The following is a 55361-nucleotide window of genomic DNA, read 5'->3' on the forward strand; positions in this document are numbered from 1 at the left end:
TTCGATGGTCAAGTGGGTGTAGTGAGTAGTCATGCAGCACCTTACCTCGGGTGTTGCACTTGGTCACTGAGACCGCCCATTCCCCCAGGCGCAGCGCTGTTCGGGTACAGCCATCTCTATGGCGGTATTCCTGGTGGCCAGGCTGACTACGTCAGGGTTCCCAAGGGCAACGTCGGCCCGTTCAAAGTGCCCACCGAGCTGGGCGATGACAAGGTACTGTTCCTCTCGGATATTCTTCCAACCGCTTGGCAGGCGGTCATCAATGCCGAGATTGGCCAGGGTTCATCGATAGCCATCTACGGCGCCGGGCCAGTCGGCTTGCTGAGCGCCGCCTGTGCGCGAATGCTCGGGGCTCAGACCATCTTCATGGTCGATGACAACGATTACCGCCTGGCCTACGCCCGAGAGGCCTACGGCGTCATACCGATCAACTTCGAGCAGGACGACGACCCCGCAGACAGCATCATCCGCCAGACGCCAGGCATGCGCGGCGTCGATGCAGTGATCGATGCGGTCGGTTTCGAGGCCAAAGGCAGCACTGCCGAAACGGTGATGACGGCGCTGAAGATCGAAGGCAGCAGTGGCAAGGCGCTGCGCCAGAGCATTGCTGCAGTGCGTCGCGGCGGCGTTGTCAGTGTCCCGGGGGTGTACGCCGGCTTCATCCACGCCTTCATGTTCGGCGATGCCTTCGACAAGGGACTCACCTTCAAAATGGGCCAGACCCATGTCCAGAAATACTTGCCCGAACTGCTGCAGCACATCGAAGCAGGGCGCCTGAAACCAGAGCTGATCGTCACCCACCGCCTGGCCCTCGAAGAAGCGGCCATGGGCTACAAGATGTTCGATCAGAAAGAGGATAACTGCCGCAAGGTGATCCTGGTGCCAGGCGCGGCAGCGGGCACCTTGGGCCCTTCCGACGAGCACAGCAAAGGCTGACCCTACAGGAGGCTGTCAGATGATCGATCAAGCGACAGGCATGAAATCCGGCGAACGCTATCGCGTGGAAAACGTGGAGCGGGCACATCAGTTTCCAGGCTTCTTTCAAGACGGGAAGTATTACCTCGGCCCTGAGCTTCTCACCGCCGTGGGCTGGCTCGAAGGTACGCGCTTCATCTACGACAGCCTGGATGCCGCAGGTGAGCCCGTATTTCCAAACCGGGAGGCAGGCACGATCGAAGGGCTGACATTGACCCTGGTCGATGGTACCTCCCTTGAGCTCTCGCAGATCGAGGCCAGCGACACCATTGCCCACCTTGACCCCGCCGCTTCGGGTGCGGAACGAGAAGCACCTGACCGTGGCGCTACGCTCAAAGGGCCTCTGGGCGGCAAGGTTGTGGTCATCACCGGCGCATCCAGCGGTATAGGCCGGGCCGCCGCGCATGCCTTTGCGTGCAAAGGTGCTCGCCTGGTACTCGCAGCACGCGACGAAGAGGCGTTGTTCGACGTCCTGGATGAATGCACCGATTGTGGTACGGATGCCATAGCTATCATGACCGATGTCACCCACAGCGATCAGGTTCAAGCGCTGGCTGCTCAGGCCGCAGACTTTGGCCATGGACGAATCGATATCTGGGTCAACAATGCCGGGGTCGGCGCGGTCGGCAAGTTTGAAGAAACGCCGTTGGAGGCACACGAGCAGGTCATCCAGACAGATCTGATCGGATATCTGCGAGGCGCCTACGTCGCACTTCCCTTCTTCAAGGCACAGGGCAGCGGCATTCTCATCAACACGCTGTCGCTGGGCAGCTGGATGGCCCAACCCTATGCCGCCGCTTATTCGGCGAGCAAGTTCGGCTTGCGTGGACTGACCGAGGCATTGCGAGGCGAGTTGACTGAATATCCCGACATCCATGTCTGCGATATCTATCCAGCAGTCATGGACACACCAGGCTTCCGAGACGGCGGCAACTACACCGGACATACACTGAGACCGCCAGGCCCCGTATACGATCCCGAGAGGGTGGCAAAGGCTATGGTGGCCTGCGCAATCTCGCCTCGGGCTCACACCACCGTTGGCGCCGCAGCGCGCATCGCGCATTTGGCCAGCTACCTGATACCAGGGCTGCCTCTGTTGTCAGGGAAGCTGACGCGCTGGGGGATAAATCGCAGCCCCACAGCCGAAGCATCATCAGGCAACCTTTTTGAGCCTCCAAGTGGCAGGAGGGGTATCGTCGGAGGCTGGAGGGAGGCAAACGACAAGACGCCGCTGCTGATCGGCGCAGCGGCACTGGGAATCCTTGTGGGTTATACACTCACACACTCACGACGCAGGGATAGCTAGCGGGAGCTCTACTTACAGAGGAATGAGCGTGGTTTCATTGCGAAATCACGTTCGATCCCTACTCTGCTGACGAGCTCGTGCGATTAACCGGGTGATAGCCTTCCCCTGCTACCGCTCTCAGGGATTCAGTATAGCGTGTCAGCGGCGTCGATGCGCCCAGAAGGTCGCTTAACCACGCCGGCCTGGCTGGAAGGTCGGCGCCAAGCTTGATCCTTCCCAAATGTTCGCGAGCAAAGCTTAATGACGCCACACACACTTGCACCGGTTCTTTCGCGCAACCCGTCGGCCTCGGCGAAAAAACACGAAGTAAACACCCCGCGCCCTGACGTCCGAGTTGAACACAGACTTTCCTGTGTGACGACATGAGGTGAAAGATCATGGCTAACAACCAAACCAACCGTGGCAATCAAGGTGGTACTGCTCAGAACAATCCTGGCAATTTTGCCAATGATCGCGAGAAAGCGTCAGAGGCAGGTCGCAAAGGCGGGCAGAGTTCAGGCGGCAATTTTGCCAACGACCGTGAGCGTGCCTCCGAGGCAGGCCGTAAAGGCGGGCAAAACAGCCACGGCGGCGGACGCGGTAGCGAAAATCGCTAACTGCGGGTGATACAGTGCCAGGGCAATAGCTGCCCTGGCACTTTTCTGTTGAACAGCCATCAGGAAACCCTCTCCTTCCACGCTTCGTATCTGGCAAGGAGCGGCTGGACACTCAACCCATGCAGCAGAATGCTCAACGCCACCACTGACAGCACCAGGTTGATGCTCTGCTCGGCCAAGGTGGGAAGCAGCCCATGATTGAGGGCATAGAACAAGTAATAGAAGCTGCCGATACCTCGAATGCCAAACCACCCTAAAAGCCCGCGCTGGCGGATATCCAGCATTCCTCGAGCCGGGAACAGCAGGATGCTGATGGGGCGAATGACAAAAAACAAAGCGCTGGCAACCAGCACTGCCCGCCAGTCCCAATGCTCAATGAGCACTACCCCGAGCAGGGTCACCAGAAACACTTCCATTGCCCGTTCGATCATGCTTCCGAAAGCCAGCATGTCACCCAACATGATCCCCGCTGCTACCTGCGAGTCGTCGAGCCCTTTCACATCGCCTTTGACGGCTAGCTCCGGCGCCACGTGCTGGTGACCAACCACAGGCTGTACCAGATGTTCAGCAGCCGGCCCTTCTGGGCTATTGGCGGTCTTGACCTCCGCCTGCCGTAAACCGAGGCCCGCAGCGAACACCGCGAGGAACCCATAGGCCTGTATCGACTCGGCGCTCACGTACGTCAACGCAATCAGGGCAAGGGCCAGATAGTCATCGGGCGAGACAGTGCTGTCGTCGTTGCGCAGACGCAAGAACAGCGTGAGTTTGCCCAGGCCGCGCCCCATCCAGTAGCCAAGCAAGAGGCCTGCGGTTACTGCCCACAGCATGTCCTTGAGCAACCAGTCACTGAACCAAGGCTGGCCAGTGTCCAGTTGCAGGAACAGTCCAAGCATGACGAAGGGAAACGCCACGCCGTCGTTGAGCCCTGCCTCACCCGACAAGCTGAAGCGGACAAGATCATCGTCCTGGGCATCAACCACCTGCACCAGGGTTGCGAGCACGGGGTCAGTGGGTGCGAGTATCGCCCCGATCAATAGCGAGACTCCCCACCCCAAGCTGAGGCCGTAATGCAGCACCAGCGTTACCCCACCGATGCAGATCAACATCACCGGCCCCGCTAGAAAAAAGGCGCTGCACCAACGGCGGTTGTGCAAGGGCAGGCGCAATTTCAAGCCACTGAAGAACAGCGAGAACAACACCGCGACCTCTGTGAGGTGCTCCATCCACCCGCTCGACTTGCTCAAGTCCAGTTGAAGAAAACCCAGCCCCGATGTACCCAGCCCGATACCCAGGGCAAGGCACACTACGGATGAGGTCACAGGGATCCAGCGCAAATAGGAGGATGAGAGTGCGAGCAGCAGCAAGACTGCGCCCAGCATGGCGAACCAGACGATGAAGGTCATGTGCGCAGAAGCCTTGGGAAGATTTCGAGTATTTTTTTGACGTTCCAGGACGCCACGTCGTTCCGCTGCGCTTAGTGGTTAACCCGATACCTGGGGTAAATGTAAAAAAAGATTTCAGCGCGCCGCTGCGGTCAAACCCTATAGATCGCAATGGAGATGACGTCATGAAATTCGCCCAGTTCTGCCAATGGCTCGCCAACCACGCCGGTAAGCCGAGCACCTTTTTGATCGCCGTGGTGTTGATTGCCATGTGGGCTGCCTCTGGGCCCTGGTTTCACTACAACGATACCTGGCAACTGATCGTCAACACGTCGACCACCATCATCACATTCCTGATGGTTTTCCTGATTCAGAACACCCAGAACCGGGATAACGACATCATCCACGTGAAGCTCGCCGAACTGATCCGCGCTACAAAATCTGCGGAGCAGTCAGTATTGGATCTCGAAGCGCTCGATAACCGGGAAATCCATCAACTTCGTAAGGCGTATCAGGCGATGGGCAGCGAATGCGCTCCTCACCACCAGGCTCCTCGTGAGAAGCGTGATGATGAAGCTGCTCGAGATAACCAGCAGCGCTAGCCACCATCTAAACACGCCCTGGGCATCTGTGACCTCAATGCCGAGGTCACAGGCAGTTATAGTCTTCAACCTTTGCTACGGCGCGGGTCAGCTGAACGTGGGTAGGTGCGTTCCTCCTCGAGCGTGCCGTCCGCCTTGTGAATCTACACGGACGCCGCCTTGCCCTCGAAGAAATCTGCCAGGACACTGACGAGCTCCTGCTTCGTGGCGGCTCGTTTCGAGGCTCGCTCAGCACCGGCTTTCTTCAATTCCCAGCCATCCGAAGTCGGGCTGAGGTGATAATTGTCCATCGGCTGGTTCTCCTCTCTAAAGGGATTGGCCATCGTCCTGAATGTCTTCTTCAGCCTCCGCTGCATCCGTGGCATCAGCGTCATTCAGTGGCGGCGACGTGGGCTTTTCCGGATCGTTGATGAAGGGTACGTCGCTTGGGCCTTTCTCTTCAGAGCCTTCGGTTTTAGGCTGCATGGCAACACCTCCAGCACGTTGATGGAATGCAGGTCTCAGGCCCCTTAGGTAGCACCGACCACCAGAATTCCCTCCCTGGTCATGCGTTATTGAGCAAACCAGGGAACAAATAATTCCATCGAAATGGCAGGTGGTAAGCCACTGCGTATAGACGGCGCGCCGGGGCTATTCGTCCTGCCCGCCACGGCCCACGGGCATTGAGGAGCTCGGTCAGTAATCCCTCAGTCTTCAAAACGTTACCTCCATGTTTTCACGCAAACGTGTTCAGGCCAGCTGGATGTATACCGAGTAGCTACCCAATAGCACCCAGAACACCAGAAAGATCCACGGCGTCCGTAGCGAGAACAGCAATGACTTTCGATGCCCGGCACGCGAGGTTTCCGCCTCGCAGAACAGCGGCGATTCGTCGTAAGCCAGTCCCATCAATGGCTCGCTGCGCAGCAAATGACTTTGTTTGAGCTGCCAGTGATCGATGATGTTGTACGCCGCGCGGATGCCAGGCCAGGCGTTGAGCGAGCTCAATACCCCGAGCAAGGCAAGGAACGCCGGTACGATCAGGGTGAACATCTCGCCCCATCCTTGATTGAGGTTGCCCATGGAGGAGACGAAGGCGATGACCAGGAATGACTGCGCCGCCAGGTAGGCGTCCGTGCGGTTGGCGAGGATGCTGGTTTCGTACTGGATTTCCCGCCCGTAAAAATCCAGACGCTCCTTGGGAGAGCCAAACATCCTGGCATTGTGTTCGCTGATCTCGTGCTCAGGGGTCGTAGGGGTAATGATTCGAGGCACTCGCTGCTCCGGGAGTAGGGCTCCGAGCTACGGGATGAGCCTGGAGCTGAATTCGGTAGAACAGGCGATGGGGCATGGAATTCAATTGAATTGATAGCCCGCACCGCTCGTCGTACCAACCGCAGATTGAAACCAACACACACAGGCCAGGCCTTTCGAACCGGTATGACCGTTCTCAACTGCAGGAGCTTTTACCATGCGAGACTTCCCTACCCCGCCCTTCCCTTCACAGCCACAAAATGTCCCCGGCTCACAGCGCAAGATGGAGCCCTACCCGGATTGTGGTGAGCAGTCGTATACCGGCCACAATCGACTCGAAGGCAAGATTGCACTCATCACCGGAGCCGACAGCGGCATCGGGCGGGCAGTAGCGATTGCCTACGCCCGTGAAGGAGCCGACGTCGCCATCGCTTATCTGAATGAGCATGACGACGCGCAAGAAACCGCACGCTGCGTCGAGGCCGCAGGCCGTCAATGCCTTCTGTTGCCCGGAGACCTGGCGCATAAACAGCACTGCTACGACATCGTTGAAAAGACCGTCAGCCAGTTCGGGCGTATCGACATCCTGGTCAACAACGCGGCGTTCCAGATGTCCCACGAGACCCTGGAGGAAATTGACGATGACGAATGGGTCAAGACCTTCGATACCAACATCACCGCCATCTTCCGTATTTGCCAGGCGGCACTGCCTTCCATGCCCAAGGGTAGTTCGATCATCAACACGAGCTCGGTCAATTCCGACGATCCATCCCCCAGCCTGCTTGCCTATGCCACGACCAAGGGGGCCATTGCCAACTTCACTGCGGGCCTTGCTCAGCTGCTAGGCAAGAAAGGTATTCGGGTCAACAGCGTCGCGCCAGGCCCTATCTGGACGCCTTTGATTCCGGCCACCATGCCGGACGAGGCCGTCAAGAACTTTGGTTCCAGCTACCCGATGGGGCGCCCCGGTCAACCGGTGGAGGTCGCGCCGATCTACGTGCTGCTGGGCTCCGACGAGGCCAGTTACATCAGTGGCTCACGTTACGCAGTGACGGGTGGCAAACCGATCCTCTAGCCAAAAGAGGCTCGCCGTGCTGGCGAGCCTCACCCCCTTTAGCGTGGCAGTTTCAGCGTTTGTGCTGATCGTGATCACGGGCCGTTTTTTGCGCTGTCGAGTCATGGGATGTGCCGGTGGACCCATCCGGACGATGGGCATCGTTATCTCGCTCCTCTTCGCCGGGCGGCCTCGTCTGCGCGGCGTCCTCTTGCCTGTTGCTCTGTTTCTTCATCTTGCGCTCCTGTCCTTTGCCTTTGAACAAGGGAAGCCAAAGCACGGGCAAAGTTCATGTCAGGTTCACTTCTCGAGATAGCCGGGCAGTAGATGAGATGAACCAAACACACCAGGATCGCGTCCACCGCAAAACAAGCGAGTCGACGCTGGAATGGAAAACGACCCTGTACTGGCCACTCTCGGCTATCTCAAAAACAACAAACTGGTTCTGAGCACAGCAGAATCATGCACTGCAGGCTGCCTTGTGGCGTTGTTGGCGGCGATACCGGGTACCGGAGAGGTGCTGGAAAGCGGCTATGTCGTCTACTCGCCCAGCGCCAAGAAACGCCTGCTGGGGGTCAGCGCCGAAACCATCGAGCGATACGGCCTGACCAGCGAAGCAGTAGCCCGGGAAATGGCCTTGGGCGCCTTGCGAGACAGCGATGCCAATGTGGTGATCGCCACCACCGGGGTAGCCGGGCCGGCGCCCGAGTCCGGGATACCACCGGGGACGATGTGCTTTGCGTGGGCTTTTGCCGGCGACCCCGTTGCCGTTTTCACGCGCACTCAACGTTTCTTCGGCGAGCGGTCTGAGGTCATGCGCCAAGGCGCGCTGTTCGGGTTGACCCGGCTTTCCCACTATCACCAGCGCTGGTTACGCGGCGAGCGCGCCTGAGGGCTGTGATCATGTCGGAAGATGAACTGCTATCCAGGCGTCATCCTGTTCAAGAAGACATGCCGATGCAGCAGCGTGTCTGGCGCTTCGAGCGCGTGGGATGGTATGTGCTTGTGGCCATCGTACTGCTTGCCTTGGCAGGCCTGTTCGGTAATGGCCCGTTGAGCGATGCCGAGGTGGTCAGCCAGGATGGCCGGGTACGGGTTGAGTATCAACGCCTCAGCCGAAGCGGCACGACAGACAGCCTTTTCATCACCGTTCAGGGTATTCCTGGTCAGCCGGTGGAGCTGCAACTCGAGGGATCATTGCTCCGTGACGCCAGCATCGAGACGTTACAACCGGAGCCGCAACGTTCGATGTCGCATGGCCAGGCCATGCTGTTCCAGCTGGGTACCAAGCACGATGGGGTCGCCACCCTGTACCTGACCCTACGAAGTGAGCACGTGGGGACTCTGGAGTGCAGCGTCAAGGCTGGCCCTGAAAGCGCCGTTCACTTCTCCACATTCCTTTACCCCTAGGAGTGCGTCATGGACTCGATCCTCCGCGCAGCCGGAATGTACGTCGCCCTCATGCTGCTGTTTCGCGTGGCCGGGCGGCGCTCGCTGGCCGATTTGACGACCTTCGACTTCGTGTTGTTGCTGATCATCGGGGAAGCCACCCAGCAGGCGCTTCTGGGTGACGATTTTTCATTCACCAATGCCATGCTGGTGATTGCCACGCTGATCGTTCTGGACGTCGGCCTTTCACTCGCGAAGCTGAACTCCAGGCCCTTGGCCAGGTTTCTGGATGGGCACGCTACCTTGGTTGTCGAGAATGGGCGCTTTCTGCATCACCGCATGCGTCGGGCACGCCTCACGGAGGACGATATCCTTGAATCAGCGCGGGACAGCCAAGGCATCGAGAGGATTGAGCAGGTGAAGTTCGCTATCGTCGAACGCAACGGAAAGATTTCGATCATTCCTGCCGAGTAAGGCACGGGGCCGCTCCTCGCTCATCCCGAATTGCCCCCGATTGCTCAGTACTCAATTCAGACGAACCAGACGCCAGGTAGCCATGTCGGAAGCAGAACACATGATCTGGTAGGCATACCGATGGAAAGAGAACCGGCAGAAGTCCAACAGGGCAAACCTCAGCGAGATGAGGATGGATGGTTGCCCCTGGAGCAGTATGGTGCGCTCGGGGATGGACGTTCCGTGGCACTGATTGGACTGGACGGTTCCATCGACTGGTGGTGTGTGCCGCACATGGATTCACCCCCCCTGTTCGACAAGTTGCTGGCCCCTCAGACTGGAGGCTTCTTTGCCATCACCCCTAGCGAGCCATTCGTTGCTGAGCGCCGCTACCTGGCAGACAGCAACGTCCTTGAGACAATTTTCATTACCCGTCAGGGTCGTGCCCGGCTGACGGAATCCTTGAACAGTGGCCCTGCTGGACGCCTGCCTTGGGCCGAACTTGCCAGACGCATCGAAGGTATCGAGGGTAAAGTCGATTTCGTGATAGCTATCGACTTCGGAACCCAGGCCGACACGGTAAGCCCCTACGTGGCGCCGAATGACAATGCCTGCGTTTTTCATGCGGGCCGAATACTCGGCATGTTCCTGCACGACCATCATGTGCACATCGAACGCAAAGACGACATGGGCGTCCGTGCTGTCCTTAGCCTTGCAGCAGGACAACGCTCAGTGGTCGCAATCATCGCAGGACGAGATGAGCCCTTGGTGGTACCCCCATTGGCCCTGATCGATGAACGCATCGACGGCTCGCATCGGGAGTGGTGCCAATGGTCGAAGGGGTTGGTCTATGACGGCCCGTACCAGACCCAAGTAGTCCGCAATACGCTGGCCCTCAAGCTTCTGCTGTCCTCTCCAAGTGGGTCGATCATGGCGGCAGCGACCTCATCCCTTCCCGAACGGATTGGCGGCAGCAAGAACTACGATTACCGCTTCGCCTGGATACGCGATGCCGGCTACACCATCGAAGCGTTTCTGGGTATCGGCGCGCAGCCGGAAGCCAAAGCTGCGTTCACTTGGCTACTGCGCCGGTTGGATGAACATGGGCCACGGGTGTTTTATACCCTGGACGGTGCTATCGGTGATTGCGTGCGCCCCGTCGATCTGCCTGGCTACAAGAACTCCCCGCCAGTCGTCGGCAATGATGCCCGCGACCAACTCCAACACGGCGTCTTCGGCGATATCTTCGAAACAGCGCGCTGCTTCATCGACAGCGGCAACATTCTTGATTCTCCGAGCGCAATGCTCCTCTCAGACCTTGCCGACCAATGCGCCGACTGTTGGCGTCAGCAGGACGCCGGTATCTGGGAGTTACCGGAAAAGCAGCACTACACGATGTCCAAGATCAGTTGCTGGCAAGCCTTGAGCCGGGCCATCGAACTGGCAGATGGTGGCCACCTTCCCACCACCTGCCGGGAACGCTGGGATCGCGAGCGGCAGCGCATCCAGGCATGGATCGAGGCGCACTGCTGGAGCGAAGAACGCCAGGCGTACCTGTTCTATCCAGACAGCGACCGACTTGACGCTTCACTGGCACTGGCTGTCAGGTTCGGTTACCCCAGTAAAGAACGTATGGGCAGCACACTGGAAGCCATTGATCATGATCTTAGGGCCGGAGCTTTCCATTATCGCTACACCGATGCAGAGGAAGAGGAAGGTTGCTTCCTGGCCTGCACATTCTGGTTGATCGAAGCCTGGGCCATTCTGGGTAACCAGGATCGCGCCGTAGCCGCCTATGCAGATGCTTTGAAAGGGCTATCACACGGGGTAGGCATCTACTCGGAGATGATCGATGCGCAGACTGGGCAATATCTGGGCAACCTTCCGCAGGGCCTGACTCACCTGGCAGCCCTCAAGGCTGCAATGGCTATCGGGGGCTGCCATCCTGAACGATGACGCCAGACATCATCTGCGTTGAACCGTCTCGCTTGCGCCATGAATCTGCGAGGATGGCGGAAGAACACACAACTGGAAATTGCCGGGTGATAACGCACTGACAAGCCGGTGAGGGTTGCTTCTAATACATGCAGGTTGCCCTTCTCACCAAACTTCCGTCCTTGGAAGCAGTGAGAGCGGATCACGCCGCAGGCTTGAGCACCACTTTCGTCCAGCCATCATCCCGCGCATCGAAGTGCTTGTAGGCATCTGGGCCTTCAGCAAGCTTCAAACGATGAGAGATAATCTGGGAAGGCTTGGCACGCCCATGCTGGATGAGCTCTGCAAGACGACGGTTGTAGGCCTTCACGTTCGCCTGACCTGTGCGGATCTGCTGGCCCTTGAACCAGAACGCACCGAAATCGAAGGCCATCTTGCCCTCTTTCGCCAAGTCGTTCTTCGCACCAGGGTCTTCAGGCACGAACACGCCTACTACGCCAATGCCACCGGTAGCCTTGGTGGAAGCGACCAGGTTGTTCATGGTGAGGTAGTTCGCTTCATGGCCATGCTTGTCGCAGCACTGGTAGCCCACGCACTCACAGCCCCGGTCGGTGCCTTTGCCGTGGGTAAGGTTCATGATCTCTTCGACTGCTTTTTGCTCGACTGCATTGATTGGGGTTGCCCCCAGCTGCGCGGCAAGTTGCAGCCGATCCGGTTGGTTGTCGATGACGAACACCTGAGACGCGCCTTTGATGATTGCCGAATGGGCCGCCATCAGGCCGACAGGCCCCGCGCCGTAAATCGCAATGCTCTCACCCGGAAGCAGGCCGGCCAGTTCTGTTGCATGCCAACCGGTGGGAAAAATATCCGAGAGCATGACGTAGTCGTCTTCACGCTCCTGGGCGTCCTCCGGCAGTATCAAGCAGTTGAAGTCCGCATAAGGCACACGCAGCAGCTCAGCCTGCCCGCCCTGATAAGGGCCCATGTCGGCAAAACCGTAAGCGGCGCCCGCAGCACCAGGGTTCGCTGTAAGGCAAAACCCAGTGAGGCCTTTTTCACAGTTCTCACAGAACCCACAGCCGATATTGAAAGGTAGGCAGACCCGATCACCGACCTTGACCCGGTCGACCCCTGCCCCAACCTCGATGACCTCACCGAGATTTTCGTGGCCAAACACTCTCCCGGCTTCAAATGAGGTGCGGCCTTCGTACATGTGCAAATCAGAACCGCAGATGTTGGTCGTCGTGATGCGTACCAGCACATCCGTAGGCTTTTCGATTTTTGCGTCCGGCACATCCTTGACCGCTACGTCACGTGGGCCGTTGTACACGATTGCTTTCATGTTGAACTCCCTGAAAGTGAGGGGCGACAGAAAAGTTGCCCTACCCTGTTCAGGCGTTCACTCAGGTTTGAGTGTTCAATGCGTCACGTCTTGAGCCGGATCAGTGGCGCTAATCAACGTTGCTACGGGCGTTGCAAACACGCTTAGACTGTCAAGCCCAGAGGCAGGACAGCCTCGCAACCTCACCCCACGCCGGTCGGGCCATCGAGAACTTGCCTCACCCTGCGCGCAAGCAATGAACACGTGCGGGCGCTTGCGGCCGATGAGCGCGTCACGCGCATTCATGAAGATATTGACCAACGCCACTTCCGCCTGTGTTGGATTGCTTTTCTGTGGGTCTTGCATAATGTAAATAGATAAACATTTTATGTTGAGATCTCTACATGCTTGATTGGTCGCTTTTGATCCTTGGTTTGCCCACGGCGAACGCTACCGAGCGAATGCGCGCTTGGAGAACCCTGAAGGCCTCTGGTGCGGCAGTTTTACGGGATGGCGTATACCTGCTGCCTGAAAAAAGCGTGGGCCGTGAAGCGTTTCAAGCCGTGCAGCGAGATGTGCTGGCCATCAACGGCACGGCATTTCTGCTGTCGCTGTCTGAGCGCGAGGAGCGTTTCAGCGGGCTATTCGACAGAAGCGATGAGTACGAAAAGCTGCTGGAGGAAATTGCAGGCTGGCGGGCTGACCTGTCCCCGGATAATGCACTGCAGATAGCCCGGCAGGTGCGCAAGCTCAGGAAGGCTTTCGGTCAGTTGGCGGCGATCGACTTCTTCCCAGGCGTGCTCAAGGCACAAGCCGATTTGGCCCTGCAGGCGCTTGAGACCTCGATTAGCCGTGCACTGTCCCCCGATGAGCCGAGGGCACACGATGAGGCCATCAGCCAGCTGGAACGCAGCGAATACCAAGGTCGCCGATGGGCAACGCGAAAGCGCCCATGGGTAGACCGGTTGGCATGTGCCTGGCTGATCCGTCGCTTCATCGATCCCGACGCCCGATTCATTTGGCTGGACAGTCCAGGTGACTGCCCAAGCGATGCGCTCGGCTTCGATTTTGATGGGGCCATGTTCAGCCACGTCGGCCACCGTGTTTCCTTCGAAACCCTCATTGAGAGCTTTGCCGTTCAGCAGCCAGGCTTGGCACGCCTGGCAGGTGTTATCCACTACCTGGATGTTGGGGGATACCAACCTTCCGAAGCACCCGGTATCGAGCGTGTCCTCGCCGGCCTGAGAGAGAGCATTGGCGATGACGATCAACTGACAATGGTCGCCGGAGGCATCTTTGATGGCCTGCTGACGGCTTTCGCGATTGAGGAAACCCCAAATGGCTGAGACCACCTCTGCAGTGAGCAAGCAGCCGCCATCGCAAGCGACTCTGCAGCCGATTAGCCTCTATGAAGCCTTCCTGTTCTGGCTCAAATTGGGCTTCATCAGTTTTGGCGGGCCCGCCGGGCAGATCTCGATCATGCACCAGGAGCTGGTTGAGCGCCGGCGGTGGATCAGCGAGAAGCGGTTTCTGCACGCGCTGAACTACTGCATGTTGCTGCCTGGCCCTGAAGCTCAGCAGCTGGCCACTTACATCGGCTGGCTGATGCACCGCACATGGGGCGGGGTAATTGCCGGCGCGTTGTTCGTGCTACCTTCGCTGTTCATCCTGATCGGTTTGTCGTGGGTCTACGTCGCTTTTGGCGAAGTACCGGTAGTCGCAGGGATTTTCTATGGCATCAAGCCGGCGGTGACGGCGATTGTCCTCCACGCAGCCCACCGGATTGGCTCGCGAGCCCTGAAGAATGCTTGGCTGTGGGCCATGGCCGGCGCCTCGTTCGTGGCGATCTTCGCCCTCAACGTGCCGTTCCCGCTGATCGTGCTGGTGGCTGCCATCATCGGCTACGTGGGTGGTCGCTTCGCCCCAGGCAAATTCGTGATCGGTGGCGGTCATGGGGGCGCGAAGAACAGCTATGGCCCTGCCCTGATCGATGACGATACCCCAACACCCGAACATGCCCGTTTCAGCTTGAGGCATCTGGTATGCCTGCTGCTGATAGGTGCTGGGCTCTGGGTCCTGCCCCTGGGACTTCTGTCACTGTCGTTTGGCTGGGACGGCACCCTGACGCAGATGGGCTGGTTCTTCACGAAGGCCGCACTGATGACTTTTGGCGGTGCATATGCGGTATTGCCCTATGTCTACCAAGGCGCTGTAGGGCACTACGGGTGGCTGACACCCACCCAGATGATCGATGGTCTCGCCTTGGGAGAAACCACACCGGGGCCACTGATCATGGTGGTCGCCTTCGTCGGCTTCGTCGGTGGCTACGTCAATCCGATGTTCGGGAGCGAACACCCATTCCTTGCTGGCGCCGTCGCGGCGAGCCTCGTCACCTGGTTCACCTTTTTGCCGTCTTTCTTGTTCATTCTCATCGGTGGGCCATTGGTAGAGTCGACCCACAACGCGATCAAATTTACCGCACCGCTGACAGGGATCACGGCCGCAGTAGTGGGCGTGATCCTGAACCTCGCCCTGTTCTTCGGCTACCACGTGCTCTGGCCGAAAGGCTTTGGTGGAGCGCTTGACTGGCCATGCGCGGCTATTGCGGCTGCAGCTGCGATTGCTTTGTTCCGCTTCAAGCGGGGCGTGATCGAAGTGCTGTTCGCTTGCGCCCTGGCCGGCCTGGCAGTTCACCTGTGGCGGGCATGAAACCAGTGGATGTGCCAAGCAATGCTGCCAGTGTCGGTCGATCAACCACGCCTTTCGCCCACCACCGGTCGTCAGCGCCATTGACCTCCAAGCCGGCTCCCCGGTCAACCCTTGGAGACCTCGACCGCGACGGTGAACCAATGGACGTGCTTGCTGACAATGAAATGTCGACCCGTAGTCATGTGGTGGGGCAACTCATCCTGGTGTTCTCCCTGATCTTGTTGTTAGCCCTGTTGCTGGGGCTGTTTTCCCTCTACCGCCTCGCCGAGGCGCTCGATGTTCAACAAATGGAGCAAAGCCGTTTCCATGCTGATTCGGCCATCAACCAACTGCAGAGGAACGACAGGACGTTTCTGCTGACCCACGCCGATTGGCAGGCCGCCTACGATCACCTGGGGAGACAGGTCGACGCGCATTGGGCATACATCGAGGATAATGTAGGAGCCACGCTCTTCACCTCCGATGGGTACGAGGGGGTATACGTGCTCGATGATGACGGTACCCGGTACGCCATGCTGGAAGGTCAGCTCAGCGAGCGGGGGCTTGAGCAGCTAACCGACAGTACTGGCAAGATCTTGCACCTTGCTCGCCAAGCCGCGCAGCATGACCAGGCGACTTCGGGATACATCATGTTTCGTGGCCTGCCATCGTTGTACAGCGCTGCACTGATACGTCCACAGGCCCAACCCCACCACCTGCCGGAACCTACGGCGGTGATGGTATTCATTCGTGTTCTTTCGCCTAAGCTGCTGTGGGAACTGGGCAAGTCGGCGGGGTTGTCCGGCGTGGCTGTAAGCGATTCGACCGAGCAGCGTAAAGGGCGCGGTGCTCTTGCACTCGAAGGCATCGGTCGCGCCCTTACCTGGGATTTACCGCAGCCTGGTTCCCAATTGATCAAGACAGTCATCACGCCCCTCGCTATCGCTGTGCTCCTGATTGCGCTGACCATTGCCTTGTTTGCACGCTATGCGATGCGGGCCAGCACCAGGATCGATCGTAGCCACCGTGCGCTTGAGATCTCCAGAGCTGCCCTGCAATCGAGTGAAGAACGCTTCAAGGCCGTGGCCGAAGCCGCGTCGGACTGGATCTGGGAAACCGATGTGCTCCTGAGACTAACCTACCTGTCGGACCGGTTTAGCGAACTGACCGGGCATCCTGTCGACGTATGGCGACAGCGCCCGATTACCGAGCTGCTGTCGTGTGATACCAGCCATCTCCAGACCTGGCTTCATAGTCTGGCTGCGACAGGCTCTTCCGGTACCCTACGCTGCCAGTACCAGGATCATCTTGGCCAACAGCGTATTTGCACAATCGCTTCCCGCGCAATCGTGGATCAGAGCGTCTGTACCGGATTTCGTGGCACTTGCAGCGACATCACCGACGAAGTAGCCGCACATGCCCACATTCAGCACCTCTCCTTGCACGACGCCCTTACCGGGCTGCCGAATCGCAACAAGCTGTTCCGGTTCCTCGAACAAACCATTACCGGCACTGGCCCCCTCCAGGTAGCACTGCTGATACTGGATCTTGATAATTTCAAGCCGATCAACGACAGCCTGGGGCATCCGGCCGGCGATGCGGTGTTGCTCGAGGTGGCCGGCCGCCTAAGTCAGGTTACTCGCGAGAGTGACCTTGTCGCCCGCCTGGGAGGCGACGAGTTCATCGTCGTAGTGACACGGCCAGGGGATCACAAGGACATGGACCGATTCTGCATCCGCTTGATCGAAGCAATCAGGCGACCCATGCAAGTCGAGGGGCATAGTGTTCAAGTGGGTGTGAGTCTTGGTGTCGTGATGTCGGCCGAGTATCCCGGTACGCCAACCGATTTGATCCGCTACGCTGACGTGGCCCTTTACAGCGCCAAGCAGGCGGGCAAAAACACCTGGCGCTTTTTTTCGGCGCAACTGAATGCAGCATTGATGGACAAGCGTGTGCTGGAAAGCGAACTACGCGACGGCATACCACGTGGCGAGCTTGTGCTGCATTTCCAGCCGCGCTTCAAGGTCGACGGGGTCTCGCTCGCCTCGGCTGAGGCCCTCGTGAGGTGGCAACACCCACGCCTGGGTCTGCTGCGCCCGGATCGGTTCATCCCGCTGGCCGAAGAGTCAGACCTGATCGTGTTGCTTGGCAACTGGGTGTTGCAGGAAGCCTGCGATAAAGCCCGCGGCTGGCCGCAGGCAGTGATGGTGTCGGTAAACATGTCGCCGGCCCAGTTCAGCCGCAGCGATGTCGTTCGCGACGTCGGAGACGCATTGCGCACCACCGGCCTGCCGGCCCATCGCCTGGAACTGGAAATTACTGAAAACGTCATGCTCAATGACGTTGAAGGCGCTCTGCATACCATGCAGGCACTGAAGGAGCTAGGCGTGCGCCTGAACATGGACGACTTCGGGACCGGTTACTCCTCTCTGGGTTACCTACGTACCTACCCGTTCGACAGCATCAAGATCGACAAGCGCTTCGTCCAGCATCTGGGCAAGAGCGGCAGTGACCGTAGCGTGGTCCAGGCCATCATCAATCTTGGCAACGCAATGGGTATGACGGTAACTGCCGAAGGTGTCGAGACCGCTGAGCAACTGGCCCTCCTTAGCGATGACCAATGCCATGAAGTGCAAGGTTTCCTGCTCAGCAAACCGCTGGAAAACGAAGCGCTGATAGGGATGATGAGAGAGCAGTTATCATACCCCTGATTCAGGGTCGCTAGCCGGTACTCCAGGGGAGCGCTGGTTTTCCTTGTCATTGCCAAGGCCGGGACTGGAACCCGGACCATCAGGTTTGGGCGGGTCGTCAGGTATCTGAGCCCCTTCGTTCAGTTGAGCATCCCGGGGCATACCCAATCCACTGTTCGCACCGCCAGGATCTGGATGCTCACTGGATACTGAGTTGTTTGCATCCACGTCGTCCATCTGTTCTTCGATGGGTGACTCATCATCTGGCGGCAGTGGTACCTCAACCGCTTTGGTCCCGGGACCGAGGGATGGTTCATCTTCGTTTGCATCAATGTCCATGTCCTTTCTCCGTTCAGAGGCAGATGGTATCTGCACCTAAACGTGAGAAGCGGGCGTGGCTCACGGGTGCCCGCGGCCAGACAAGTGGCATTTGTCCATCCGTTTTGCACCTTCCGTCGCGCTGAGGGCACCCTTCGGTATACGGCAGGCCGAACACTGGGTGAACAACCAGAAACGGAGTTTCACCATGAACGCAGAAAAAACATACGCGCTGCTACTCGCAATGTGCCTGGGTTGCACGGCGCCACTTGCCCTGGCCGCCACCGACCTGAACGATCAACGCGCCCCGGGCACGCAACCGCACAGCAATGGGCACATGAACGGCCAAGGCGGTGCGACAGGCTCAGGAACACCAGCCGATGGCATGGGCACGAGTAATGGCGGTACCCATGACAATGGAACGGACAACACGGGAGGTGACGGTACCGATACTGAAACGGGCTCCGGCGGTAATGGAGGGAACGGTAGCGGTGCAGGTCCGGGGAGTGGTAGCGATGGCTCAACCGGTGGTGGATCAGGCGCAGGATCGGGCAGCTAGGTGGAATGGCCGAATGGCCGTGGATCTCCCGTCCATGGCCCGGCGTTCCGGTTTCACCATTGATCAAGCAACTCACTCAGGAGTCAATGCCATGCCACGCGGTGACAAGGACAAATATACGGACAAGCAGAAACGCAAGGCCGAGCACATTGAGCAATCGTACGAGGACAAGGGCGTGGGCAAGGACGAAGCCGAAGCGCGCGCCTGGGCCACCGTGAACAAACAATCCGGTGGCGGTGAAAAGCCGGGAGGCTCGGGCAGCAAGACGCCGTCGCGTGAGAAGAAGACCGCGCGCACGGATTCAGCCAAGCGCGCCGCCGAGTCTCGTCAGGGGCATTCACGCACCTCGCGCGCGTCGCTGGAATCGCAAAGCAAGGAAAGCCTGATGAAGGAGGCGCGCAGCAAAGATCTCAAAGGGCGTTCCACCATGAACAAGGCTCAATTGGTAGAAGCCCTGCATAAACTGGGTTGACGGGAAACTTTTGGCGCAGTGCAAAGCCCACAGCATTTTTGTGGGTTATCGGTTCACCTTCGAGCCTGTCGGCTTTTACCAGGCTCCAGCTGCCAGACCGCTGCGCATACCGTTGAAACTTTCCCGGCACGTGCCAAGTCCAGACGCCTATCGATAACTGAACGGGAGCAGGCAATGACCGGCACGGTAGGCGACTTTCTGGTGGAGCGTTTGTATCAATGGGGCGTGCGGCGCATCTTCGGTTACCCCGGCGACGGCATCAATGGCGTGTTCGGCGCGCTGAGCCGGGCCAACGGCAAGATTGAATTCATCCAGGCCCGGCATGAGGAAATGGCCGCCTTCATGGCCAGCGCCCATGCCAAGTTCACCGGCGAGCTTGGTGTTTGTATCGCGACCTCCGGCCCGGGCGCCTCGCACTTGCTGACCGGGCTGTACGATGCACGCATGGACCATCAGCCAGTGCTGGCCATCGTCGGTCAACAGGCCCGTGCAGCACTGGGCGGCCACTACCAGCAGGAGTTGGACCTGCTGTCGATGTTCAAGGATGTCGCCGGTGCGTTCGTCCAGCAGGCTTCCACGCCAGAACAGGTGCGCCACCTGCTCGACCGTGCGGTGCGTACGGCCGTCGGCGAACGCCGGGTCACCGCTGTTATTCTGCCCAACGACTTGCAGGACCTGCCCTACAACGAACCCCCGAGGGCTCACGGTACGGTGCACTCAGGCATCGGCTACAGCAAGCCGAGGGTGTTGCCGTTCGACGAAGACCTGCAGCGCGCCGCCGCTGTACTCAACGCCGGGCGCAAAGTGGCGATACTGGTGGGTGCCGGCGCCCTGCAGGCGACTGAGCAGGTAATGGCGGTCGCCGAACAACTCGGCGCTGGCGTGGCCAAAGCGCTGCTGGGCAAGGCTGTGCTACCGGATGACCTGCCGTGGGTCACCGGGTCGATCGGCCTGCTCGGCACCGAACCCAGTTATCAGCTGATGAGCGAATGCGACACCCTGCTAATGATCGGCTCCGGCTTCCCTTATTCCGAGTTTCTGCCCAAGGAAGGCCAGGCACGAGGCGTGCAGATCGACCTGCAACCCGACATGCTCAGCCTGCGCTACCCGATGGAGGTCAACCTGGTCGGCGATGCCAGCGAAACACTGCGCGCACTGTTGCCGTTACTTGAATACAAGACCGAACGGCGGTGGCGCGACAAGGTCCAGACCTGGCGTGCGCAGTGGGACAAGACCGTGGCCAAGCGCGCCCTGGTCAAGGCTGACCCGATCAACCCGCAACGTGTAGTGCATGAGCTGTCCCCTCGCCTGCCCGACCACGCCATCATCACCAGCGATTCCGGCTCCTGTGCCAACTGGTTTGCCCGCGACCTGCAGATTCGCCAGGGGATGCAGTGTTCGCTGTCCGGCGGCCTGGCTTGCATGGGCGCAGCGGTGCCCTACGCGATTGCAGCCAAGTTCGCCCACCCGCAACGGGCTGTGGTTGCCCTGGTGGGCGATGGGGCGATGCAGATGAACAACCTCGCCGAACTGATCACCGTGGCCAAGTACTGGCAACAGTGGGACAACCCACAATGGATTTGTGCTGTGTTCAACAATGAGGACCTCAATCAGGTGACGTGGGAGCAACGGGTCATGGAGGGCGACCCCAAGTTCGAAGCGTCGCAGTCGATCCCTGACGTGCCCTACCATTTGTTCGCCATTTCCATTGGCCTGCAAGGCATCTACGTAGACCGCGAAGAGGATGTTGCCGCTGCATGGGAGCGCGCGTTGGCTGCGGATCGGCCGGTACTAATCGAGTTCAAGACCGACCCGAACGTGCCGCCCCTGCCACCGCACATCAAGCTGGAGCAAGCGAAGAAGTTTGCCAGTGCCTTGCTCAAGGGCGACCCCGACCAGGCGGGCATCATCGTCCAGACAGCCAAGCAGGTGCTCGGCTCGGTACTACCAGGCAAAAAGTGATGGGCACGTCGGCTGACCGGCTGAACGTTTGCTCAGCCGGCCAGGTCGCACAACAAAGACGCAGCGGACTGCGCGAACCCTGACCGTGAGGACCTACCATGAGCGCGATCTCTCCCAATGGGGCTGAAGAACACCCCCTCCGCCTGACCCTCAATGGTCATCCCCGAACACTGCAGGTGCACCCCTGGACCACCTTGCTCGACCTGCTGCGTGAGCAGTTGGACCTGGTCGGCACCAAGAAGGGCTGTGACCATGGCCAGTGCGGGGCCTGCACCGTGCTGCGCGATGGCAAGCGCGTCAATGCTTGCCTGACGTTGGCCATCATGTGCGACGGGGCTGAGTTGGTAACCATCGAAGGGCTGGCCAACGGCGACGTTCTGCACCCCATGCAGCGTGCATTCATCACTCACGATGCGTTCCAGTGCGGTTACTGCACCCCGGGGCAAATCTGCTCTGCGGTCGGGCTGGTTCACGAGGGACGTGCCGACACCCGCGAGGCCATTCGCGAGCACATGAGCGGCAATCTTTGCCGCTGCGGCGCCTACGGCAACATCGTCGCTGCGGTAGAAGAAGCCCTGCCGTTGATGACGGACAGCGCCCAACCACCACGAGGGCAGCACCCATGACGCCCTTCAGCTACCACAAGCCCGCCTCAGTCAGCGAAGCGGTGAACCTGGCTGACGCCTGTTCGCACTTCATCGCCGGGGGTACCAACCTGGTCGACCTGATGAAGGAAAACGTGGTGCGCCCCGAGCGCCTGATCGACATCTCCGGCCTTGGGCTGAACGGCATTCACGTTACCCCTGGCGGCGGCGTATTCATCGGTGCGCGGTTGAGCAATGCCGACCTGGCCTGGCACCCGTTGATCGAGCAGCATTATCCACTGTTGTCAGACGCGATCCTGGCGGGGGCATCGCCGCAGTTGAGGAACATGGCCAGCACCGGTGGCAACTTGCTGCAACGTACCCGCTGCTACTACTTCTACGACACCGGCACCCCCTGCAACAAGCGCGAACCGGGCAGCGGATGCCCTGCGCGTGCAGGCATGAACCGCATCCATGCCATTCTGGGTGCCAGCGATGCCTGTGTCGCGACCCATCCCTCGGACATGTGCGTGGCATTGGCAGCGCTCGAAGCCGTAGTGCACGTACAGGGGCGGTCCGGCGAACGGCAGATACCCTTCGCGGATTTCCATTGCCTGCCCGGTTACACCCCCGAGCGCGACAATCAACTGGCATTCGATGAGCTGGTGACAGGCATCGAGCTGCCGCCCCCGGTGTTCGAACGCCATTACCGTTACCTGAAAATACGCGACCGCGCTTCCTACGCGTTCGCGCTGGTGTCAGTCGCTGCAGCCTTGAACTTCGATGGCGACGTGATCCAGCAGGCGCGCCTGGCGCTGGGCGGCGTTGCCCACAAACCCTGGCGGGACCCGGCTGTGGAGCGCCTGCTGGCCGGCCAGGTGCCTTCTGAAGCGCTCTTCAACCGCGCCGCGCAAACGTTGCTGCAAGGCGCACAACCCCTGAGCCACAACGGTTTCAAGGTAACGCTCGCCCAGCGAGCAATCGTGCGGGCATTGGATGACGCGGCGCGCGGCGCCGCTAACGGGGGGGCACGGCCATGATCACAAGCACACCCGTAGTCGGCACGCCCCTGGACCGCGTGGACGGTGTGGCGAAGGTCACCGGGCAGGCCCGCTATGCGGGCGAATACCCCCAGACGGGCCTGCTGCACGGCAGCGTCGTGTCCAGTACCATCGCCCGCGGTCGGGTTCTCGGCATCGACAGCACGCAGGCCATGCGCGTGCCCGGGGTAATCGCCGTGCTCGACCATGGCCATCGTCCGCCTGTCTCCAGTTATGACGACGACTACAGCGATGCCGACTCTGCCGAGGGGGCGCCTTTTCGGCCCTTGTTCAATGATCGAGTGCTGTACAGCGGGCAACCGTTGGCATTAGTGATCGCCGAAACCCTGGAACTGGCCCGCTATGCAGGCTCGCTGATCAAAATCGACTATGCCGAGGAGGCTCACCAGACAGACCTGGGCGCATGCCAAAAATCGCATGCCGCCCCCGCCGAAACACCGGCGCCGCGTGGCGACTTCGCCGGGCAGTTTGCCGAAGCGCCGGTGCAGGTGGATGCCACGTACCTGACGGCCAACGAGTACCACAACCCGATGGAGCCCCATGCATCGACCGTGCACTACAAGGCCGACGGCACTCTGGAAATCCACGACAAGACCCAAGGCACGCAGAACTGCCAGGACTACCTGCACAAGGTGTTCGGCCTGCCCAAGGCAAACATTCGTGTGCGCGCGGCGTTCGTCGGCGGCGCCTTCGGCTCGGGCTTGCGCCCGCAGTACCAGTTGCCGCTGGCAGTGATGGCGGCGTTGCACCTGAAGCGCTCGGTGCGCGTCACACTGACCCGCCAGCAGATGTTCACCTTTGGCTACCGGCCCCGCACCGAACAATGCATGCGCCTGGGTGCAGACGCAAACGGGCGTTTGCTTGCGATCGCTCATGATGCGCTTGGCCAGACCTCCCGCTTCGAGGACTTCACCGAACACCTGGTCGAATGGAGCGGCATGCTGTACCAGTGCGATAACGTTGCGCTCAGTTACCGCCTGGCCTCGCTTGATGTGTACACCCCGCTGGACATGCTGGCGCCTGGGGCCGCGTCCGGGATGATTGCGCTGGAGTGCGCCATGGATGAGCTCGCCTGTGCTGCGCAGATCGACCCGGTAGAGCTGCGCCGCCGCAATTTTGCCGCCAACAATGCCAACGAGGGCAAGCCCTACTCCAGCAAGGCACTGCTGGCGTGCTACCAGCAAGGTGCCGAACGTTTTGGCTGGCATAACCGCACTCCCCAACCGCGCAGCATGTGCAATGGCAACCAACTGGTCGGCTGGGGGATGGCCGGCGGCGTCTGGGAAGCCATGCAGATGAAGGCCAGTGCCAAGGCGCGCATCAATGCCCAGGGCCACCTGACCGTCAGCAGTGCCACCACCGATATCGGGACCGGCACCTATACCGTCATGACTCAGATCGCCGCCGACGCAGCTGGCGTCAAAGTGCAGGATGTCACCTTCATGCTGGGTGACTCCTCACTGCCCACCGCCCCGCTTCAGGGCGGATCGTTCACGGTGTCGTCGGTGGGCTCGGCCGTGCGCCAAGCCTGCCATGTCCTGCGCACCCAGGTGCTGGAACACGCGCGCAACATATACCCCCAGGTGGCCAACACACCCCGGCAGCAGATCGTTTTCACCGAGGGCTACCTGCACGCGGGCAACCATCGCTGGGCTTTGGCGGACATCGTGGCGAGCGCCCCCAACGGTAAATTCGAAGTGCAGATCGACGCCGAGCCCGGCGCCAGGCGCCAACCGTTCTCCACCGCCACCCATTCGGCGGTATTCGTGGAAGTTCACGTCGACGAGGACCTTGGCACGATCAAGGTAGCCCGGGTGGTCAGCGCTGTGGCGGCAGGCCGTGTGATCAACCCCAAAACCGCACGCAGCCAGATCCTGGGGGGCGTGGTCTGGGGGGTGGGCATGGCGCTGCACGAAGCCGCATTGACCGACCACCGGTTGGGCCGCATCATCAATCACAACCTGGCGGAGTACCACATCCCGGTCAATGCAGACTGCGGGGATATCGAAGTGATCTTCGTTGAAGAGCACGATGACATTGTCAACGAACTGGGGTCCAAGGGCGTAGGCGAAATCGGCGTTGTCGGGGTGGCCGCTGCGGTGGCGAACGCGGTCTACCATGCCACAGGCAAGCGTATAAGGGAGTTTCCGATCACGCTCGATAAAGTGCTGTAATCGGACAGGGGCCGAGTCGCCCACCCGCTTTGGGCTATCGTCGACGCGCCACAACCGCTAAGCCATGGCAGGGTTCTTTATCACGCAATAGGTTGCCCTTGACGACCTTTCGCGCACCCTGTCAGCAGGTACAAAAGTAAAAGGAGCTTCCAGTACTCGCGGGGCATCGGAAGAAAACACAGGCTCTCTGTGTGAACACACGAGGTGCATGATCATGGCGAACGATCAAGACAAGGCGGGTCAGCAAGGCGGCGCCGCGCAAACCAACCCTGGTAGTTTTGCAAACGACCGTGAGAAGGCTTCGGAAACCGGCCAGAAAGGCGGTCAAATGCCCGGAGGGAAATCTGAGGATCAACAAACAGGGCAAGGCAGCGGCGGTAACCTTAAGGAAGATAATCCTCAGCGTGCCGGTGGTGGAACCCAACACGGTGGTCAAGGAGGGCATACCTCTGGCAGCAAATCTGACCGGGAGCAAGGTATGGACGAAGGGTCGCAAGCTATTCAGGACGAAGACAGCGGGATGACGGAAGACAACCGCTAAGTCCACCAGGGCGATGGAGAGCCCTGGTTTCTTCACCGTCCGTAATTCAGATGCAGCAGTTCGCCTTGAACAGTTGGCCGTCAGCCTCTGTGTCTAACGATCAACCTCGAATTACACCCTGTCCTAGGCCACCTGCACCGCTTTGCGCCATTGATCCGTGGCCAGGCGCCTGGCTCTATCAACACCCCAGGCCAGAGCTCGAGTCATGGACTCGCCTGGACGAGAATTGAACGCTTCTTCGTGCAATGCCATTCCACAGCCGGCATACACACCGATGAACATTTGCGTCTGACCGGTGCGCGAGAGCCTGACCTGCACATCAATCGTGGTGCCGTCATCGAGCTCCTCGTCATGGGTACGATGATGAAGCACTGGATCCGCCCATTCCCAAAACACATCACCTCGAACACGCATGCCGCCCTCCTACGACTTTAGTCTTATACGGAAACCTCAACATAGCAAAGCTGGGAGGCAGTTCAATGACGTAGTCGGTAGTCATACAGGTAACAGACAGCCGGTCTGATTTTCGATACAAACTTATTTTCCTGTACAACTTTGCAGCCTTGGTCAGGCGGTCAGAGCAGGCAACCGCGTTGCCAAGAGCCCGGCAGCTGCGGAATTCAGCAATTCAGGGGTAAGCTTTTCGCGAAGCACCCACTTACACGCGACAATTTCATGGTCGGCAACGGGCTTCTCATTTTCGTGGAATCGGGTGGTGAAGATGTGATGCACAACTGACCCCACTCTGATTGAACACAAAGAAAGCAGGCCATGCCCTTCAATGGATGTCTCCTCACGTAGCTCTCTTGCCGCAGCTGCATGAGGGCTCTCACCAGGCTCAATCAAACCACCTGGGAAATTCCATTTGCCGCCTTTTTTCCGAACAAGCAGTACCCTGCCGCTTCGAAGGCAGATTATCGTTGCCCTGGATTTGATTCTGCATTTTCGTTTGTCCCGCATGCACACACTCGTATCATCATTACCCATCAACACCCACCCTCTCGCGACACAGAGTAATGGACTTCTTCCCTGAAGACGTTTCCATGCTGCGACTCGTTCAATCACAGGGGCGTATTAGCCATCGGTTCGCCTCAGATCAGCAGAGCCCGGCACTGCATGAGCAGTTGCATACCCGAATTTTGGGGGCCAATGACCCTAGTGAGCTCAAGTGCAAGTTGCTGGCAAATCGGGGAATCTCGGTAGCCGCCGGTCGGTGGATGGCCCAGACAGGACCAGTCTGCCCGTTCTCAAGCATCGCCATTGAAGCTGTTGTTTTGAACTTTGCATGGCCTGGAAGCTTCCCCTGCATACCCCCACGATTTTTGTGATGCAGGAGCTAGGAGCATGAGAGCACTGACCTACCACGGAGCAAACGACGTCAGGGTCGACAACGTCCCTGATCCCATCATCGAGCGAGAAGACGACATCATCCTCAAGGTGACTGCCACCGCCATTTGCGGCTCCGATTTGCACCTCGACCGAGGCAAAATTCCAGAGCCCGAAGCGGGTGATATCTTTGGCCACGAGTTCATGTACGCGGGCTTCATTCACGGGTTCATGTTCGGCGACGCGTTCGATAAGGGCCTTACCTTCAAGATGGGCCAGACCCATGTCCAGAAATACCTGCCTGAACTGCTGGAACACATCGAAGCAGGCCGTCTACAACCGGAATTGATCGTCACTCACCGCCTCGCCCTCGAAGAAGCAGCCATGGGCTACAAGGTGTTCGATCAGAAGCAGGACAACTGCCGCAAGGTCATCCTCGTGCCAGGCGCTGCACCCGGCACCTTGGGCCCTGACTACGTATAGAGGAGGTGAAGTCATGAACGGTCTTGCCAGCTACTTCTGGATTGCCGTGGCGGCAATCCTCTTGCTCATCGATCTGTGGGCCATCGTCAGCGTCTTCAGAAGCGACAAGTCAGATGCAGTCAAAGCGGCCTGGGCCCTGCTGATCCTCGCGCTGCCGGTAGTCGGCCTGGGAATCTGGGGCGTTGCTGGCCCGCGCGGCATCAAGCGAGGTACAGGGCCCACCTCCGACGAGCACAGCAAAGGCTGACATCTGCCAGCTGCATTTACAGGGGTTTTCAACATGATCGATCAAGCGACAGGCATGAAATCCGGCGAACGCTATCGCGTGCAAAACGTGGAGCGCGCTCATCAGTTTCCAGGCTTCTTCCAGGACGGGAAGTATTATCTCGGCCCTGAACTTCTCACCGCCGTGGGCTGGCTTGAAGGTACACGCTTCATCTATGACAGCCTGGATGCCGCAGGTGAACCCGTTTTTCCAAACCGGGAGGCAGGCACGGTCGAAGGGCTGACATTGACCCTGGTCGATGGCACTTCCCTTGAGCTCTTACGGATCGAGGCCAGCGACACCATTGTCCCAGTTGCCCCCGGTGCATCGGGTACGGAACGAGAAGCGCCTGACAGTGGCGCCTGGATAAATCGCAGTCCCAAGGCCGAAGACTCATCGGGAAACCTCTTTGAGCCTCCGAATGGCAAGAGGGATATCGACGGAGGCTGGAGGAAGTCAAAACACAAAACGCCGCTGCTGATCGGTGCAGCGGCGTTGGGAGTCCTTGTGGGTTTCACACTCACACATTCACGACGCAGAGATGGCTAGAGGCGGTCTGCGTAACGAGGGCAGCGGGCGCGCCTGAGGGGATGCCAGCCATCTTAATCATTGAACCGTTTCTTTCTGCGTGTACTCAACCTCGAGCAAGTGCTTGATTCAATCCGTGATGAGGAACGCCATGAACGCTATCGACTTACTGATCCAGGACCACAAGCTCGTGAAGAAGCTGCTCGAAGAGCTGTCGACCACTACCGAGCGTGCCGTAAAGAAACGGGCCGAGTTACTCCACAGGATCGAGCAGGAGTTGCAGATCCACACCGCGCTCGAGGAAGAAATACTCTACCCGGCCATCAAGCAAGCGGGTGGCAAGGAAGAAGCGAAGATGTACTACGAGGCCAAGGAAGAACACCGCACTGTCGACGCTCTCGTTCTGCCCGACCTCCTGCATACCGAAACCGGCACCGTCGAATTCGCCGGGCGGGTCAAGGTCATGAAAGAGTTGCTGGAGCATCACATCGAGGAAGAGGAAGGCGAACTGTTCCCCACCGCGAAGAAGCTGCTCAGCAAGGACACCCTCGAGGAGCTTGGGCAAGCCATGGAAATGCAGAAAAAGATGCTCAAGGGCGAGCAGCGAGCGGCGTAGTCAAGCGATCACCTGCCAGCGCTCAGCGCGTGGCAGGTGATCGGCTTCAGATACCCCATCATCAGTCGGAAGGTGTCATGGAATACTGGATTGGGTTACTTGAATGGCCTGCGATGTTGATGACTGTGCTGGCAGCGTGGTGCATCGGTTCGCGCCGTCCGGGGCGGAGGAAGGCAGGTTTCTGTTGTTTTATCGCAAGCAACGTGTTGTGGGCCGTCTGGGGCTGGCAAGCTGAAGCCTGGGCATTGATCATCCTGCAATTCTGCCTCTGTGCCATGAACCTGCGAGGCTGGCGAAAAAATACGCAACTGGAAGCGACGGCGTGACCAGCTCATGCCAGGGGCAGGGATACGCGGAAGGTGGTGCCCGATGACGAGTTGGATGCCACGTCGATAGCCCCCCCATGCCGGGCCACGATCTCGCCGACGATGAACAGGCCAAGACCCAGCCCACCGGATGCCTCGTGATGTTCCGACGCCAATCGGGAGTACCTGGCCTGAGGGTTGAATAGATGAGGCACAACATCCGGCGCAATGGGTTTGCCCCAGTTATGTACGCTGAACTCGACTGCCTCAGGGCGTTGGGTCAGTGTTACGGTGATGGGCCTGGCATGATCACCGTGGTGAAACGCATTGGCTATCAGGTTGGAAAACACCTGCCCCATCCGGGTGACGTCAAACTGGCCAAATGCTTGCTGGCCGCCCTTCAGGACAACTGTGATCTCAGGGCGGGAAATGCGAAGCTCGTCCACAAGCGTATGGCACACCTGGGAAAGGTCGACAGGTTCTTTCTGGATGGGTATGCCAGTCCCCAGGTTCGCTTTGGCGAGATCGAGTAGATCAGTCACGATTTGCCTGGATCGTGTCACACTGGCCGCAATCTGGTCTGCAATTTTTCGGTCGCGCTCGTTCAGCTGACCTTTACGGCTCAACATCTCGGCGCCCAGAAGGGCTGCCGTCATCGGCGTTCGTAGATCATGCCCAAGTACACCCAGTACCAGTTTCCGTGTTGTCTCCACCGCGATGCCGTACGAGGTGATGGATTCGCTCAAGGCTTGATCAATGGCCTCGTTGAAACGAACCATATCATCGATAGCATGGGGTTCATCAGCCCTCTGCTGCGCAAACCAAAGACGCAGCGCACGATACTCTGCGACCACTTGATCAAGCGTGAACCCGGCACTCAGCCGGGTAACAGCATGGGCCTGAGCGGCTGTTTCGACCGAGCTCGTTGCCTGCATGCCTCGAGACTTCTCAAACTGCTGGCGGGCTGTCTGTGAGGATGCCATGTCCAGTGCAACGGTTCGCAACATGGCTTCAGCGTGGTTACGCAGGCCTGCAGCATCAAGATCCGGCATAGGGGTCTCGACGGTGCGAGCAAAATCCTCAAAAGCCTCGAGAATGAGCTCGATGTGCTGTGTAATGAACGCATAGAGCCGCACGTCGGGTCCTCGGTGTAATCGCAAGCATCATGGGTGAATGATCAGCATAGACGACGCTGATGACTGAAGATGAACGCGATGAGGTGAAGTGCGTGTAACTTTCCCGATGTGTGCCCAGAGGCCTTTCCAATCCGCCCGTTCCAGCGGGCATCTGCGCTGGCAGCTAGCGCTGCTGGCGACGCCCGCTCAACTGGATCCAGACCGGTGCATGATCACTGGCCTTGGCTTCGTTGCGCACCCAGGCATCCACACCCGCCCGCTTCAGATAAGGGCTGAGACTGGGGTTGAGCAGCAGATGATCAATGCGCAGCCCGGCATTGCGCGCCCAATGATTGCGAAAATAGTCCCAGAACGTGTAGATGCGCTGCTCGGGATACAGGTGACGAACAGCATCGACCCAGCCCTGCGCCAGCAATTGTTGGAAACACGCCCGCGATTCAGGTTGCAGCAGCGCGTCCTTGAGCCATGAGCGCGGGTTATAGATGTCCAGATCGGTCGGCACAACATTGAAATCGCCCGCCAACACCGCAGGGTGGCTGCTGCCCTGCAGTGTTTGGGCATGCTTGATCAGGCACTCGAACCAGCGCAGTTTGTAATCAAACTTGGGGCCAGGTTGCGGGTTGCCATTGGGCATGTAAAGGCAGCTAACCAATACACCGTGCACCGCAGCCTCCAGATAGCGGCTCTGCTGATCGTCCTGCATGCCGGGCAGCCCGCGACGTACCTCCAGCGGCTCGCTATCGCGCGCCAGGATCGCCACGCCATTCCAGGAGGGTTGCCCCTGATACAGGCAGCCATAACCTGCCGCTTCGATGGCCTGGCGCGGAAACTGCTGATCGGCCGCCTTCAGCTCCTGCAAGCAGGCAATGTCCGGTTGCTCCCGCTCCAGCCAGGCCAAGAGCGCGGGCAGGCGGCTGCGGATGCCATTGATATTGAAGGTGGCGATCTTCAGCGCTTTCATGCGTCAGGGTCGCTCACGTGAGCCTGTACGGCATCCTCCATTGCCCGTATATGTGCCTCGTCGGCCAGTGCCTTCAGCGCCAACCAGTCATCCCAGTCAATCGCGCCGTCGTCCCGCAGCGCCTCGGCGGTGCGAACCAGTTCGTGGTGGTAGGCATCCGGCGATTCGCGCCGGTAGCTGATGTCGTCGTACTGCGCGTACCAGGCTTCAAGTTCAGGAATGCTGCGTTCGATGCTCATGACGGCCGCCTCGTTCTATCCCTGCTAGTGAGAGCCCAGGCCCCGCGCAATTGTTCAACTGCAACGGTCAGCCGGTCAGCCTCCCTACCGCTGAAGCAGTGCATTGGAACTTCTCACCCCTTCCGAGACGTCCCACATCCACACCTGGCGAAAACGGAGATAGAACGATGAGTGCAAAACTGAGTGGCAAGCGCGTAGCCTTTTTGGTCACCGATGGCTTCGAACAAGTGGAGTTGACCGGACCGCGTGAAGCCTTGGAGAAAAACGGGGCCGTGATCGACATCCTGAGTGACAAGGAAGGCACTGTCCGCGGCTGGAACCATGACAAGCCGGCCGACGAGTTTGCGGTGGACGCGACGTTCGACAGCGCCCACCTCGACCTTTACGATGCCATTGTGCTACCGGGTGGGGTACAGAATTCCGACACCATCCGCCTGATACCTGGCGCCCAGAAACTGGTGAAAAGCCACAACTCGGCCAGCAAGCCGCTGGCGGTGATCTGCCACGGCGCCTGGCTGCTGGTGTCGAGTGGACTGGCCAAGGGCAAACGGATGACCAGTTACCAGACATTGCAGGATGATATCCGCAATGCAGGTGGTGACTGGGTCGATGAAGAGGTAGTGGTGGACGGCAACCTGATCACTAGCCGCAAGCCGGATGATATCCCCGCCTTCAGCGAGCAATTGATCAGGGCCCTTGCTGGCTAGCTGCCCGACCCGTGAACTGGCAAATACCTGGTTTGCCAGTTCAACACGCCAGCGCCGTTTGCATGCAATCACCTGACGGTTGCTGCAACGGTTTGCAAAACCGGCCCACCACCTTACAATCGCGATTAATTCCCATATGCATCTGATTAGCGGAAAGGTGAAGTGCCCATCGACGCCCCACTGCAACCCATCGACAGCCTGTATCGCGACCACCACGGCTGGCTGCAAGGCTGGCTGCGCCACCGCCTGGGTGATCGCGAGCGGGCGGCGGACATCGCTCAGGACACTTTCCTGCGCCTGCTGGTAACCCGCCGCCTGCCGGAACAGCGCGACGGCCGTCGATTCCTGGTGCAGATCGCCCGCAATCTGGTCATAGACCAGTGGCGTCGCCAGCGTATCCACCAAGCGTATCTGGAGAGCATCGCCGCCCTGCCCGAGCCAGAAACGCCGTCACTGGAAACCCGCGCAATCGTGATCGAAACCCTGATGCAGATCGACGCCATGCTCGACAAGATGCCTGCAAAGGTACGCGAGGCATTCCTGCTGTCGCAATTTGAAGGGCTGACCTACACACAGATCGCAGCGCGGCTGGACGTCAGCGTCAGCTCGGTGCAAAAGTACATGCTCCGCGCCATCACTGCCTGCTATCAGGTCCTGTACGCTGAATGAAGAACGTCAGCGAAGCCCCCCTCTCCCCCGCAATCGTCGAGCAGGCCAGCCATTGGCTCATGCTGCAATGGAGCGGTGAGTTCGAAGCGGCGCAACAGCAGCGCTTTCTTGAATGGCGCGCCGCGGACCCGGAGCACGATCGCGCATGGCGACGCCTGGAGCGCCTGCAAAGTACCCTGAGCGGTGTCCCAGCGGATACAGCACTAGGGGTGCTGCGCGAGCTGCCCGATGCACGTCGTCGGCAGGCGCTCAAGCTGCTCGGCACGCTGCTGTTGGCCGGCGGGAGCGGCTATCTGGTCCATTCACAATCCCCTTGGCGCGAAGCCACGGCAGACCTGCGCAGCGGCACTGGCGAACGCTTGCAACGCTCGCTGGACGATGGCAGCCAACTTAGCCTGAACAGCGGCACTGCGGTTGATATCCGGTACAACGCGTCGGAACGGCGCATTTGCCTGCTCGCTGGGGAGTTGTTGCTTGAAAGTGGTCATGACCCGGCGCATCGCCCGCTGATCGTTGAAACTGCAGCGGGAGAAATCCAGGCGTTGGGCACACGCTTTTCCGTGTACCAGCGTGAGGATGGCAGCCACGTCGAGCTGTTTGAAGGCGAGCTGGAGCTGCGTCCGCGGCAGTCGCCCGCCAGCCGCCTTCACGCAGGACAAAGTCGCTGGTTTTCCGCCAATCGCCTCGGCGACCTCGGGCCAGCCAACCTCAACACCATCGCCTGGCTAGACGGCCGCTTGATCGCCGAGCGCATGCCGCTGGGGCACTTCGTCGCCGAGCTGGCTCGCCATCGTCCCGGTGTGCTTCGCTGCGACCCCGCTGTAGCGCAGTTGCCACTGACGGGGGTGTTTCCCTTGGCAGACACCGACCGCGTGCTGATGGCAGTTCAGCAGTCGCTGCCCGTAAAAATACAGAGATTGACGCGCTTCTGGGTCAATGTCAGCCCGGCTTAGAAACGCACAAGACTGCTGGCCGTTTGCTGCCAGCCTGGAATGGCAAAAAAGAGTTTGTGCGGTGTTGTCGTTTTGGTCGAGTTGTACGGGATACCTCTTGAAACCCATCAACAAGCCTTCTCAAGAGGATCGTTCAGAGTGTCGCACCTGCCCACGCCAACCCGTTCACGGCTGACCCGCCACATCCTGCTTGCCAGCTTGCTCGGCGGCGCCCCTTTATTGCTTGCCATGCCTGCCGCACTGGCCTACGCAAGTGAACAGACACGCCATTACGCCATCCCGGCTGGGGGCCTTGATCAGGCGCTGAACCGTTTCGCAAGCCAGTCCGGCATCTTGCTGTCCGCAGACGCACAATTGACCGCTGGCAAGCATACCCCGGGGCTCAGCGGCACCTACTCGGTGAGCGATGGCCTCGCCCAGTTGCTGACCGGCACCGGCCTGCGCGTGCTCAAGGGTGAGGACAGCTACATCATAGAAGTGGCAGCGGACAGCGAAGGTGCCCTGGAACTGGGGGCGACTACCGTAACCGGCGCACTGCTGTCTGGCACCACCGAAGGCACAGGTTCGTACACCTCACGTTCAGCGCAGACGGCGACCAAACTGCCATTGTCCCTGCGCGAGACGCCACAATCGGTCACGGTCATCACGCGCCAACGCATCGAGGACCAGAACCTCGCCAACCTCAACGAGGTGGTGCAGAACACTCCTGGGCTCACCCTGCGCCGGACTGGCCCCGAACGATCCTCGTACTACGCCCGGGGGTTTTCCCTCGATAACATCATGTACGACGGCCTGCCCACCAGCCTGGACAGCTCACAAGTATCCCAGGACCTGCTGTCGGCCGACATGGCCATGTATGACCGGGTCGAAGTCGTGCGCGGTGCCACCGGCCTGATGCAGGGTGCGGGCAACCCTGCGGCGTCGATCAACCTGATCCGCAAGCGGCCGACGCGCGAGTTCCAGGCCAGCATCGAAGGCAGCATGGGCAGTTGGGACCGTTACCGCACCGAGGTCGATGTCTCCGGCGCGCTCAACGACAGCGGAACCGTTCGCGGCAGAATGGTGACGGCATATCAGACCGGCAACAGCTACCGAGACACACTGGAAAACGAACGCAACCTGTTCTACGGCATCCTGGAGGCCGACCTGGACGACAGCACCACCTTGACCCTGAGTGCATCGCGCCAGCAAGACAACAACAATGGCAACGGCTGGACCGGCCTGCCGGTGGGCTTTGACGGCAGCGACCTGCATTTGTCACGCTCTACTTCGCTGAGCAGCGACTGGGAGTATTGGGACAAGACCAGCGCCTCTGCCTACGCGGCACTGGACCACATTCTGGACAATGGCTGGAAGCTCAACCTCTCGGCCACCAAAACCTGGGCCGACCTCGACATGCTGGGCACCTATCTGGTCGCTAACACCACCACCCAGGCCTATAACCAGTTCGTCGGCGCGGGGCACTATCGGGAAACCCAGAACAGCTTCGACGCCTATGCCAGCGGCCCGTTTCGCCTGATGGACCGAGACCACGAACTGGTGGTCGGCGCCAGCCACCGGCGGGTGGTGTTCAACGGTGATGTGCCCTACAACATCTTGCTGAACAGCAACATCGACCTCTACAACTGGGATGCTGGCGCCACACCAAAACCGCCGAGCCAGGACAAGTACGGCTGGCAGAACACCAACGCCAAGCTCAACAGCGTTTATGCCACCACACGCCTGAGCCTGGCCGACCCGCTGAAGCTGATCCTGGGCAGCCGCCTGGACTGGTACGACAACACCACCACCTCCCCCTACAAAAGCACCGCCCCGAGCGAGCTGAAAGTCACCCGGCATGTCACCAAGTACGCCGGCCTGATCTATGACATCGACGAGCATCACAGCGTGTATGTGAGCTACACCGATATCTTCAAACCCCAGAACTACAAGGATGCTTCCGAAAACATCATTGCGCCGATCACCGGAAAAAACCATGAACTGGGCATCAAGGGTGAATACTTCGACGGGGCACTGAACGCATCGGCTGCCCTCTTCCAGATCGACCAGGAAAACCGTGCGAAATCGTTTACCGACGGTTGCCCTACTGCCCCGACTACCCCGTGCTACGAGGCGGCAGGCAAAGTGCGCAGCAAGGGCATAGAGCTGGAGGTACAGGGCCAATTGACGCCTGATTGGCAACTGGCTGCCGGTTATACTTTTGCCGAGGCCAAGTATGTCAAGGATACCAAGAAAGAAAACGAGGGCCGTCTGTTCGACACCGACATACCCCGCCATCTGTTCAAGATGAGCACGTCCTACACACTGCCGGGTCAATACAACCAGTGGCGTGTCGGAGCCTCCCTTTATCACCAGAATCGAATCTACAACAAGAACACCACCTTCATGATCGAGCAGGATGGCTACACCTTGGTGGACTTCATGTTGGGGTTCAAGCCGACCGAACACATCGATGCGCGCGTCAACCTTAACAACGCGTTCGACAAGAAGTACTACAACGCCCTCAGCAACTCTGTCGCGGTGCCGAGCAACGTTTACGGTGAGCCACGCAACCTGATGCTGTCGCTGAAGTACACATTCTGATAGCTGTGCTGCCCCCGGCTCTTGAACAGCCGGGGCAACAGATGGATGCCATGTGCGGCAGACATGCGTCCACGGTAGCTTGGCTCACGGTTTCTTTTCCACGTCCCTTGGTGCTTTCGCGGGGCCTTGGGGGTCCACTTGAGGGTCGTCCAGATCAGGGGAGTCCGGGTCGAAACCCAAGTCCTGATCAGTTGTTGCATGATCGGAAGAATGGGGGCCTTTCTGCCGCTGATCGTCGGGTTTGTTCATCATCTAGTCTCCGAAGTGTGAGAAATGTGGTTTGTTCACCGTCACGGCCTTGCCCTGTCTGAACAATGTCGTGGCTTGATCTTGAACACGTCAATGGGAGTCCTCCCTGCCTGGCCCCGCTTCGTCGTGCTCCCCCAGTTGCTGGTATCGCTTACGAAGCGCATGGAGTTCAGCTGGCCCCATATCTTCAAGGTCGAGCAACGCCTTGTGCGCCCGTTGGGTAGTGCGCAACAGTTCGTCAAGTTTGATGTGCAACTCGTCGCTATCACGGTTTTGGGTATTCTGGATCAGGAACACCATCAGGAACGTGATGATCGTGGTCGATGTATTGATGACCAACTGCCAGGTGTCGTTGAAATGAAACAAGGGCCCGCTTACGCCCCAGGCAATGATCAGCATAAAGGCAATAACGAACGTCAACGGCCGCCCGCTATGGTTGGCTAGCCATTGTGCAAACCGATCAAACTTCATGGCTGAGCCTCCTTCATGGTGTACCTCAGTGGAACCCAGGCATCCGGTGGAGGATTGCAACACCGGTAAAGTTCCCTTTTGCATGGCCATCCACTCGTCAATCGCACTGAACAATCCGGTCCCGGTTCCTGTCGCTACTGTTACATACAGGAGCGCAGGGACTTATGGTGAGCGAGATCCGCATCGGAATTTCCGGTTGGCGCTATGGCCCATGGCGCAAGGACTTCTACCCCGAGGGGCTGCGCCAGGACGACGAGCTGGCGTTTGCCTCGCGGGCAGTCAACAGCATCGAAATCAACGGTTCGTTCTACGCACTGCAAACGCCCGAGCGCTATGCCAAGTGGCGTGACGAGACACCGGAGGGGTTCGTGTTCTCTGTCAAGGCGCCGCGCTACATCACCCACGTACGCAGGCTGCGCGAAATCGACGAGGCGCTTGCCAACTTCTTCGCGTCGGGCCCCTTGCTGCTGGGTGACAAGCTGGGCCCCTTCCTGTGGCAGTTTCCCCCGAATCTGAAGTTCGACGCGCAGCGCTTCAGCGACTTTCTGGCCAAGCTGCCACGCGACCGCAAAGCCGCCCGCAGCCTTGCGCACCACGCCGCCGAACGCCTGCAAGGCAACGGCGGCACGGCCGTGCCGGGTAATGCGCGCTTGCGCCACGCCGTGGAAATCCGCCACCCCAGCTTCCTCTGCGACACCTTCATCGACCTGCTACGCAAGCACAAGGTTGCCCTGGTGGTCGCCGACAGCGCCGGCAAATGGCCCTATGTCGAAGAGGTCACGGCCGAGTTCGTGTACCTGCGCCTGCATGGCGATGTCGAACTGTACAGCAGCGGCTACACGGCCAGGGCGCTGCGCCGCTGGCGCCTGCGCATCCAGGCCTGGGCTGCGGGCAGCCAGCCTGAGGATGCTCAGCGTGTGGTGCGCCGCGCTCCGGCAAAACGCACCTCCCGTGACGTCTACTGCTACTTCGACAACGACCAGAAAGTCCACGCCCCCTACGATGCCCGCCGCCTGCTGGACAAGCTAGGCCTTGACGGCGAGTTGGTGACCGAACCAGGCGTCGAGCCGCAGGAGCCGCTATGAACCCGACACTGCCCGCCCCCCGCTGCATCATCGACAAGGTCACCGCCGTACATCGCCTGACGGTACTGACCCTCAACGTGCACAAAGGCTTCACCCTGTTCAACCGCCGCTTCATTTTGCCGGAGCTGCGCGAGGCGGTACGCTCGACCGGCGCCGACCTGGTGTTTCTCCAGGAGGTGCACGGCACTCATCACCATCATGCCGAGCGCCATCCCAAGTGGCCACAGACACCCCAGTACGAATTCCTCGCCGACAGCATGTGGCCGCAGTTCGCCTATGGCCGCAATGCGGTCTACCCCCATGGCGACCATGGCAACGCCCTGCTGTCCAAGTTCCCCATCCGTGCCCATGACAACCTGGATGTTTCGGTCCATGGCAACGAAGAACGGGGCCTGCTGCATTGCCAGCTGGAAGTGCCGGGCCATGAACAGGTGCACACCGTCTGCGTACACCTGGGCCTGCGTGAGGAGCATCGTCAGCGTCAGGTCGGCCTGCTGCTGACATTGCTGGACAGCCTGCCGCCGGATGAGCCGGTCATCGTCGCCGGCGACTTCAACGATTGGCGCCTGAAAGCAGATGCGCGGCTGTCGGGCCACCTGGTGGAAGCTTTCGGCAAGCCGGCACGCAGCTTTCCCGCGCGCTTGCCGATGCTGCGGCTGGACCGCATCTACCTGCGTAACGCACAAGCTTGCGAAGCACGGGTGTTGTCCAGATACCCATGGTCCCACCTCTCCGACCATGCCCCGCTGGTGGCGCAGGTGACGCTATGAAACTGAATTGGTGCGACGGCAACCGCGTCGAGTTGCTGATAAACGGCGAGCAGTATTACCCCCGCGTATTCGAGGCCATGGCCCAGGCACGCGAGGAAATCCTCCTGGAAACTTTCATCATTTACGACGACAAGGTCGGTCAACCCTTGCGCCACGCCCTGATCGATGCCGCGCGGCGCGGGGTGCGGGTCGAGGTGGCGGTGGACGGCTACGGCACCGCCGACCTGCCTGACGATTTCATCTCGTCGATGACCGAGGCCGGGGTGCGTTTCCATTCCTTCGATCCGCAACCACGGCTGGTGGGCATGCGCACCAACCTGTTTCGCCGCTTGCACCGCAAGATCCTGGTGATCGACGGGCAACGCGCCTTCATTGGCGGCATCAATTACAGTGCCGACCACCTGGATGACTTCGGCCCACAGGCCAAGCAGGACTACGCCGTGGAGGTCGTCGGCCCGGTGGTGGCCCAGGTGCATGCTTCTTCCTGCCGCATGCTCGCACCGGTGCTGGATGCCGCCAGCAGGGTTCAGCCGGGCGGCATCGCTTCAGGCCCGACGAGCGCCGTGCTGGTGGAGCGCGACAACCAGCGCCATCGCAACGATATCGAAGCCTGCTACCTGCAGGTTTTCCGTGAAGCAAGGCATCGTATCGTCGTGGCCAACGCCTACTTCTTCCCGGGCTACCGCTTGCTGCGCGAACTGCGCAACGCCGCCCGGCGCGGGGTCGAGGTGACGCTGATCCTCCAGGGGCAACCGGACATGCGCTGGGTACGCGCGCTCTCGCGGCTGCTCTACAACTACCTGTCGCGCGACGACGTGCGCATCCATGAGTACTGCCAGCGGCCGCTCCATGGCAAGGTTGCGTTGGTGGACAATGACTGGTCCACCGTAGGCTCAAGCAACCTCGACCCCCTGAGCCTGTCGTTCAACCTTGAGGCCAACCTGCTGATTCGCGACCCCGCGTTCAACGAACACCTGTACCAGCACTTGACCGAACTGAGCCGGGAGCACTGCAAGACCGTGACGCTGGAGCGCATGGTGCGCGGCTACTGGTGGCGTGCCCCGCTGATCTTTCTGGGCTTCCACATCACGCGCTATTTCCCGCGGATCGCCGGCTGGTTTCCGGCGCACCGGCAGCGCCTGCAGTCGCTGCAAGGCGACGGCGAGGCCCCGGCCGACTACCACGGGGGCAAGACATGATGGCCACTTCACGCTGGAAGACCTGGGGCAAGCGCTTGCTGACCGTGCTGTTCCTGGTGTTGATACCGGTACTGCTGTTCACCCTGGCACGTAACCTGGACTGGAACGAAGTCCGCCAGTCGCTGCTGGCGTACCGGCCCTCGACCCTGGCCTTGGGGTTGCTGCTGGCCCTGTGCAGCTACCTGGTATTCGCCAGCTACGACCTGCTCGCCCGCGCCTACACAGGCCACCACCTGCCGGCCCGACAGGTACTGCCGGTAGCGTTCGTCTGCTATGCGTTCAACCTCAACTTCACCACCTGGGTCGGTGGCGTTGCCCTGCGTTATCGCCTGTACAGCCGGCTGGGCCTGGATACCCCAACCATCACCCGCATCATCACCTTGGGGCTGTTGACCAACTGGATGGGCTACCTGCTGCTGGCCGGTACGGTATTCGCCCTGGGCTTTGTGAAACTGCCGGAAAGCTGGGCGGTGGGTGCCAGCGGCCTGCGCCTGATCGGCGTATTGATGGTGGCGGTAGCGTTGGCATACCTGTGCGCCTGTGCCTTCGCCACGCGGCGCACGTGGGCGCTGCGCGGGCACGAAGTCACTCTGCCGAGCCTGCGTATGGCCCTCTGCCAGGTGGCGCTGGGCGCAAGCAACTGGGCGCTGATGGCAGCGCTGATTCACCTGCTGTTGCCCCCTGAGCTGTTCTATCCCTCGGTGCTGGGTGTGTTGCTGATCAGTTGCGTCGCCGGCGTGGTCGCTCACATTCCTGCCGGACTCGGCGTACTGGAAGCCGTATTCCTGGCGCTGCTCCACGGCCAGCTAGGCCAAGGCACCCTGGTGGCCGCACTGCTCGGCTATCGGACGTTGTACTACCTGATCCCGCTGCTAATGGCGGTGGTGACCTACCTGATCCTCGAAAAGCGTGCCAAGGCCTTGCGCAGACAGGCCGGGGCAGCCCTCGACAAGCGCTGACGGGCCCTGGTGCCCGGGAGGTATATCATGCGATTCGCTCTGTACATGGCAATGCTGGGCACCCTGAGCAGCGGGCAGGTGCTGGCCGAAGGTTGCGACGTGGTCACCCGCTCATCCAGCGAGGCGGTCAAACCGGTGCAGCAACACACCTGTTACAGCTACGGCAACATGCCCGCTGAGGCGATTGCCTGGTCGTGCAGCAACGAAAGCAAGGAAATGTTGAACAGCCAGAAGCGTCGGGTGGAGCGTTGCCCCGACGGCAGCGTTGGCAGCTGCATCGCGCCTCTGACGCAGGAGACGCTGGCCAACCCCGATGCCGCTGGGCGTGATGAGCCTGCCACCCGCCCTGCACTACCCAAGGATGCGCGGATCATCACCTACTACTACGACACCCCTGGCTTGGGCCAGGCACGTAGCGATTGCGAACGCAACAACGGTGTCTGGCAGACCCATTGAGGGCGTAACTCAAACCAGATGCGTGACGGGTGAGTTTCCACATGATCTGAACAACGTCCTGTCGCTCTCCCGTCTCACATCTGTCAGCCACTGGGCCTCATGGCGAAATCGGATCGCTCGCCGGGAATGTTTCATCCAGTGCATTATCGACATTGGATTCTTTCGACTCAGCCAACTCACCACACTTGCAGTCGCTCATACGACAGGGCTCGCCGTTGCGATGGCCCTTCGCACAGGCTTCGCAGCAATAGGCCTTGCCATCCTGGACCACAGCATTGGCATCCACTGTGCAAGAACAATGGGTGCAGGAACAGCGTTGCTCGTTCATCTCGGCTCTCTCCCTTCGTCATCGGGTACCACGTCATCGGTCCACAGCTCGCCGTCCAGCGGCGCGGAGCGAGCCAGTTCGGCCTCGTCCAGGCCGAACCCACCACCGATCTCGTGGGCCTGCACCTGGCGCAAGGTCTTGTCCGCCGGGCCGCCGCTGCCAGGCTCATCCGGATCGCGGGCACCGGTCTCATCGAGCAGCGTATCGGGGCTCAGGTCATCGAGGGTGACATTGTCCTCGTGCAGGCTGTCGCTCAGCGCCTCGCCGCCGGTCATCCCGCTTTCGGCGACACGCCGGGGCGGATAATCCTCGGCGATCTCCCGCGCCGGTCGCTCGTCGCCGACACGCCCCTGGCGTTCATCGCGGCGTTCGCTGAAATCCAGCTCGTGGACGCTGCCCATGCGGTCCTCGGTGTCGTCGATCTCAATGGGCGGTCTTGGGTCATCGGGTGTGGACATGAACGTTCTCCGTCTGTGGGCTTCACTCGGTCGACCCTCCCCAGCGGCAAATGATTCAGAGTTTCTGCCAGCCCCCACCCCTCGCATTTTTTGAACTCCTCGCGCCACCGCCGCCTCCCAATCCTGAGACCCGCGAACCCTTCCGGAGCCCGTCATGGCCAAACCCCTACAGGAGTACCAGCGCAAGCGCGACTTCAATGCCACGCCCGAGCCGGCTGGTAAACGCGCCCGCCCCCGCTCGGCCCATGCGCTGCAGTACTGCATCCAGAAGCACGATGCCAGCCACCTGCATTACGATTTTCGCCTGGAGCTCGACGGCACCCTCAAGAGCTGGGCCATCCCCAAGGGCCCCTCACTGGATCCCAAGGTCCGGCGCCTGGCAGTGCATGTAGAGGATCATCCGCTGGATTACGCCAACTTCGAAGGAAGCATCCCTGAAGGCCACTACGGCGCCGGCGATGTCATTGTCTGGGACCGGGGTGTGTGGGAGCCCGAGGGCGACCCGCGCGAAGCCTATGCAAAGGGCAAGCTGCGCTTTCGCCTGCAGGGCGAGAAACTGTCAGGGGTCTGGAACCTGTTCCGCACTCACCTGGCCGGCAAGAAAGAGCAGTGGATGCTGGTCAAGTCCCATGATGGGCAGGCACGCAGTGAAACGGACTACAGCATTGTCGAGGCCCTGCCGGACAGCGTGCTGAGCGAGCGCACCCTGCCCCCGCGCAGCCCGGCCAAGGCGACCACCACCAGGCACAAGCGAGCCGGCCGCAAAGCCCTGCCGGATATACTCCAGCCGCAACTGGCCACGTTGGTCGATTCCCCGCCAAGCGGCGATTGGCGCTACGAAGTCAAGTTCGACGGCTACCGCATCCTGGCGCGTATCGACGGTGACGACATACGCCTGTTTACCCGTAATGGCCACGACTGGAGTGCGAAGATGCCCCGGCAGGTCGAGGCGCTCAAGGCCCTGGGCCTCGACTCGGCATGGCTGGACGGCGAGATGGTAGTGGTCGACGACAACGGCGTGGCCGACTTCCAGGCTTTGCAGAACGCCTTCGACACCGAGCATGACGAGCGCATCACCTACTACCTGTTCGACCTGCCCTGGCTGGGCGGTGAGGACCTGCGAGCACTGACGCTGCAACAGCGCCGTGCAACCCTCGCCCGGTTGCTGGAAGGCCATGCATCGCAGGTACTCAGGTATTCCGCCGATTTTGAGGAGCCCGTCGAGTCACTGCTCGACAGCGCCTGCCGACTGGAACTCGAAGGCTTGATCGGTAAACGTGCCGACAGCCCTTACGTTGGCCGGCGCAGTAGCGACTGGGTCAAGCTCAAGTGCAAGCAGCGCCAGGAATTCGTGATCGTCGGCTACACCGACCCCAAGGGCAGCCGCAACGGCTTCGGCGCCCTGCTGCTGGCCTTGCACGACCACGACAGCGGCCAGCTGCGTTACGCCGGCAAGGTCGGCACGGGCTTCAGCGCGGCCACCCTGGACAGCATTCACGCCCGCCTCAAGCCGTTGCAAACCGACAGATCCCCCTTGCCGAAACCACCTACCGGTGCCGAAGCCCGCGGCGTGCATTGGCTCAGGCCACAGCTGCTGGCAGAGGTCGCCTATGCCCAGATGACCCGCGAAGGCATCGTGCGTCACTCGGTGTTCCACGGCCTGCGTGACGATAAACCTGCCACCGCCATCGACCTGGAGCGAGCAATGCCCACCAAGCGCGCAGCACAGACAGAACCCGAGAACCTGGGCACCCTGCGCCTGACCCACCCCGACCGCGTGGTCGACGCAACCACGGGCACCACCAAGCGCGAGGTCGCCCAGTACTACGCTCAGGTCGCCGACTGGCTGCTGCCCCAGCTCAAGGACCGACCTGTAGCCCTCGTCCGCGCCCCGGATGGTCTGAGCGGCGAACTGTTCTTTCAGTAAAACGCCGGCCAGCTGCATATTCCCAAGGTGCTCAGCTACAACAAGGCCCAGGCCGGCCAGGCGGCCATGGTGCTCAACGGCGCCGAAAGCCTGCTGGGCGCGGTGCAGATGAACACGCTTGAACTGCACACCTGGAATGCCACCACCAAGGATTTCGATAAACCCGACCGCTTTGTCCTCGACCTGGACCCTGACCCGGCGCTGCCGTGGAAAGCCATGCTCGAGGCCACCCAGCTGACCCTTACCCTGCTCGACGAACTGGGCCTGAAGGTGTTTCTCAAGACCAGCGGCGGCAAGGGCATGCACCTCGTCGTACCCTTGACCCGACGCGCTGGCTGGGACGAGGTGAAGGACTTCAGCCATGCCCTGGTCAATCACATGGCCGGGCTGTTCCCTGATCGTCTCAGCGCCGTGTCCGGGCCGAAGAACCGGGTCGGGCGGATCTTTATCGACTACCTGCGTAACGGCAAGGGTGCCACCACCGTCGCCGCCTACTCGCTGCGGGCCCGCGAGGGCCTGCCGGTGTCGGTGCCGATCTGGCGTGAGGACCTGAGCCAGCTCAAGGGTGCCAACCAGTGGAACATCGGCAACCTTCACACGCGGCTTGCACAGGTCGAAGACCCGTGGGCCGAAATGGGCAAGACACGCCAGTCGATCACGTTGCGTATGCGCAAGCAGTTGGGAATTGCATGATGGAACTGACCCACTTCGATTCGTTGTTACACCGTTTTGCTCACCGTTCGCAGGCCATCGAACGCGACGCTTCGCTAATAGAACTGATGCAGGCCTTGCAGGGCGACCGGCTCGACGTACTCCCGTTGCCCGGCCAGGGCTGCACGCTCGAACGCTGGCGCGTCCTGGCGCGGGTCGCCGGTTACGATCTAAGCCTGGCCAAACTCTATGAAGGCCATACCGACGCCTTGGCAATCCTCGCCGAATGCGGCGCCGCCCAGCATGCCTTCAACGGCATTTGGGGCGTGTGGGCCGCCGAGCCGCCAGATGCCCGGGCATACATTGTCGAGCGGGACGGTGAACGCGTGCGCCTGCAAGGCCGCAAGGCTTGGTGTTCGGGCGCGTTGCAGGTCGACCGTGCCCTGCTGACGGCCTGGGAAGACGACCAGCCTCAGTTGGTGGCCATCGAATTGCCTCATCCCAGCCAGCGCATCTTGGCCGAACATTGGCAGGCCGTAGGCATGGCCGCCACCCGCAGCGTTGTGATCGAATTCGACGACTCGCCAGGGCTGGCCATCGGTTCGCCCGGCCAGTACCTGTCCCGTCCTGGCTTCTGGCAAGGCGGCGCGGGTATCGCCGCTTGCTGGTATGGCGCCGCCGAGGCACTGGCCGGGTACCTTCACGAACAGTGCCGCAAACCCCGGCGCGACCCGCATGCCGATGCGCATCTGGGCGCAGTCGATGCAGCCTTGTACGGTGCCCGTGCCGCCCTTCGCGAATGCGCCACCTGGATCGACCTTCACCCTCAGGATGACGCCAGCTTCGAGGTGCGGCGCACCCGCGCCCAGGTCGAGCAGGCGGTCGAGCAGGTCATTCAGCATGCCGGCCGGGCGCTCGGTGCCACGCCGTTCTGTTGCAGCAGCCATTTCGCCCGGCTCAGTGCCGACCTGCCGGTATACATACGCCAGAGCCACGCCGAACGCGACCTGGCCGAGTTGGGCCGGCAACTGACCGGCCTGCCGGCGGGAGCATGGCAACTATGAGCCAGAACTTGATACAGGCCGCGCAAGGCACACCGTGGAGCGCCTGGCAGCATTCTGCTCAGTTGGCCCGCGCCAGCTGGACGCTGCCCGAGCAGTTGTGCCCACCCGGGAGGCGCCTGGTGCTGCTGGCTCCGCACCCGGACGACGAAATCCTCATGGCCGGCGGGCTGCTGGCCAGCTTCCAGGGACGAGAACAGGACGTGCTGCTTCTTTCTGCCACCAATGGCGAGGGCAGCCACCCGCATTCCTCACAATGGCCAGAGCGCCGCCTGCGCCATCAGCGCCCACTGGAAAGCCGCCATGCCCTGCAACTGCTTGGGCTGGACCTCAACCGCCTCGACTGGCGACGACTCAACCTCAAGGATGGCGCGCTGCCCCACGATGAAGCCTTTTTGGTCAACCACCTGAACCAGTTGCTCAAACCTGGCGACCTGCTGCTGACCACGTGGCGCGGCGACGGCCATTGCGACCACGAAGCAGCAGGTCGCGCCTGTGCCCAGGCGGCCCAGACCAGGCGTGTACAACTCGCTGAGGCCCCAGTCTGGGCCTGGCACTGGGCAAGCCCCGACGACCCGCGCCTGCCCTGGCCCCGCGCACACCGCGTGCAACTGTGCGATGAGCACCTGGCGCTCAAGCGCCAAGCCCTCGCTGCACATGCCAGCCAGTTGCAGCCTGATGGTGATCGCCCACCGGTTGTGCCGGAACAGCTGCAGGCTTGCCTGTTGCAACCATTCGAGCTGCTCTTTCTGTCAACGGAGGCAACATGAGCCTGGACGCACAGTACTTCGCCGACTTGTACGCCGGCAACGATGACCCCTGGGCCTTTCGTACCCGCTGGTACGAACGGCGCAAGCGCGAGCTGACCCTGGCCAGCCTGCCGCGCCAATGCTACGAGCGCGTATTCGAGCCGGCCTGCGCCAACGGCGAGCTGAGCGTTCTGCTGGCCGAGCGCTGCGCCAGCCTGTCGTGCCAGGACATCGACGCGACCGCTGTGGCCTTGGCCCGTCAACGGCTTGCAGGCGTGAGCCACGCCCATGTCGAACAGGGCCACCTGCCGGGCGACTGGCCGGGCGGTCAGTTTGACCTGATCGTGTTCAGTGAGATCGGCTACTACCTGGACCCCACCGACTGGTTGCAGGTGATCGAGCAGTCGGTGGCCAGCCTGGCGTATGACGGTGGTTTGCTGGCCTGCCACTGGCGCCATCCCATCGCCGGCTGCCCGCAGGATGGCCGCGAGGTGCATGCCCTGCTGGCCCGGCATCTGCCACTTTACCCAGTGCTGCGCCACGAAGAGGCGGATTTCCTGCTCGAATACTGGTCGTGTCAGCCCAGCGTCGTGGACCTTGACGAGATCTGCCCATGATCGCCGTCATCATCCCCGCGCACAACGAAGCGCGCCGGTTGGGGCGCTGCCTGACTGCGGTCAAACAGGCCGTGGCACACGCCGAGGGGGCTGGGCTGGCGGTGGAGGTGCTGGTGGTGCTCGATCGCTGTGTCGACGCCAGCGCGCGCATCGCCCGCCGCCACGGCGTGCATACCCTGGAACTGGAGGCCGGCAACGTCGGCATCGCCCGGCGCCTGGGGGCGGCGTGGATGATCGAGCGCGGTGCCCAGTGGCTGGCCTTCACCGACGCCGACAGTCGCGTGCCCAGGCATTGGCTGGTGTCACAGCTGCAATGGCACGCGGACGCGGTGTGCGGCACGGTGCACATCGAACGCTGGCAGCCTTGGCAGAACGCAGCGTTACGCCAGTTGTACCGCAGCCGTTATCAGGCCCGTGAAGGGCATCGGCATATCCATGGCGCCAACCTCGGCGTATGCGCCAAGGCCTACGAGCGCGTGGGCGGCTTCCAGCCATTGCCGGCGCATGAAGATGTGCAACTGGTGCTGGCCCTGGAAGCCAGCGGCGCACAGATCGTCTGGACCGCAGCGCACAGCGTGGCCACCAGCAGCCGGGTGGACAGCCGTGCGCGCGAGGGCTTTGGGGACTATCTCAAGGGGCTGGGGGGACCGCTTGCGTAACTCATGAAGCCTTGCGCGGTCGCTTGGCCGCCGGCTTCTTCGCTTTGGTCTTGCCGCCGAGGCTGCGTTTAAGCAGCTCGGTGAGGTCGATGATGTCGGCGCCCTTCTCAGCCGTCGCGCCCTCGCCTTTGTCCACGGTTTCGATCTTGCCTTTGCTGGCTTTCTCCTCCACCAGGTCGAGGATGGTCTGGCGAAACGCATCATGGTACTCATCGGGCGTCCATTGCCCGCTCATGTCCTCCACCAGGCGCCTGGCCATGTCCAGCTCACGCTTGTCGACCTTAGTCTCGGTCACGCTCTTGTCCAGTTCCAGCGTATCCAGCCCGCGCACCTCCTCCGGCCAGCGCAGGGTGATCAAGACCAGTGCATCTTCCAGCGGGCGCAGCAGGGCCAGGTGCTGGCGGGTGTGCAGCACCACGGTGGCCAAGGCCACCTTACCGGTGCTGTGCAGGGTCTCGCGCAGCAAGGCATAGACCTTGCCACCACGACGATCGGGGCTCAGGTAGTAGGGGGTGTCAAACTGTTGCAGCGGAATGTCGCCGGCGTCGACGAACGAGAAGATGTCGATGGTCTGGGTCGCCTCGGGCCTGGCCTTGCGGATTTCTTCCTCGCTGATCACCACGTAGCGGCCCTTTTCGTACTCCACCCCTTTGACGATGTGCTCCTTGTCGATGTCCTTGCCGGTCACCTTGTTCACCCGCTTGTAGCCAACCGGCTCCATACTGCGCTTGTCCAGCCAGTCGAAGTCCACTCGCTCACTGCGCACGGCGGTATTCAGCGAGACGGGGATGTGCACCAAGCCAAAGCTGATCGCGCCTTTCCAGATTGCCCTCGCCATGGTCGGTTCCTATGCATCGAAAGATTGGCCGGGATGGCTGTAGCGCAACGCGCCACAGCGTTCGCAACACTGGCAGTGAAGGCCGGCGACTTCACTCACCAACAGGCTGCGCCATTGGCAGCCTCGCAGCAGGCAGACGAATTTCATCAGCCACCTCCCTGGCCCGAGAAATACAGGCCCTTACTGTGACTGACTGCGCGGCGCCGAGAAGGTTTATCCGGATTTGCCGGGCAGCCATCAGGCCACCTACCGGAAGTCACTCATCACTTGCCCGTACACTGCGCGCATCGCCTGACGGTTATCCAGGCCCTGTTCACGGGCCAGTACGAAGGCTTGGCGCTGGCGATCGGCGCTGCTGCCCTCGCGCAGGATGTGCCGCGCTTGGATGAATGAACGCTCGGCATCGGCGGTGTCAGCCGGGCACTGCTGCTGCAACTGCATCAGCCAGCCCTCGGCGCTGACCGGCTGTTGCGCGTGGACACCGATGAAGGTGGCCAGGCGGCCCTGACGCAGGGCGCGCCAGTAGTTTTCCTGGGTGACCCAGCGCATCTCGCGGCTGGCGGGGTCATCGTGGCGGGCCAGCGCCTGCTCGACCAGGTGGCGAAACAGGCCGGCAACGGCCAGGGCATCCTCCAGCCGCGGGCAGCCATCGCAGATACGCAGCTCGACCGTCGGAAACCGCCGCGAGGGCCTGATCGCCCACCAGAAGTCACCGTCCTCGGCCAGGCTACCGGTACGTTGCAGCAATGCCCGGTAGCGCTGGTAGGCACTCCAGTCCGGCAACGGCTCTGGCAGCCCCATGTGCGGCCATTCCCCGCACACTGCGCGGCGATAGCTCATGTAGCCGGTATCCTCACCGCCCCAATACGCAGACGAAGTACTGAGCGCCAACAACAAGGGCAGCCAGTACAGCACCCGATTGATCACCCGCATCCGATCAATGCCCACCGGTACGCCGACGTGCACGTGCAGGCCATTCAACAGGCTGCGCCGGGCCACCAGCTGGTAATCGTCGAACAACTGGCGATAGTGCGGGGAGCCACGTGGGCGCTGACGCAGCCACTGGGCGCTGGGGTGGCTCGCCGCGCCGTACAGCCCCGCTCCCTCGTTGGCCAGCGCCTGGGCCAGGCACTGTCGCCGCTCGCCAAAGAACTCACGCGCCTGGTGCAACGTGTCGAAAACCGGCGAAGCGATCTCTATCTGGCTATGGAACATTTCTTCGGCGAACCACGGGCCCAACGCGTCCCGACAACAGCGGGCCACGGCTGCTGACGGAGCCGCCATGACCTGCCCGGTGGCCAGCTTCACCAGCAGGTATTCTTCCTCGATGCCAAACGTGCACTGCCGCGCCACGACGCTATCAGCCGCGACGGGTGACGGTCAGGGCCACGGCGGCAATGCGCTCGACCTGCTCGTAACCGGGTTCAAGCAATTGCTCACCGAATACGTCTGGGTCCAGCTCACGATAGAACCAACTGAACGCAGGCCCTGCCAGGCGTAACCGCACGGCTTCGAGCAGCGCGTCGCGCCCCTCGACGATGGCGACACCGGTGTACAGCAGCAACGTGCCCCCGGGCGACAGGCGCTCCCGGGCTTGGTCGACGATGCGCAGCGACAGCTCGGCACCCAGTGCGCCGCCGCCGTGGCGGTAGGCGCGCTGTCCGGCGTCAAGCATGTACGGCGGGTTGGCGACGATCAGGTCGAACGTACCTGCGATGTCATTGAGCAGGTCACTGTGCTCGACCGAGACATTGGCCACACCGGCCAAGGCGGCATTGATGGCGGTGTAGCGCAATGCCATAGGGTTGATGTCCACTGCGCAAACCTGAGCGTGTTGGGCGGCGCGAGCGATCACCAACGCCCCTACACCGCTGCCACAGCCGATGTCTACGGCATGCTGCACGCGCTCGGGCGTGCTGCTCAAATGATCGTGTATCAGCTGGGCGAAACGGTAGCTGTCGGGGCCAAAGAACACCGCGTCGCGGCTGTCCGTTGGCCAGGCAGCATGTACCAGCAACAGATCGTCCAGGCTGGACCAGCGCACAGTGCTGCGCCACAGCGCACCTTGGGCCTCCAGCACGCCAGCGAGGCGCAGCTGCGCCAGTTCATCGGGGCTGAGCAGTGACGCGGCGAACGGCCTACTCCAGCCGAACACATCACGCAGGGTACGCGCCTGCTGCGCATCGGCCCGGGCATTGACCCTGGCCTGGGTCGCCGGCGTCACGCAAGTGAAACGATAGCCGTCGGCACGCAGGCGACGCCCCAACTGCAACAAGGCCTCATCGGCACGGATCTGGTCTTGGTCGAGCAGCATCAGTAGAGCCCTCCTTGCATCAAGCCGGTGGCCTGAATGAACGCGCGGGTGGCCTGCAGGCCCTGGGGGGTAGCATGCCGATTGCCAGCCATCGCTTCGATCAGCGCAGCCATGTCTGCAGCCGGTGGCGCAAGGGGTGTTTCATCTGCCAACTGCAAGGCGTGCTCCCACTGCCCTGGCAGCACCCGACGGATTTCTGCGCCTTGCCAGTCTCCGGCGATCCAGTCATGCCAAAGCTGCTTTTCATAAGCATCGAACACACCGAACATGGCCGCTACAGGGCCTTCTATCAGCGACCAGAAGCGGCTTTGTCGGGGATCGTTGTCGCGCTTGATCCAACCCTGAACCTGTAGCGCCTCCAGAAAATCAGGCATCGCGCCGGGTTCGGCAAGCCACTGGTTGATGGTGCGTCCTTGCAGGCGACAACGGTCCGAATGCATGCACTGGCCATAGATGCGCTTGCGCTCCAGCGCGCCGAGCAATTCGGCCTGCAGGTCGAACGAGGCGATCAACGACGGCGTGTCGATCCCCAGGTCATTAAGACGGTAGCCATGCCTGACACGCTCGTAGAACGCGGGTTTCTCGTCCCGCACCAGCTCGGTGAAGCTCTCTACGGCGCGGCGCGCATGGCCGCTGGCGGCATTATCGATGGTCACATGCAACTGGAAGTAATGGGCGTCGATACCCAGCTCGGCCAGCTCGTGGGTGGTGATCAGCAGATGCAAAGGGGGCTGTTCGTAACCCAGGTTGTAACCGATCACTTCTGGAAGAAAACGCTCGCAGTGCTGGCCGAGCGCCAGTTGCAACGCGCCCTGCAGGTAGCGAGCGGGGTCAAGCGATGGCTCCTGCAGGCAACCCAGGCGACTGAGCAAGCGCTGGTAGATCAACACGTGATTGCAGCGTGGGTCACCGTCTCCGAGTTCTTCGAGGAAGGTGCGGATCAGCCCATGGAAGCGCGGGTCCTGCCAATGCCATAGGGCTCCGTGTAGCCAGGCGCCGTCGACCGCTTTGGTCGGCGCGACTTGCTGCAGAAACCACAAGGCATGGGCCCGATTGGCAAAAAAACGACGGGGGCCGCCCTGACGCCGTTGTTCCAGGTAGGCCGCATGCTCGCTGGCGACACGTCCCGCATGGTTATCGGCCCATTGCGGGAGTAGCCCAGGATCATCTGGCAGGTCGTCGCAAAGCGCACGGGCCAGATGCAGTTGCTCTTCCAGCCAGGCCTCGGTGGTGGGCTCCGGGCCCTCAAGTAGCGCTCGATAGCGATGCTCCAGCCCTAAGTCGGCATTTTGAGGTCTTATACCTGCCTTTGTGGTTGCCACCATGCCCTGTACCTCACTCATTGATTCTGCGGTTTGGTCTCAGCTGGAGGGTTAATTACAGGGTCACTGGGTTGCTGCATCTGCAGTGACGGTTTGCTTGGGTCGGCATCCTTCGCTGGATGATCACTGTCGCGGTCGAAGCAACCTCCGAGCAGCGAGAAACTGGCAGTCAACAGCAACATGGCGAACAGGTTGTTTTTCATGATGGTTACTCGTTTTTGTGAAGACCTAAACCAACGAGTCTCACCGTCCCCCTGAATTCGTTCTGATTACGACATAGCGGATGAGCGGTGCCCGGACACGCAGATTGCGCTGCCACGGCGGCCCTGTTTTCAAGAAAAACTAAACCTTCACCCACACCTGCGGTTCAACCGAGTGCGACATTGAGGTCGCGCCAACAGAACGAAGGAGTGAGACATGAACACACCATTGTTGAAAATCGCCGGCGTTACCCTGTTGATGGGCCTGGCTTCGCTGCAGGTACAGGCAGCGTCTTCGGACGATTTCGTCGATGCGGCCACTGAAGCCGGTATCGCCGAAGTGGTCACCGGCAACCTGGCGCAGGAAAAGAGCCAGAGCGCAGACATCAAGCAATTCGCCCAGCAAATGGTCACAGACCATACCAAAGCCAACCAGGAACTCGGTGACATCGCCCGCAAGCTGGACATCAGCGTGCCCGACGAAGCGGCGCTGACCGACAAGGTGAAGAAGATGATCCTCGAATGGCGCGACGAGTCGTTCGACCGGTCATACGTCAATAACCAGGTCGACGCGCACGAAAAGGCCGTGGAACTGTTCAAGAAAGAGGCCGCCTCCTCCGACAAGCCGGAGCTGAAGGCCTTCGCCAGCGACAAGCTGCCAACGCTGCAACACCATCTGGAACAGGCCAAGGCGCTGCAAGCCACTCACGGCAAGTAACCCACACGTCACCACGTAATCCCAGGGGCCGCCCTGCGGCCCTGCCTTGAGCCATCTGGAGGTGGGCTCCCCATGAATGATCGAATCATCGAACTGTTCACCGACACCACATTCTTCGGCATTTCCATCCTCAACCTGCTGGTAGCGCTGTGCGTTGCTGTGCTGACGTTCGTGATTGCCAGAGCTGTCATCGGCCTGTTGATGCGCCGGGTGCAGCGCTGGTCCGAACATGACGGGGCAATGAGTCAGGTGCTGGCCAAGGTACTGGCCGGCACCAGCAACAGCCTGCTGCTGCTCGCTTCGCTGCTGGTCGGCTTGAGCATGCTGGACCTGCCCGAGCGCTGGCTGGGCCGGGTCAGTAGCTTGTGGTTCGTGGTCGCTGCCCTGCAGATCGGCCTCTGGGTCAATCGCGCCATCGCGCTGGGCCTCACCCGCTACTTCAGCCGGCACAGCGCCGACGGCCTATACCAAGGCAGTGCGCTGGCCACGCTTTCGGCCTGGGGCGCGCGCGTGCTGTTGTGGTCGGTGGTGTTGCTGGCCATGCTGTCCAATCTGGGCGTCAATGTCACCGCCTTCGTGGCCAGCCTGGGTGTGGGCGGCATTGCCGTCGCCCTGGCCGTGCAGAACATCCTGGGTGACCTGTTCGCCTCATTGTCGATCGCCGTCGACAAACCGTTCGAAGTCGGTGATTTCATCGTCATCGGTCCGCTGGCGGGCACGGTGGAGCACGTGGGGCTTAAGACCACACGCATCCGCAGCCTGGGTGGCGAGCAGATCGTCATGGCCAATGCCAGCATGATCAGCAGCACGATCCAGAACTACAAACGCTTGCAGGAGCGACGCATCGTGTTCGAGTTCGGCTTGTCGTACGACACGCCCACTGATGCGGTAAAACAGGCGCCCGCCATCGTCGAAGAGGCGATCACAGCCCAACAGCAGGTGCGTTTTGATCGCGCCCATTTGCGCGGCTTTGGCAAAGAGGCACTGGAGTTCGAATGCGTCTATATCGTGAGAGACCCTGGCTACAACCTCTACATGGATATTCAGCAGGCGATCAATTTCCACCTGCTCGAGCGCTTCAACAGGATCGGAGCCAAGTTTGCCGTACCGGTACGTGCCATCAAGGTGACCGCACTGCCACAATCCCTCGAGCAGCCCCAGGCCCTTTGACCGACAGCGGCACTTTGGCCAGCATGGGCAGTCCTACTTGAACCCCGCTCGTAGATTGATCGGTGCCAGGCCTATAATCGCTGCCACTGCTCACTCCCGGTTCGCACAAGGCTCGTGCCCATGAAATCGTCCAGCAAACCCACGCCCGCCTCGCCGCAAAACCCTGCCCTAAGCCCCAGCCATCTGGACTTCCCAGTGGTGGGTATCGGTGCATCGGCCGGCGGCCTGGAGGCGGTCCAGGCGTTTTTTCAGCGCGTCCCCGAAAACTGCGGCATGGCGTTCGTTGTAGTGTTGCACTTGTCGCCGGACCACCAGAGCCAGGCAGACCGCTTGATCCAGCGCGTCACGCGAATGCCGGTGTGCCAGGTAAGCGAGCCGGTACCGATCGAGCGTGATCACGTCTATGTCATTTCGCCAGCCAACCGCCTGTCCACCAATGACGGCTACCTGCGGGTCAGCCCGGCCAGGCGCAGCCGCGGCGACCACGTCGCCATCGACCTCTTCTTTCGCGACCTTGCTGATGTGCACAAGGACCATGCGTTCTGCGTAATCCTTTCGGGCAGCGGCAGCGATGGCGCAGTGGGCCTATCGCGGATCAAGGAACAAGGTGGCGTGACGCTTGTGCAGTCGCCCGATGACGCCCAGTACCCTGACATGCCCAAGGCCGCCATCGCCACCGGCATGGTCGACCTGATCCTTCCGGTGACCGAGATTCCGGGCAAGCTGGTAGAACTGTGTCGCTCGGCTCAGAAGGTCAAACTGCCGGAAATCGAGGATGACAGCCTCCCGCCGCCGCTAGGCGAACGCTCAGGCGACCCAGCCCAATGCGACCCGCTCCTCGACGACATCCTCGCCCGGCTGCATGCCAGCACCGGCCACGACTTCCAGCACTACAAGCGCGCGACGGTGCTGCGCCGGCTTGAACGTCGCCTGCACGTCACCGCGCAGACCGACCTTGCCGGTTACCGCGACTACCTCGAGCGGCATCCTGAGGAGTCTCGCGCCCTGTTGGCGGACATGCTGATCGGGGTCACCAACTTCTTTCGCGACCGGGACGCCTTCGAAGCGTTGCAACAACAGGCGATGCCGGGGCT

Annotated in this window: 57 protein-coding genes and 6 pseudogenes (1 of these 63 running past the window's edge); 41 read left to right on the top strand and 22 right to left on the bottom strand. The window is 60.9% G+C overall.

Annotated features, from left to right (window positions below; genetic code table 11):
• The 3 genes and pseudogenes from LU684_RS03235 to LU684_RS03245 all read left to right on the top strand — a co-directional run.
• Positions 1-936: zinc-binding dehydrogenase (locus LU684_RS03235; protein ID WP_232894145.1), on the top strand; the 936-nt coding region annotated here is incomplete at its 5' end.
• A gap of 19 nt (positions 937-955) precedes the next feature.
• Positions 956-2281, top strand: coding sequence for an SDR family oxidoreductase (locus LU684_RS03240; protein ID WP_016486367.1), 1326 nt, complete (start codon positions 956-958; stop codon positions 2279-2281).
• A 401-nt stretch (positions 2282-2682) separates the two neighbouring features.
• Positions 2683-2877: pseudogene (locus tag LU684_RS03245) on the top strand (general stress protein); the annotation flags it as partial.
• A 59-nt stretch (positions 2878-2936) separates the two neighbouring features.
• Here the strand turns inward: LU684_RS03245 and LU684_RS03250 are convergent.
• Positions 2937-4280, bottom strand: coding sequence for a cation:proton antiporter (locus tag LU684_RS03250; protein WP_054888266.1), 1344 nt, complete (start codon positions 4278-4280; stop codon positions 2937-2939).
• A gap of 164 nt (positions 4281-4444) precedes the next feature.
• Here LU684_RS03250 and LU684_RS03255 point away from each other — a divergent pair, with 164 nt between their 5' ends.
• A complete protein-coding gene (locus LU684_RS03255) occupies positions 4445-4861 on the top strand; it encodes a low affinity iron permease family protein (protein WP_016486364.1) in 417 nt (138 codons plus the stop codon).
• Between the two features lie 65 nt (positions 4862-4926).
• On the opposite strand, the pseudogene LU684_RS03260 reads toward LU684_RS03255, so the two are convergent.
• From LU684_RS03260 to LU684_RS03270, 3 genes and pseudogenes are all read right to left on the bottom strand, one after another.
• Positions 4927-5151: pseudogene (locus LU684_RS03260) on the bottom strand (DUF2188 domain-containing protein).
• A 16-nt stretch (positions 5152-5167) separates the two neighbouring features.
• Positions 5168-5326 carry a hypothetical protein gene (locus LU684_RS03265; RefSeq protein ID WP_016486362.1) on the bottom strand — a complete coding sequence of 53 codons (159 nt, stop codon included), beginning with the start codon at positions 5324-5326 and terminating at the stop codon, positions 5168-5170.
• Positions 5327-5590: 264 nt separating this feature from the next.
• On the bottom strand, positions 5591-6115 hold the full coding sequence (locus LU684_RS03270; protein WP_232894146.1) for a hypothetical protein: 525 nt from the start codon (positions 6113-6115) through the stop codon (positions 5591-5593).
• Positions 6116-6311: 196 nt separating this feature from the next.
• Here LU684_RS03270 and LU684_RS03275 point away from each other — a divergent pair, with 196 nt between their 5' ends.
• A complete protein-coding gene (locus LU684_RS03275; RefSeq protein ID WP_016486360.1) occupies positions 6312-7169 on the top strand; it encodes a glucose 1-dehydrogenase in 858 nt (285 codons plus the stop codon).
• 52 nt (positions 7170-7221) lie between these two features.
• Here the strand turns inward: LU684_RS03275 and LU684_RS03280 are convergent, their stop codons facing one another.
• A complete protein-coding gene (locus LU684_RS03280) occupies positions 7222-7383 on the bottom strand; it encodes a hypothetical protein (protein WP_016486359.1) in 162 nt (53 codons plus the stop codon).
• 153 nt (positions 7384-7536) lie between these two features.
• On the opposite strand from LU684_RS03280, the gene LU684_RS03285 reads away from it, so the two are divergent.
• The 4 genes from LU684_RS03285 to LU684_RS03300 all read left to right on the top strand — a co-directional run bounded on the left by LU684_RS03285 (position 7537) and on the right by LU684_RS03300 (position 10946).
• Entirely contained in the window at positions 7537-8040 is a 504-nt protein-coding gene (locus tag LU684_RS03285; RefSeq protein ID WP_054888265.1) for a CinA family protein, read from the top strand.
• Between the two features lie 65 nt (positions 8041-8105).
• The gene (locus LU684_RS03290) at positions 8106-8558 is read left to right on the top strand and encodes a hypothetical protein (RefSeq protein ID WP_016486357.1); all 453 of its coding nucleotides are present in this window, start codon (positions 8106-8108) and stop codon (positions 8556-8558) included.
• Between the two features lie 9 nt (positions 8559-8567).
• Positions 8568-9011: a DUF421 domain-containing protein gene (locus tag LU684_RS03295; protein WP_054888264.1), complete on the top strand. Its 444-nt coding sequence runs from the start codon at positions 8568-8570 to the stop codon at positions 9009-9011.
• 180 nt (positions 9012-9191) lie between these two features.
• Entirely contained in the window at positions 9192-10946 is a 1755-nt protein-coding gene (locus LU684_RS03300) for a glycoside hydrolase family 15 protein (RefSeq protein WP_024717778.1), read from the top strand.
• A gap of 181 nt (positions 10947-11127) precedes the next feature.
• On the opposite strand, the gene LU684_RS03305 is transcribed toward LU684_RS03300, so the two are convergent.
• Positions 11128-12267 (bottom strand): glutathione-independent formaldehyde dehydrogenase, encoded by a 1140-nt coding sequence (locus LU684_RS03305; protein WP_016486354.1) that lies wholly within the window; start codon positions 12265-12267, stop codon positions 11128-11130.
• Between the two features lie 383 nt (positions 12268-12650).
• On the opposite strand from LU684_RS03305, the gene LU684_RS03310 reads away from it, so the two are divergent.
• From LU684_RS03310 to LU684_RS03320, 3 genes are all read left to right on the top strand, one after another.
• Positions 12651-13592, top strand: coding sequence for a chromate resistance protein ChrB domain-containing protein (locus LU684_RS03310; RefSeq protein ID WP_145914299.1), 942 nt, complete (start codon positions 12651-12653; stop codon positions 13590-13592).
• Positions 13585-14955: a chromate efflux transporter gene (gene chrA, locus LU684_RS03315; RefSeq protein ID WP_016486352.1), complete on the top strand. Its 1371-nt coding sequence runs from the start codon at positions 13585-13587 to the stop codon at positions 14953-14955. The genes LU684_RS03310 and chrA overlap by 8 nt, the downstream gene beginning before the upstream one ends.
• Before the next feature lie 140 nt (positions 14956-15095).
• On the top strand, positions 15096-17645 hold the full coding sequence (locus LU684_RS03320; RefSeq protein ID WP_054888262.1) for a bifunctional diguanylate cyclase/phosphodiesterase: 2550 nt from the start codon (positions 15096-15098) through the stop codon (positions 17643-17645).
• Here LU684_RS03320 and LU684_RS03325 read toward each other — a convergent pair.
• Positions 17634-17963, bottom strand: coding sequence for a hypothetical protein (locus tag LU684_RS03325; protein WP_080641019.1), 330 nt, complete (start codon positions 17961-17963; stop codon positions 17634-17636). The two genes, LU684_RS03320 and LU684_RS03325, sit on opposite strands and share 12 nt — an antisense overlap.
• A gap of 629 nt (positions 17964-18592) precedes the next feature.
• Here LU684_RS03325 and LU684_RS03330 point away from each other — a divergent pair.
• The 6 genes from LU684_RS03330 to LU684_RS03355 all read left to right on the top strand — a co-directional run bounded on the left by LU684_RS03330 (position 18593) and on the right by LU684_RS03355 (position 25295).
• The gene (locus LU684_RS03330; RefSeq protein ID WP_016486350.1) at positions 18593-18973 is read left to right on the top strand and encodes a hypothetical protein; all 381 of its coding nucleotides are present in this window, start codon (positions 18593-18595) and stop codon (positions 18971-18973) included.
• Between the two features lie 174 nt (positions 18974-19147).
• Positions 19148-20935, top strand: coding sequence for a thiamine pyrophosphate-requiring protein (locus LU684_RS03335; RefSeq protein ID WP_054888261.1), 1788 nt, complete (start codon positions 19148-19150; stop codon positions 20933-20935).
• A gap of 98 nt (positions 20936-21033) precedes the next feature.
• Positions 21034-21561, top strand: coding sequence for a (2Fe-2S)-binding protein (locus LU684_RS03340; protein WP_054888260.1), 528 nt, complete (start codon positions 21034-21036; stop codon positions 21559-21561).
• The gene (locus tag LU684_RS03345) at positions 21558-22559 is read left to right on the top strand and encodes an FAD binding domain-containing protein (RefSeq protein ID WP_054888259.1); all 1002 of its coding nucleotides are present in this window, start codon (positions 21558-21560) and stop codon (positions 22557-22559) included. Before LU684_RS03340 ends, LU684_RS03345 begins: the two co-directional genes overlap by 4 nt.
• Positions 22556-24754 (top strand): xanthine dehydrogenase family protein molybdopterin-binding subunit, encoded by a 2199-nt coding sequence (locus tag LU684_RS03350; RefSeq protein WP_054913782.1) that lies wholly within the window; start codon positions 22556-22558, stop codon positions 24752-24754. Before LU684_RS03345 ends, LU684_RS03350 begins: the two co-directional genes overlap by 4 nt.
• Positions 24755-24968: 214 nt before the next feature.
• Positions 24969-25295, top strand: a complete 327-nt coding sequence (locus tag LU684_RS03355; protein ID WP_024717780.1) for a KGG domain-containing protein — start codon at positions 24969-24971, stop codon at positions 25293-25295.
• A 123-nt stretch (positions 25296-25418) separates the two neighbouring features.
• Here the strand turns inward: LU684_RS03355 and LU684_RS03360 are convergent, their stop codons facing one another.
• Together LU684_RS03360 and LU684_RS03365 are read right to left on the bottom strand one after the other, a co-directional pair.
• Positions 25419-25709 (bottom strand): hypothetical protein, encoded by a 291-nt coding sequence (locus tag LU684_RS03360; RefSeq protein ID WP_016486344.1) that lies wholly within the window; start codon positions 25707-25709, stop codon positions 25419-25421.
• Positions 25710-25862: 153 nt separating this feature from the next.
• Positions 25863-26282 carry an NUDIX domain-containing protein gene (locus LU684_RS03365; RefSeq protein WP_223817393.1) on the bottom strand — a complete coding sequence of 140 codons (420 nt, stop codon included), beginning with the start codon at positions 26280-26282 and terminating at the stop codon, positions 25863-25865.
• A 357-nt stretch (positions 26283-26639) separates the two neighbouring features.
• Between LU684_RS03365 and LU684_RS30650 the strand changes: the two are divergent.
• From LU684_RS30650 to LU684_RS03390, 6 genes and pseudogenes are all read left to right on the top strand, one after another.
• Positions 26640-26816, top strand: a pseudogene (locus LU684_RS30650) (glutathione-dependent formaldehyde dehydrogenase); the annotation flags it as partial.
• Between the two features lie 9 nt (positions 26817-26825).
• Positions 26826-27104, top strand: a pseudogene (locus LU684_RS30655) (glutathione-dependent formaldehyde dehydrogenase); the annotation flags it as partial.
• Positions 27105-27117: 13 nt separating this feature from the next.
• Complete coding sequence (locus LU684_RS03375; protein ID WP_016486342.1) at positions 27118-27351, top strand: PLDc N-terminal domain-containing protein; 234 nt, start codon at positions 27118-27120, stop codon at positions 27349-27351.
• 33 nt (positions 27352-27384) lie between these two features.
• Positions 27385-27732, top strand: a pseudogene (locus LU684_RS03380) (SDR family oxidoreductase); the annotation flags it as partial.
• A 316-nt stretch (positions 27733-28048) separates the two neighbouring features.
• On the top strand, positions 28049-28513 hold the full coding sequence (locus LU684_RS03385) for a hemerythrin domain-containing protein (protein WP_016486340.1): 465 nt from the start codon (positions 28049-28051) through the stop codon (positions 28511-28513).
• 77 nt (positions 28514-28590) lie between these two features.
• The gene (locus tag LU684_RS03390) at positions 28591-28839 is read left to right on the top strand and encodes a hypothetical protein (RefSeq protein ID WP_080641017.1); all 249 of its coding nucleotides are present in this window, start codon (positions 28591-28593) and stop codon (positions 28837-28839) included.
• A 5-nt stretch (positions 28840-28844) separates the two neighbouring features.
• On the opposite strand, the gene LU684_RS03395 is transcribed toward LU684_RS03390, so the two are convergent.
• The 3 genes from LU684_RS03395 to LU684_RS03405 all read right to left on the bottom strand — a co-directional run bounded on the left by LU684_RS03395 (position 28845) and on the right by LU684_RS03405 (position 31154).
• Complete coding sequence (locus LU684_RS03395; RefSeq protein ID WP_054888257.1) at positions 28845-29954, bottom strand: sensor histidine kinase; 1110 nt, start codon at positions 29952-29954, stop codon at positions 28845-28847.
• Positions 29955-30117: 163 nt separating this feature from the next.
• The gene (gene xth / locus LU684_RS03400; protein ID WP_054888256.1) at positions 30118-30915 is read right to left on the bottom strand and encodes an exodeoxyribonuclease III; all 798 of its coding nucleotides are present in this window, start codon (positions 30913-30915) and stop codon (positions 30118-30120) included.
• Positions 30912-31154: a hypothetical protein gene (locus LU684_RS03405; RefSeq protein ID WP_054888255.1), complete on the bottom strand. Its 243-nt coding sequence runs from the start codon at positions 31152-31154 to the stop codon at positions 30912-30914. Before LU684_RS03405 ends, xth begins: the two co-directional genes overlap by 4 nt.
• Before the next feature lie 167 nt (positions 31155-31321).
• Here LU684_RS03405 and LU684_RS03410 point away from each other — a divergent pair, with 167 nt between their 5' ends.
• The 4 genes from LU684_RS03410 to LU684_RS03425 all read left to right on the top strand — a co-directional run bounded on the left by LU684_RS03410 (position 31322) and on the right by LU684_RS03425 (position 36066).
• Positions 31322-31861, top strand: coding sequence for a type 1 glutamine amidotransferase domain-containing protein (locus LU684_RS03410; RefSeq protein WP_016486337.1), 540 nt, complete (start codon positions 31322-31324; stop codon positions 31859-31861).
• 162 nt (positions 31862-32023) lie between these two features.
• On the top strand, positions 32024-32530 hold the full coding sequence (locus LU684_RS03415) for a sigma-70 family RNA polymerase sigma factor (RefSeq protein WP_016486336.1): 507 nt from the start codon (positions 32024-32026) through the stop codon (positions 32528-32530).
• Complete coding sequence (locus tag LU684_RS03420; protein WP_054888254.1) at positions 32527-33483, top strand: FecR domain-containing protein; 957 nt, start codon at positions 32527-32529, stop codon at positions 33481-33483. Before LU684_RS03415 ends, LU684_RS03420 begins: the two co-directional genes overlap by 4 nt.
• 138 nt (positions 33484-33621) lie before the next feature.
• Positions 33622-36066, top strand: a complete 2445-nt coding sequence (locus LU684_RS03425) for a TonB-dependent siderophore receptor (RefSeq protein ID WP_054888253.1) — start codon at positions 33622-33624, stop codon at positions 36064-36066.
• Positions 36067-36150: 84 nt separating this feature from the next.
• Here the strand turns inward: LU684_RS03425 and LU684_RS03430 are convergent, their stop codons facing one another.
• Both LU684_RS03430 and LU684_RS03435 read right to left on the bottom strand, forming a co-directional pair.
• Positions 36151-36315 (bottom strand): DUF6021 family protein, encoded by a 165-nt coding sequence (locus LU684_RS03430; RefSeq protein WP_176393845.1) that lies wholly within the window; start codon positions 36313-36315, stop codon positions 36151-36153.
• Between the two features lie 90 nt (positions 36316-36405).
• Complete coding sequence (locus tag LU684_RS03435) at positions 36406-36786, bottom strand: low affinity iron permease family protein (RefSeq protein ID WP_016486333.1); 381 nt, start codon at positions 36784-36786, stop codon at positions 36406-36408.
• Positions 36787-36950: 164 nt separating this feature from the next.
• On the opposite strand from LU684_RS03435, the gene LU684_RS03440 reads away from it, so the two are divergent.
• From LU684_RS03440 to LU684_RS03460, 5 genes are read left to right on the top strand one after another with little or no spacing between them, the layout of a single operon-like run.
• Positions 36951-37871: a DUF72 domain-containing protein gene (locus LU684_RS03440; RefSeq protein ID WP_016486332.1), complete on the top strand. Its 921-nt coding sequence runs from the start codon at positions 36951-36953 to the stop codon at positions 37869-37871.
• Positions 37868-38641, top strand: a complete 774-nt coding sequence (locus tag LU684_RS03445; protein ID WP_054888252.1) for an endonuclease/exonuclease/phosphatase family protein — start codon at positions 37868-37870, stop codon at positions 38639-38641. The genes LU684_RS03440 and LU684_RS03445 overlap by 4 nt, the downstream gene beginning before the upstream one ends.
• On the top strand, positions 38638-39840 hold the full coding sequence (gene clsB / locus LU684_RS03450; RefSeq protein ID WP_016486330.1) for a cardiolipin synthase ClsB: 1203 nt from the start codon (positions 38638-38640) through the stop codon (positions 39838-39840). The genes LU684_RS03445 and clsB overlap by 4 nt, the downstream gene beginning before the upstream one ends.
• Positions 39840-40799 carry a lysylphosphatidylglycerol synthase domain-containing protein gene (locus LU684_RS03455; RefSeq protein WP_024717783.1) on the top strand — a complete coding sequence of 320 codons (960 nt, stop codon included), beginning with the start codon at positions 39840-39842 and terminating at the stop codon, positions 40797-40799. The genes clsB and LU684_RS03455 overlap by 1 nt, the downstream gene beginning before the upstream one ends.
• A gap of 27 nt (positions 40800-40826) precedes the next feature.
• Positions 40827-41255, top strand: coding sequence for a hypothetical protein (locus tag LU684_RS03460; RefSeq protein ID WP_016486328.1), 429 nt, complete (start codon positions 40827-40829; stop codon positions 41253-41255).
• Between the two features lie 97 nt (positions 41256-41352).
• Here the strand turns inward: LU684_RS03460 and LU684_RS03465 are convergent, their stop codons facing one another.
• Positions 41353-41583: a metallothionein gene (locus LU684_RS03465; RefSeq protein ID WP_016486327.1), complete on the bottom strand. Its 231-nt coding sequence runs from the start codon at positions 41581-41583 to the stop codon at positions 41353-41355.
• On the bottom strand, positions 41580-42041 hold the full coding sequence (locus tag LU684_RS03470; protein WP_054888251.1) for a hypothetical protein: 462 nt from the start codon (positions 42039-42041) through the stop codon (positions 41580-41582). Before LU684_RS03470 ends, LU684_RS03465 begins: the two co-directional genes overlap by 4 nt.
• Before the next feature lie 154 nt (positions 42042-42195).
• Here LU684_RS03470 and ligD point away from each other — a divergent pair.
• From ligD to LU684_RS03495, 5 genes and pseudogenes are all read left to right on the top strand, one after another.
• A pseudogene (gene ligD, locus LU684_RS03475) lies at positions 42196-44661 on the top strand (DNA ligase D).
• Positions 44658-45683, top strand: coding sequence for an acyl-CoA dehydrogenase (locus tag LU684_RS03480; protein ID WP_024717784.1), 1026 nt, complete (start codon positions 44658-44660; stop codon positions 45681-45683). The pseudogene ligD and the gene LU684_RS03480 overlap by 4 nt, the downstream one beginning before the upstream one ends.
• On the top strand, positions 45680-46450 hold the full coding sequence (locus LU684_RS03485) for a PIG-L deacetylase family protein (RefSeq protein WP_016486323.1): 771 nt from the start codon (positions 45680-45682) through the stop codon (positions 46448-46450). The genes LU684_RS03480 and LU684_RS03485 overlap by 4 nt, the downstream gene beginning before the upstream one ends.
• Positions 46447-47046 carry a class I SAM-dependent methyltransferase gene (locus LU684_RS03490; protein ID WP_054888249.1) on the top strand — a complete coding sequence of 200 codons (600 nt, stop codon included), beginning with the start codon at positions 46447-46449 and terminating at the stop codon, positions 47044-47046. Before LU684_RS03485 ends, LU684_RS03490 begins: the two co-directional genes overlap by 4 nt.
• Positions 47043-47705 carry a glycosyltransferase gene (locus LU684_RS03495; RefSeq protein WP_016486321.1) on the top strand — a complete coding sequence of 221 codons (663 nt, stop codon included), beginning with the start codon at positions 47043-47045 and terminating at the stop codon, positions 47703-47705. Before LU684_RS03490 ends, LU684_RS03495 begins: the two co-directional genes overlap by 4 nt.
• A gap of 1 nt (position 47706) precedes the next feature.
• On the opposite strand, the gene ku is transcribed toward LU684_RS03495, so the two are convergent.
• The 6 genes from ku to LU684_RS03520 all read right to left on the bottom strand — a co-directional run bounded on the left by ku (position 47707) and on the right by LU684_RS03520 (position 52382).
• Positions 47707-48543 (bottom strand): non-homologous end joining protein Ku, encoded by an 837-nt coding sequence (gene ku / locus LU684_RS03500; protein WP_016486320.1) that lies wholly within the window; start codon positions 48541-48543, stop codon positions 47707-47709.
• Positions 48544-48552: 9 nt separating this feature from the next.
• Positions 48553-48690, bottom strand: a complete 138-nt coding sequence (locus LU684_RS30565) for a PSPA7_2676 family Cys-rich small protein (RefSeq protein ID WP_016486319.1) — start codon at positions 48688-48690, stop codon at positions 48553-48555.
• A 99-nt stretch (positions 48691-48789) separates the two neighbouring features.
• Positions 48790-49896: a carboxylate-amine ligase gene (locus LU684_RS03505; RefSeq protein WP_016486318.1), complete on the bottom strand. Its 1107-nt coding sequence runs from the start codon at positions 49894-49896 to the stop codon at positions 48790-48792.
• Between the two features lie 7 nt (positions 49897-49903).
• On the bottom strand, positions 49904-50857 hold the full coding sequence (locus LU684_RS03510) for a methyltransferase (RefSeq protein ID WP_016486317.1): 954 nt from the start codon (positions 50855-50857) through the stop codon (positions 49904-49906).
• A complete protein-coding gene (locus LU684_RS03515) occupies positions 50857-52182 on the bottom strand; it encodes an iron-containing redox enzyme family protein (protein ID WP_016486316.1) in 1326 nt (441 codons plus the stop codon). The genes LU684_RS03510 and LU684_RS03515 overlap by 1 nt, the downstream gene beginning before the upstream one ends.
• A gap of 14 nt (positions 52183-52196) precedes the next feature.
• Positions 52197-52382: a hypothetical protein gene (locus LU684_RS03520; protein WP_016486315.1), complete on the bottom strand. Its 186-nt coding sequence runs from the start codon at positions 52380-52382 to the stop codon at positions 52197-52199.
• 214 nt (positions 52383-52596) lie between these two features.
• On the opposite strand from LU684_RS03520, the gene LU684_RS03525 reads away from it, so the two are divergent.
• The 3 genes from LU684_RS03525 to LU684_RS03535 all read left to right on the top strand — a co-directional run.
• Positions 52597-53097, top strand: coding sequence for a DUF4142 domain-containing protein (locus LU684_RS03525; protein WP_016486314.1), 501 nt, complete (start codon positions 52597-52599; stop codon positions 53095-53097).
• 72 nt (positions 53098-53169) lie between these two features.
• A complete protein-coding gene (locus LU684_RS03530; RefSeq protein ID WP_016486313.1) occupies positions 53170-54267 on the top strand; it encodes a mechanosensitive ion channel family protein in 1098 nt (365 codons plus the stop codon).
• Positions 54268-54387: 120 nt separating this feature from the next.
• Positions 54388-55361, top strand: the 5' portion of a protein-coding gene (locus tag LU684_RS03535; protein ID WP_054888248.1) for a CheR family methyltransferase. Its footprint extends 3136 nt past the window's final position; the window shows 974 of its 4110 coding nt (coding positions 1-974); it begins with the start codon at positions 54388-54390; its stop codon lies off the right edge, out of view.

Source organism: Pseudomonas sp. NMI542_15 (genome assembly GCF_021283425.1).
GTDB lineage: Bacteria > Pseudomonadota > Gammaproteobacteria > Pseudomonadales > Pseudomonadaceae > Aquipseudomonas > Aquipseudomonas fortuita.

Coding starts and splice junctions, on each gene's coding strand:
- LU684_RS03335 (WP_054888261.1), top strand. CDS start 19,148: ATGACCGGCACGGTAGGCGACTTTCTGGTGGAGCGTTTGTATCAATGG.
- LU684_RS03465 (WP_016486327.1), bottom strand. CDS start 41,583: ATGAACGAGCAACGCTGTTCCTGCACCCATTGTTCTTGCACAGTGGAT.
- LU684_RS03265 (WP_016486362.1), bottom strand. CDS start 5,326: ATGCAGCCTAAAACCGAAGGCTCTGAAGAGAAAGGCCCAAGCGACGTA.
- LU684_RS03290 (WP_016486357.1), top strand. CDS start 8,106: ATGCAGCAGCGTGTCTGGCGCTTCGAGCGCGTGGGATGGTATGTGCTT.
- LU684_RS03275 (WP_016486360.1), top strand. CDS start 6,312: ATGCGAGACTTCCCTACCCCGCCCTTCCCTTCACAGCCACAAAATGTC.
- LU684_RS03345 (WP_054888259.1), top strand. CDS start 21,558: ATGACGCCCTTCAGCTACCACAAGCCCGCCTCAGTCAGCGAAGCGGTG.
- LU684_RS03405 (WP_054888255.1), bottom strand. CDS start 31,154: ATGAGCATCGAACGCAGCATTCCTGAACTTGAAGCCTGGTACGCGCAG.
- LU684_RS03485 (WP_016486323.1), top strand. CDS start 45,680: ATGAGCCAGAACTTGATACAGGCCGCGCAAGGCACACCGTGGAGCGCC.
- LU684_RS03410 (WP_016486337.1), top strand. CDS start 31,322: ATGAGTGCAAAACTGAGTGGCAAGCGCGTAGCCTTTTTGGTCACCGAT.
- LU684_RS03495 (WP_016486321.1), top strand. CDS start 47,043: ATGATCGCCGTCATCATCCCCGCGCACAACGAAGCGCGCCGGTTGGGG.
- LU684_RS03390 (WP_080641017.1), top strand. CDS start 28,591: ATGGAATACTGGATTGGGTTACTTGAATGGCCTGCGATGTTGATGACT.
- LU684_RS03490 (WP_054888249.1), top strand. CDS start 46,447: ATGAGCCTGGACGCACAGTACTTCGCCGACTTGTACGCCGGCAACGAT.
- LU684_RS03530 (WP_016486313.1), top strand. CDS start 53,170: ATGAATGATCGAATCATCGAACTGTTCACCGACACCACATTCTTCGGC.
- LU684_RS03305 (WP_016486354.1), bottom strand. CDS start 12,267: ATGAAAGCAATCGTGTACAACGGCCCACGTGACGTAGCGGTCAAGGAT.
- LU684_RS03525 (WP_016486314.1), top strand. CDS start 52,597: ATGAACACACCATTGTTGAAAATCGCCGGCGTTACCCTGTTGATGGGC.
- LU684_RS03430 (WP_176393845.1), bottom strand. CDS start 36,315: ATGAACAAACCCGACGATCAGCGGCAGAAAGGCCCCCATTCTTCCGAT.
- LU684_RS03320 (WP_054888262.1), top strand. CDS start 15,096: ATGGACGTGCTTGCTGACAATGAAATGTCGACCCGTAGTCATGTGGTG.
- LU684_RS03440 (WP_016486332.1), top strand. CDS start 36,951: ATGGTGAGCGAGATCCGCATCGGAATTTCCGGTTGGCGCTATGGCCCA.
- LU684_RS03285 (WP_054888265.1), top strand. CDS start 7,537: ATGGAAAACGACCCTGTACTGGCCACTCTCGGCTATCTCAAAAACAAC.
- LU684_RS03435 (WP_016486333.1), bottom strand. CDS start 36,786: ATGAAGTTTGATCGGTTTGCACAATGGCTAGCCAACCATAGCGGGCGG.
- LU684_RS03280 (WP_016486359.1), bottom strand. CDS start 7,383: ATGAAGAAACAGAGCAACAGGCAAGAGGACGCCGCGCAGACGAGGCCG.
- clsB (WP_016486330.1), top strand. CDS start 38,638: ATGAAACTGAATTGGTGCGACGGCAACCGCGTCGAGTTGCTGATAAAC.
- LU684_RS30565 (WP_016486319.1), bottom strand. CDS start 48,690: ATGAAATTCGTCTGCCTGCTGCGAGGCTGCCAATGGCGCAGCCTGTTG.
- LU684_RS03520 (WP_016486315.1), bottom strand. CDS start 52,382: ATGAAAAACAACCTGTTCGCCATGTTGCTGTTGACTGCCAGTTTCTCG.
- LU684_RS03340 (WP_054888260.1), top strand. CDS start 21,034: ATGAGCGCGATCTCTCCCAATGGGGCTGAAGAACACCCCCTCCGCCTG.
- LU684_RS03240 (WP_016486367.1), top strand. CDS start 956: ATGATCGATCAAGCGACAGGCATGAAATCCGGCGAACGCTATCGCGTG.
- LU684_RS03350 (WP_054913782.1), top strand. CDS start 22,556: ATGATCACAAGCACACCCGTAGTCGGCACGCCCCTGGACCGCGTGGAC.
- LU684_RS03445 (WP_054888252.1), top strand. CDS start 37,868: ATGAACCCGACACTGCCCGCCCCCCGCTGCATCATCGACAAGGTCACC.
- LU684_RS03375 (WP_016486342.1), top strand. CDS start 27,118: ATGAACGGTCTTGCCAGCTACTTCTGGATTGCCGTGGCGGCAATCCTC.
- LU684_RS03510 (WP_016486317.1), bottom strand. CDS start 50,857: ATGCTGCTCGACCAAGACCAGATCCGTGCCGATGAGGCCTTGTTGCAG.
- LU684_RS03460 (WP_016486328.1), top strand. CDS start 40,827: ATGCGATTCGCTCTGTACATGGCAATGCTGGGCACCCTGAGCAGCGGG.
- LU684_RS03365 (WP_223817393.1), bottom strand. CDS start 26,282: ATGGGTAATGATGATACGAGTGTGTGCATGCGGGACAAACGAAAATGC.
- LU684_RS03515 (WP_016486316.1), bottom strand. CDS start 52,182: ATGGTGGCAACCACAAAGGCAGGTATAAGACCTCAAAATGCCGACTTA.
- LU684_RS03420 (WP_054888254.1), top strand. CDS start 32,527: ATGAAGAACGTCAGCGAAGCCCCCCTCTCCCCCGCAATCGTCGAGCAG.
- LU684_RS03355 (WP_024717780.1), top strand. CDS start 24,969: ATGGCGAACGATCAAGACAAGGCGGGTCAGCAAGGCGGCGCCGCGCAA.
- LU684_RS03470 (WP_054888251.1), bottom strand. CDS start 42,041: ATGTCCACACCCGATGACCCAAGACCGCCCATTGAGATCGACGACACC.
- LU684_RS03250 (WP_054888266.1), bottom strand. CDS start 4,280: ATGACCTTCATCGTCTGGTTCGCCATGCTGGGCGCAGTCTTGCTGCTG.
- ku (WP_016486320.1), bottom strand. CDS start 48,543: ATGGCGAGGGCAATCTGGAAAGGCGCGATCAGCTTTGGCTTGGTGCAC.
- LU684_RS03385 (WP_016486340.1), top strand. CDS start 28,049: ATGAACGCTATCGACTTACTGATCCAGGACCACAAGCTCGTGAAGAAG.
- chrA (WP_016486352.1), top strand. CDS start 13,585: ATGGCTGAGACCACCTCTGCAGTGAGCAAGCAGCCGCCATCGCAAGCG.
- LU684_RS03295 (WP_054888264.1), top strand. CDS start 8,568: ATGGACTCGATCCTCCGCGCAGCCGGAATGTACGTCGCCCTCATGCTG.
- LU684_RS03480 (WP_024717784.1), top strand. CDS start 44,658: ATGATGGAACTGACCCACTTCGATTCGTTGTTACACCGTTTTGCTCAC.
- LU684_RS03455 (WP_024717783.1), top strand. CDS start 39,840: ATGGCCACTTCACGCTGGAAGACCTGGGGCAAGCGCTTGCTGACCGTG.
- LU684_RS03310 (WP_145914299.1), top strand. CDS start 12,651: ATGCTTGATTGGTCGCTTTTGATCCTTGGTTTGCCCACGGCGAACGCT.
- LU684_RS03330 (WP_016486350.1), top strand. CDS start 18,593: ATGCCACGCGGTGACAAGGACAAATATACGGACAAGCAGAAACGCAAG.
- LU684_RS03325 (WP_080641019.1), bottom strand. CDS start 17,963: ATGGACATTGATGCAAACGAAGATGAACCATCCCTCGGTCCCGGGACC.
- xth (WP_054888256.1), bottom strand. CDS start 30,915: ATGAAAGCGCTGAAGATCGCCACCTTCAATATCAATGGCATCCGCAGC.
- LU684_RS03255 (WP_016486364.1), top strand. CDS start 4,445: ATGAAATTCGCCCAGTTCTGCCAATGGCTCGCCAACCACGCCGGTAAG.
- LU684_RS03360 (WP_016486344.1), bottom strand. CDS start 25,709: ATGCGTGTTCGAGGTGATGTGTTTTGGGAATGGGCGGATCCAGTGCTT.